This is a genomic window from Serratia rhizosphaerae (genome assembly GCF_009817885.1).
Classification (GTDB): Bacteria; Pseudomonadota; Gammaproteobacteria; order Enterobacterales; family Enterobacteriaceae; genus Serratia_B; species Serratia_B rhizosphaerae.
Window position 1 is genome coordinate 4,969,278 of the sequence record NZ_CP041764.1, and the last position, 57,671, is coordinate 5,026,948.

The following is a 57,671-nucleotide window of genomic DNA, read 5'->3' on the forward strand; positions in this document are numbered from 1 at the left end:
AAACGCTGAATCAGGCCCGTCGCAGGCCTGCCCTAAATTTTTGTTATCGCTATAGATGACATATTGAAATGGATACCGGGGAAAAACAAGCAGAGCTGACCACCTTTAAGCAAACGGCTGCCGTGCCAAGTCCATGCTTCCTGTAGGTTCAACGTCTTCTCCTTGGCAAAAATAACGCGGGCAGGACAAACCGTATCCACCGGCGCGCTCGCCCCCATCCATCAGTATTAATTACCTGTCACACTGTGAAATTTAGCCAAAATGCATCATGATTAACGGGAACAACGGAATTTATCCCCCGCCAATCGCTGGCGGGCGGGTACTGCAAACCATAGGATGAGAGCCCTTCATGACACTCCCACAACCTCGTTACGATTTACCAAGGCTAATTTTTGGCGTGCTGTTTATTGCCATTATGATCATCGCCTGCTTTTGGGTGGTGCAGCCCTTCATACTCGGCTTTGCCTGGGCCGGCATGGTGGTGATCGCCACCTGGCCGGTGCTGCTTAAACTGCAGAAGCTGCTCTGGGGACGGCGTTCGCTGGCGGTGCTGGCGATGACGCTGCTGCTGGTGCTGCTGTTCGTGATGCCGATTGCACTGCTGGTGAACAGCGTGGTGGACAACAGCGCGCCGCTGGTCGCCTGGGCCAGCACGCCGGGTAAAGTGCATATTCCCGATCTGGCCTGGCTGCACGCGGTGCCGATGATCGGCGACAAACTGTATGACAGCTACCATACGCTGATTCAAAGCGGCGGCGGCGCGCTGATCGCCAAGGTTCAGCCCTACTTCGGCCGTACCGCGACCTGGTTCGCCTCGCAGGCGGCGCATATCGGCCGCTTCCTGATGCACTGTTCGCTGATGGTGCTGTTCAGCGCGCTGCTGTACGCCCGCGGCGAACAGGTGGCGCTGGGCATCCGCCACTTTGCCGTACGCCTCGGCGCCGAACGCGGCGACGCCGCCGTGCTGCTGGGCGGCCAGGCGATCCGCGCCGTGGCTCTGGGCGTGGTGGTCACCGCGCTGGTGCAGTCGGTGCTGGGCGGCATCGGGCTGGCGGTCGCCGGCATTCCGGCGGCGGTGCTGCTGGCGGTGCTGATGTTCATCTTCTGCGTCGCGCAGCTCGGGCCGTTACCGGTGCTGGTGCCCGCCATTATCTGGCTTTACTGGAGCGGCGACACCACCTGGGGCACCGTGCTGCTGGTATGGAGCTGCGTGGTCGGCACGCTGGACAACTTCCTGCGGCCGGTGCTGATCCGCATGGGCGCCGATTTGCCGATGGTGCTGATCCTGTCCGGCGTCATCGGCGGCCTGCTGGCCTTCGGCATGATCGGGCTGTTTATCGGTCCGGTTGTGCTGGCCGTCTCCTACCGCCTGCTCACCGCCTGGATGAATGAAACGCCGGAACCGACCGCCGATCTGGAAGACGTCGCCAAGGATTTGGAAGAGATGTAATTTAATCCCGCCTGCCCGCAATGGGCAGGCGCGTTCACATAATACAATTAACAGCATTCCCCGCCGCACGACAATTCGTATTAATATAAAATCTATTTCGTCATGCCAAATGGCGCGTTAATAAACATGCTGCAAGGATACATGTTCTATTTCTGTAAATACGAAGAAAAATAAGTGTTTAATGATTTAAATTGCAATTATTAGGATAATTCTTAATGACTAAATCGCGCTAAGTGCCTAGTATCATTGCCATATCTTGCTTTAACTCGCTGAAGCCAAGCAAGTTTCCGTACAATGTAATGCCATACATATGAATTGCTGTGTGTAGTCTTTGCCCATCTTTAAGATGGGCTTTTTTTATTCTATTTTTCTCCCCGCTTATTTTCCCTCATCACCAAGTTACATTCAGAAATAAAATAGCCGCAACAATGTTGCGGCTATGGCATTAATCTTAATTTAATTAAAACGGCTTATTTTTGTTGCGCCAGATTAATCCAGGTCTGCACCACGGTATCCGGGTTCAGCGACAGGCTGTCAATGCCCTGCTCCATTAACCACTCGGCAAAATCCTCATGGTCGGAAGGCCCCTGTCCGCAGATGCCGACATACTTGCCGTGGCGCTTGGCCGCCTGAATCGCCATCGCCAGCAGCGCTTTCACCGCTTCGTTGCGCTCATCAAACAGTTCCGATACCACGCCGGAATCGCGGTCCAGGCCCAGGGCCAGCTGCGTCATATCGTTGGAACCGATGGAGAAACCGTCGAAGTGCTCCAGGAACTGATCCGCCAACAGGGCGTTGGACGGGATTTCGCACATCATGATCACTTTCAGACCATTTTCACCGCGCTTCAGCCCCTGCTGCGCCAGTTCGGCCACCACCGCTTCCGCCTGCGCCACGGTACGCACGAACGGCACCATGATTTCAACGTTGGTCAGCCCCATCACGTTGCGCACGCGTTTCACCGCTTCGCACTCCAGCGCAAAGCAGTCGCGGAAGCTGTCGGAGACATAGCGGCCCGCGCCGCGGAAGCCCAGCATCGGGTTCTCCTCGTGCGGTTCGTATTTATCGCCGCCGACCAGGTTGGCGTACTCGTTGGATTTAAAGTCGGACAGACGCACGATCACCCGCTTCGGCCAGAACGCAGCCCCCAGCGTCGCGATGCCTTCCACCAGCCGGCCCACGTAAAACTCGACCGGATCGTCGTAGCCCTGCATCATGCCGCGGATTTCCGCCTGCAGCTCCGGCGTCTGCTGGTCAAATTCCAGCAGCGCGCGCGGGTGCACGCCAATCATGCGGTTGATGATAAACTCCAGACGCGCCAGGCCGACGCCTTCGTTCGGCAGGCAGGCGAAGTCGAACGCCCGATCCGGGTTGCCGACGTTCATCATGATTTTCAGCGGCAGCGACGGCAGTTCGTTGACTTCAGAGCTCTGCACGCTGAAGTCCAGCTCGTCCTGATAGACATAGCCGGTGTCGCCTTCGGCGCAGGAAACGGTGACCTTCTGGCCGTCTTTCAGCAGGTCGGTGGCGTGGCCGCAGCCTACCACCGCCGGGATGCCCAGCTCACGCGCGATGATCGCCGCGTGGCAGGTGCGGCCGCCGCGGTTGGTGACGATCGCCGCCGCCTTTTTCATGATCGGCTCCCAGTCCGGGTCGGTCATGTCGGTGACCAGCACGTCACCCGGCAGAATGCGATCCATTTCGCTGATGTCGTGGATCACTTTCACCGGGCCGGCGCCGATGCGGTGGCCGATCGCGCGCCCTTCCACCAGCACGTTGCCGCTGCCGTTCAGCTGATAGCGTTCCATCACCTGGCCGTTGGAGCGCACGGTTTCCGGACGCGCCTGCACAATCAGCAGCTTGCCGGTATGGCCGTCTTTGGCCCACTCGATATCCATCGGGCGGCCGTAATGTTTTTCAATCAGCATCGCCTGATGCGCCAGCGCCTGCACCTCGTCGTCGCTCAGCGAGAAACGATTGCGCTGCGCCTCCGGCACGTCTTCAATCTGCACCTGCTTGCCGTGATCCTGCGACGGCGCGTACACCATGCGGATTTTCTTCGAACCGAGGTTGCGGCGCACAATCGCCGGCTTGTTGTTCTGCAGCGTCGGTTTGTGCACGTAGAACTCATCCGGGTTGACCGCCCCCTGCACCACCATTTCGCCCAGACCGAAAGCGGAAGTGATAAACACCACCTGATCAAAACCGGATTCGGTATCGATGGTGAACATCACGCCGGAAGAGGCCAGATCCGAACGCACCATGCGCTGTACGCCGGCGGACAGCGCCACGCCGCGGTGATCGTAGCCCTGATGCACGCGGTAGGAGATGGCGCGGTCATTAAACAGCGAGGCGAACACGTGTTTAATCGCCACCATCACGGCGTCGATGCCCTGCACGTTAAGGAAGGTTTCCTGCTGGCCGGCAAACGAGGCGTCCGGCATATCTTCAGCGGTGGCGGACGAACGGACGGCAAACGAGGCCTCCGGTTCGCCGTCGGCCAGCTGCTGGTAAGCCAGGGTGATTTCGCGCTCAAATTCCGGGTGGAACGGCGTATCAATAATCCATTGGCGGATCTGCGCGCCGGCCTGCGCCAGCTGCGTGACGTCATCAACGTCGGTGTGATCCAGCAGCTGGTAAATGCGTTGGTTAACGCCGCTTTGTTCCAGGAAATCGTTAAACGCCTGTGCGGTGGTGGCAAAACCGTTTGGCACGGCCACGCCCAGATCGGAAAGATTGGTGATCATTTCACCAAGCGAGGCATTCTTGCCGCCAACGCGGTCAACGTCGTTCATGCCAAGCTGGTTATACCAAAGCACATTACGCAAGTCTGGGCCATTGTTGGGCATCGAGACAATCCTTATTGCTATCAGTAGGGTATAGACGGACTTTAGGCTGCGCATCGGCTGAGCACCCTGCCGGCGTATGCCGGGCCGGTTATTCGCGTTGCTCATCGCTTATTGGTGCCTGAGCGCAGCCTACTTCAATTGCGTTAACTGCTCGTTGGTTTGAGCGCAATCAGACTAGCACAATCATCCATGAGAAATGGAAAGGTGAATCGTTCAACCCAATGAAGAAAATGGATTTTAAGAGTATTACCTAAATGAAACTTTTATGATGGTATCGTTCCCTTTTTAGCTAACCGCTTTTTATTTCAATAAATTACATAATATTTAAACTTTAAATTGAAATAAACCGCCCGCCGGCGCGCCAAAGCGCCATTTTCCGCGTCAGCCCCCCCTCAGCGCCGGAATTGATATTTCATAAAAAAAGAAAAAGTGTTTCAGGCAACGATGGCAGCCGATTATTCCTATTTTTCCCCGTCTCTGCCCATTCCCTGAGCAAGCGTCTCTTGCCGTCACACTTTTTTTGTTAGCCTCTTTACCGCCGAATCATCTGGAGCCCATTATGCTTAACCTTCAGGCAGACCCATTGCCGCAGCAGCAGGATTACTGTTTCTCAATTAAGGAGTCACGGGTGGAAAGAAGCGTTTTCTATATTTCGGACGGCACCGCCATTACCGCAGAGGTATTAGGCCATGCGGTGCTGTCGCAGTTCCCGGTCACGGCGACCACCTATTCGCTCCCCTTTGTCGAAACCGAGGCGCGCGCGCGCGCCGTCTGCCAGCAAATCAACGATATTTACCAGCAGACCGGCGAACGCCCGCTGGTGTTTTATTCGATTATTTCGCCGGAAGTGCGTCAGGTGATCGTGCAGAGCGAGGGCTTTTGTCAGGATATCGTACAGGCGCTGGTCGGCCCGCTGCAGCAGGAGCTGAACGTCGACCCGACGCCGGTGCCGAACCGCACCCACGGGCTGACCGCCAGCAACCTGGGCAAATACGACGCGCGCATCGCCGCCATCGACTACACCCTGGCGCACGACGACGGCATCTCGCTGCGCAATCTCGATCAGGCGCAGGTGATCCTGTTGGGCGTCTCCCGCTGTGGCAAAACCCCCACCAGCCTCTACCTGGCGATGCAGTTCGGCATCCGCGCCGCCAACTACCCGTTTATCGCCGATGATATGGATAACCTGCAGCTGCCGGCAGCGCTGAAGCCGTTCCAGCACAAGCTGTTCGGCCTGACCATCGACCCGGAGCGCCTGGCCGCCATTCGCGAAGAGCGGCGGGAAAACAGCCGCTACGCCTCGCTGCGCCAGTGCCGCATGGAGATTGCCGAAGTGGAGGCGCTGTTCCGCAAAAATCAGATCCGCTATCTGAACAGCACCAACTATTCGGTAGAGGAAATCTCCACCAAAATCCTCGATATTCTCGGCATGAGCCGCCGCATGTTCTGATCGCCCCGCATTTGTCACGCCGCACGGGCGGCGTGACAAATGCAACGCCATTTTTTACCGCCTCAGGTCAATAAATCTCGTTTTGTACGGTTGAAATCAGCCGCTTTTGCGTTATTGTGATCGTCATCACTTCCCGGTACTCCTGCCGTAGAGAAGAAACAGATTCAGAGAACGTCATGCACAAAACAGATGAACTGCGGACCGCGCGCATCGACAGCCTGGTTACGCCGCAAGCGCTGGCGGACAAGCTGCCGATTTCTGCGGCGGTTGCCTATAACGTGACAGCGTCACGTAAACGTATTGAACGGATCCTGTCAGGCGAGGATAAACGCCTGCTGGTGGTGATCGGCCCCTGCTCGATTCACGACCTCGACGCCGCGCTGGACTACGCCGGCCGCCTGAACGCCCTGCGCGAACGCTATCAGGACCGGCTGGAAATCGTGATGCGCACCTACTTCGAGAAACCGCGCACCGTGGTGGGCTGGAAAGGCCTGATCTCCGACCCGGCGCTGGACGGCAGCTACCAGGTCAACCGCGGCATTGAAATGGCGCGCAAGCTGCTGCTGGACGTCAACCAGCTCGGCCTGCCGACCGCCACCGAATTTCTCGATATGGTGATCGGCCAGTATATTGCCGATCTGATCAGCTGGGGCGCCATCGGCGCGCGCACCACCGAAAGCCAGATCCACCGTGAGATGGCCTCAGCGCTCTCCTGCCCGGTCGGCTTCAAAAACGGCACCGACGGCAATACCCGTATCGCCATCGACGCCATCCGCGCCTCGCGCGCCGGCCATATGTTCCTCTCGCCGGATAAAAACGGCCAGATGACCATTTACCAGACCAGCGGCAACCCGTACGGCCATATCATTATGCGCGGCGGCAAAACGCCGAACTACCACGCTACGGATATCGTCGCCGCCTGCGACAGCCTGCGCGAGTTCGACCTGCCGGAGCACCTGGTGATCGATTTCAGCCACGGCAACTGCCAGAAGCTGCACCGCCGCCAGTTGGACGTGGCGGAGAACGTCTGCCAGCAGATCCGCGCCGGCTCCTCCGCCGTCGCCGGCGTCATGGCGGAAAGTTTCCTGGTGGAAGGCACGCAGAAAATCGTCGCCGGGCAACCGCTGACCTACGGCCAGTCCATCACCGACCCGTGCCTCAGCTGGTCAGACAGCGAACAGCTGCTGGCGATGCTGGCGGACGCGGTGGACACCCGCTTCTGACAGATTCCCGGCCGGGGTTGCCGCCCCGGCCTGCCCGCAACGCATCATGCTCCGTCTGTACGCCAATGTTTTTACCCCAACCCCATTTTTACGATAAATCCCCGACGCAGGTTTAAGGCATACTGCAGGCTGTTTCAATCAGCCTTGACAGCCGACATGACCGAACAACTTCATATAACACTTGTCGTGGAGCTCAGCCGTTGGATAGAAAACCACCTTGGCCGGGCCATTCAGTTACCCGAACTCGCCGCCTACTCCGGCTATTCGTTATGGTATATGCAGAAGGTTTTTAAGGAGATTTCCGGCTATTCGCTGGGACGTTACATCCGCGAACGCCGGCTGATGGGTGCGCTGCGCAAGCTGCGCTTTTCCGAGCAGAGCCTGTTTGATATCGCCATCGATTTTGGCTTCGGCTCGCAGTCGCACTTTTGCTATATGTTTAAAAAGCGCTTCGGCTTCACCCCGTCCGAGCTGCGCAGCTCGCCGGCGCTGCCGGTCACGGTCACGCTGACGCCGCCGCTGCATGAGCAGCTGCCGCAGGCCGCCTAAACCGGTTATCACCCGAACCCGATTTCTGTCAGTCGCGGGTAACCTGAATGGCCGTAAACGCCCGGCACTTCTCTGTCGCCTCAATGACCGGCAATTGCAGGGGCCGTTCACGCGCCCCTGCAATTGCGCTTATAAAGCGTGGGAGAGCGGTTTTATCCCACGGTCACGATTATTTTACCGACCTGACCGTTTGCTTCCATATAGCGATGCGCATCTGCGATATCTTCAAGCCTGAAGGTTTTATCGATGACCGGTTTCAGTTTGCCAGAACGTAAACCTTCTGAAACGAAGGATTTCGCTCGCTCCATTTTTTCCGCGTCGGTGGTGATTTCGAACAGCTCATAGCCGCGTAGCGTGAGATGTTTACCGAGAATATCGAATACAGGCACCAGCATGTCACGGCTGTCGAGCGCACCGTACTGGAAGTACATACCTTGTGGTGCCATGATTTGAGTCAACTTTGCCACGTCCGGGCCGCCCACAGGATCAAAAACAATGTGCACACCTTCGCCATGTGTCGCCCGGTTGATTTCAGCGACCATATCCTGCTCCGCAGTCGCGATCACAGCGGCCGCCCCTGCTTGCAGAAGCATGTCGCGTTTTTCGCTGGTTCGGGTCAGGGCAACAGGTTTGGCACCCAACATGTTCGCGATCTGAATAGCTGCCAGGCCAACGCTGCTTGATGCTGCGCGGATAATAACATTCTGCCCGGCCTGCAGGTTACCGTATTCAACCAGTGCGCCATAAGCCGTGACGAACATCATCCAGCTTGCGGCCGCTTCTTCGAAAGACAAATTGCCAGGATGTTTCACCACCGCGTGTAGCGGCGCGTTAACACGCTCACCGTACATGCCATATTCGTTAAACATGAATGAAGGGATCACGCTGACCACATCCCCTTTGGCGAACCCTTCGACATTCTCACCGACAACCTCAACCACGCCAGCCGCTTCATAACCCAGGCGTGCCGGGAATTCGGGGGCAATCACATACTGACCATTTCGGTACATAATTTCAGCACGATTGAGGCCAATTGCATGTACGCGGATTTGGACTTCCCCTGCGGCAGGCGCCGGCACCTCTACATCAACAACCTCAAGAACTTCCGGACCGCCGGTGCGGTTAAACGTGACAACTTTAGACATATATAGACCTCGTCAGTTAGCGGTATACCTTATCGATAGCATGAAAGGTGTACTCGATTAATCTGCGAACAATCTACGTGGTTGTCACCCGGGTAAAAATAGCCGCTGAGGAACTTCAGTGTTATTCATTCAGTAACAATCTGTCGGTTTCTGCCGATCTGCCGGCAAAAACCTCGCTGAACCAGTCGATAAAGACGCGCACCTGAGGGGAAAGATAGCGCCGGTCCGGATACATCACCGACACGGGTTTGGCAACGGAGGGATACTGCGTCAGGATTTCTTCAAGCTTACCGGAAGCAATATGCGGGGCAAGGGCATCACTGGAAGCCTGGATAATCCCCAGACCGGCCAGGGCGCAGGACAACAGAATATCGGAGTTATCGACCAGCATGCTGCTGGCAGGACGCAGTGAGACCACCTCTCCATTCTCGATAAACTTCCACTCCATCACGTCACGACTGTGTTCGCTGAAGAAGTTAACTGCCCGGTGCTGTTCCAGTTCTGCCAGTGTTTCCGGCCTCCCATACCGTTGCAAATAGGAAGGGGCAGCGCAGGTGGCCATCCTGATATCCCCGAGACGTCTGGAGATAAAGCTTGAATCCTGCAATTCCCCCAGGCGTACCACACAGTCCACGCCTTCGGCGATCAGATCGTTTTTTTTATCCGAAGAAACCAGCACCACGTCAATATCGGGATATAACGACTTGAACTGCGTCAGGTGGGGAATAAGGATGGTATGGGCCAGCGCCAGCGGAACATCAAGCTTGAGCCGCCCACGCGGTGGTAAGGTTGATGAAAAGTTGGCCATCATACCATCGACTTCAGCCAGAACGTGTTTGGCATGCTGATAAAACTCGTCCCCTTTCGCCGTAATACTCAGCTTGCGGGTGGTACGATGTATGAGTTTTACGCCAAGTTCGTCCTCGAGCTGCTGTATCGCTTTACTCACTGCGGGGCGGTGCAGCTGCAGAATATCAGCAGCTTTGGTGAAGCTGCCCTGCTCAACGACCTGTATAAAAATACTAATATATTCAATTATGTTAGAACGCATATCACTACCGGATCACCCTCATCTACCGACCGAACCGAGCCGTTTTATCATTCAGATTGACCTACCGCGGCATCCGAACGCTTATGTCGGCAAGAAATTAATCGTTGATCTCACTACGTGAATTCTAACCTATATCCTTCAGAACCGATCCACGATACAGACAAGATCAAAATGACCCAAGTATACCCCTGGTTCCGACCTGTTGTGCTTCGCGCTTCGGCACCAGGCAGCCGTAAGCGGGCAAGCTAACGGAGCTGAAGGTCCGCTGTGAGCGAGGTGCAGCCCATGCAACGGAGCCAACGTCATCCCGGATTCCATCAATGTTTGAATGGTATCAGCACTCGACGTCCTAGCAGCCAATTCTGCTCACTATGAGTCTGTTATGTAACCCAAAGCGTGACATCATAGCAACCATGGTGGGTTAGATAGTTTACTGTATCGGCTGAAAGTCTATGGTAAATTTGGAGTAAAACCTGCCATACAGATTTGGTAGAACAAAAATAGATACTCAGGAGCCTATAGAATGCTAAACAGGCAAGTCAGGCAAATCTATCCTCTACAGGATAAAGATACCCAAACGGCGGTATTTAGTGATTATTCTCACTTTCCGAATATTGTTCTGCTTGGTGATCCTGGTGCTGGAAAAACGCACCTCTTTAAACAGTTTGCGGCATTGCAAGAGGCAAAATATCTGACAGTACGTCACTTCTTAAGTGGCGTACCTATTAATAATCAGAAAACGTTATTCATCGATGCATTAGATGAGAAGAGGAGTGCCAGTAACAGTAGTGACGTTGTAGATGACATCGTCCGTAGGCTTTTTTCCCAAACGCCACAAAATGTCAGAATTTCTTGTCGCTCTCAGGATTGGTTAGGCGAATCAGACTTGTCAGCATTTTTACCCTATTTTGAGCAGACGGGAGGCTATGTTGTTTTACATTTGCAGTCGCTCTCAAAAGAAGAGCAAACTGCAATTCTACAAGCTAATGGTGTAGAACACCCCGAAGCGTTTCTGGCTGAAGCAGAAAAACATGACGCCAGCGAATTTCTTTACAACCCACAAAATCTAATAATGCTGGCTGAAGCCGTTAAAGAAGGAAACTGGCCCCATACAAGGTCTGAACTTTTCCACTCTGCGACACAGTTCCTTTTAACTGAACATAGCCAAGAACATACGCGGCTAACTTCAGGAATTTATACCTGCGACGAGTTAGAGTATCCTGCAGGATCAATTTGCGCGTTGCACATATTGAGTGATGTTTCCGGGGTTTCTCTGCTTCTGAACGATATCCGACCAGAATACCCCAGTTATAGAACCATCTCGTTCTTCTCACATGAAATAATTAGAGCGGCGTTATCGCGGCGGGTTTTTTCTGCCGGAGATGAGCTTGAGACTGTTGAGTACAGCCACAGGACAATTGCTGAGTATTTAGCGGCAAAATGGTTAGCCGGGATCGTTGACAAAGGGCTACCCATAGGACGTTTGAGAAGTATGCTGGGATTTGAGGGGTATCCGTCTTCAGAATTGAGAGGTTTACACGCATGGCTAGCGGTCTTTTTACCGCAATATGCCCAAGTATTCATTGAAGCCGATCCTTACGGCGTTCTGACCTATGGCGATGCAGCTTCATTACCGACAGCGGAAAAAAAAAATCTACTGGTGGCGCTGTCAAAACTTTCAGAACGTGATCCTTGGTTTAGAAATCACGGTCTCAATTCATATCTGAATGGCTTCGCGACAGTAGAAATGGAAACTCTGTTGCGACAGATAGTCCGCGATCCTCATTCGTCATTTTCTCTGCGCATGATCGTTTTGGAATCCTTATCGGTAACAACGCCAATAGTCGCACTGAGTGATGACTTAATTAATATTGCAAAATCGGAGGATTCCTCGTATGCGGAAAAAGAGGAAGCAATAACGGCATTAATCCATTTTGGATTGTCTGGTCAGAAATTTTCGGTACGTTTTTTTGCAGAATTAAAAGACAAAAATCACGATGGCATCCGGTTGCGTAACCATATTATTCAGTTGCTCTATCAAGATTACTTTGTACCTCAGGATATAGCACAATTGCTGGTTGATACATTAAATATAACCAGCGAACGATTACCGATAGGCGCATTATGGCGACTGAATGATATTGTACCGACAGCTGATCTGCTCGCTATCTTTGAACATCTCGATCGGTACCACACCGCTCACAGTAAAGACTGGTATTCTTCAGCTAAAAATCATTCTGAGATTGTGCATTTTCTGGAAGCTGGATTATTTCAGATACTGAGCGAGAAGAATGGTTACAGCGCATCTCAGATATGGTTGTGCCTAAAAACGTTCTATAACTACTCCCATAATCACCACTATCGCGGTTATGACAATGTGCAGAAATCTATCGTTCAGGAGATGAAAAATCGTAGCTGGCAATATGAAGATATTATAGACGCTGCCATTCTTTCATTTACACGCTATGATACTCATTACTTGTTCTTATATGAATTTGGTGGAAGCACCTTCCATCATATTCCTGATGAGATTTTGCTAGCACGTTTTATCCACTATTTATTCCATGCTGAACCTGGTTCAGATAAAACTGAATGTATTTATCGACTGACATTTTCGATCCTTTACCGATGTGCCAAGCCATCCCAAGAGACGTTTGAATTTCTTTCCGCATACTGCCATTTAAATGTAAAGTTGACTAGTGTGTTTGAGACTTCCATCGTCTGCGAGATTGACGATTGGCGAGTAAAACATAATCTTAGCCAAATAGCGTATGAGAAAGAACGAAACGCGGCGCGTTATGAAGATAGGTACAGTTTCGAGTTATGTCGTCAGGAAATTGTGTCGGGCCAACATTTGGATTGGCTCAAACATATTTCCTATATTTACTATTCTAAATACAGCGATGTTGATGACAAATTGACGCCAGTGCAGCGCTGTGCAGACATATTAGGTGCCGAAAACGTCACTGATTCGATATCCGGTCTTTTAGCGATTTTAAATCGTTCAGATCTGCCCACAATTGACGAGGTGAATTGTGCTTTGTTGAAGAGGGAGTATTACGAATGGTGGTATGCGGTACTGGCAGGAAGCGATGAGTTATTTAAAAAAAATCCTGATGTTACACAATGGAACGAAGATTTGTTAACAACGCTATTGGCGCTGGATGTGATATTAGCACTTTTCACTAAAGACAATAATGTTATAAGTAATTATTCATTACCGTGGAAAAAGGATGTAATACTTTACAAAACAGCATTTTTCATCAAAACCTATTACCACATTATCAATTTCTGCATGAATAATCAGTTGCAAGATATCCGTGCACTTAACTATCTGTTAAATGATACCTGCATTCCAATCGAATATGCCGTCCCTTTAGTTATGAGACTAGCTAAAGAGCACCCTGATGATGTTCTCCATTTACAAAACCTGGTTGAGTGGTTGTTAGCGCATCCTGAAAGTCATGCAGAGTTGTTGCAGCTATCTAAGTTGATGATAGCGCAACCCTCAAAACTTAATAAGACAAGTTATCAAATCTGGCTGGTATATACTTATTTATTCGCTCCAGACCAGTGTCAGGATCTATTTTCATCTGAATCAAAATCTGCGCCGGAAATGATAGCGATTATTCGTCAACTATCTGGTAAGGCGAAAAGAGGCCGTGGGAGTAGTGAGCAGCGTTTATCACTAACACAATTGGAAGCGATCATCTCTGTCTCTGCTACTCATTTTCCTAATGCAGATCGAGTTGCAAGTAACGACTCTAACTCAGCAAACAATTGGGAGTATGCTGATTTTATCAAAAGATTGATTGATGACGTATCTTCATTTTCCTCATACGATGCTGGTGAAGTATTTAAACGTTTATTATTACTGCCAGAATGTACAAGTTATCGGGATTATCTCTTGCACGCTCAAAGCAACCAGAAGGTGCGGTATCGGGAATCACAGTTTCAACACACTAACTGGAAGCAAGCTTTGAATACGCTGAAAAATCAGACCCCAGCTAATGTAATGGATCTCTATGCGCTATTGTTAGATCATTTGCGGGATATCGCTAACCGAATTACTTATGAAAATACCGATATTTATAAACAGTTCTGGAATGAGAATGGCAATGGTCAAATTTTAGTGCCTAAGCCTGAAGAGAGCTGTCGGAATTTTTTTCTGGAGCTGCTTAGAGCACGACTCCATCCGTTACAAATAACCTGTGAGCCTGAAGGCCACATGGTTTCGGGTAAAAGGGCTGATATCATCATTTCACTTCCAGGAATAAAGATCCCCATTGAGATAAAGCGTGATTATCACCGCGACGTCTGGAGCGCGCTTAACAAGCAGTTGGACCAACTTTATACTACCAATCCCGATGCCGCAGGCTACGGCATCTATCTGGTCTTCTGGTTTGGTGCTTCTCGACCAAACGCTATCCCTCGCCCGGCGAAAGACACGCCACCCCCAGTAAACGGCACGACAATGGAGGACATTCTTAATGAAGCTGTGCCAATGGTTAAGCGAGACCGCCTGTCTGCGATAGTAATTGACGTATCAGGTGAGGCTAATTCGACTGTTGTAACGCAAAAATCATCTAAGTAAGGAAAGTGAATCATGATTACAAAAGAACTTGTAGATGAAAGTCTCAATATTCACCGACTGGTTGATTGTGGTGATTTTGACCTGGCATACCAGCAATCCGTTGTATTCCTGGAAAAACTGAGAAAAATAACGGTCAAGGGTGAAAATTATTTTATAGTGCTGGGGAATGTGGCTGGCGGTCTTGTTGATATTGGGCAAATGAGCAACCATAAAAATGCAGCAGAGCTTGGTTTTAAGCTGATGGATGATAACAAGGAAGCATTAGCACATGTACAAGGAGAGAGCCATTTTTATTATAATTATGCTAATTCTTTGTCTAATTTGATAACTGTCAATAACCCTCATGATCATACCTTTCAATCAATAGAAGAACTCGTTTCGTTAAAAAACATCTATTGGCGAGCCTTCAACCTCTCTTCACAGGAGAGCGAAGAGTTCCAAGCAGAACTGTCAGTTAATCTGGCCAATTCACTAAGAAGTCAATTTAGGATGAGTGAAGCACTGAGATATTATGATCTCACTAATCGCAAGGGATTAGATATACCACAGTCTTGGGTTAATCGTTCTGCTGCGCTCATTGAGCTAAACCTTGTTTCATCTTCATACTCCATTAAGCAATTAAAGGAGATACGAAAAGGGTATAATAATGCATCTATTTCAAAAAAAATCCCTCCACAATGGGAATCATTTTATCTTGGGCGTATAGCACAAACGAACGATAAAATAGAAAAATGTGTATCAGCAGACGGCGAAACGGACGAGCATGATGACATGCTCACGCAACAGGAGTTTGACGCATTGAGTGCATACAGGCAATTCTGCCTAATAAATCATCTGACGCTGTCCGAGCACGGTCTTTATTGCTCCTGTGTGGGGAGTGCCACCGATAATCTTGTCATCTCTTCTTCTGGTGTAACCGGTGATTTTATTATTCCAATGGAGATGGCATTAAACCGCTTTAAATCGGAGTTTTCACTTGCCCGCCATCTCTATTTTGAATACCTTTATCCTCAGGATACGGATGAAATTAAAGAAGAATGTCATTTTTTAGAGTTACATAATGACGAGATCTTAGGCATTGATATTGAGAAGATCAGAACGGCATTTCGTCTCTGCTTTGGTATTCTCGATAAGATTGCGGTATGTATCTGTGAACTTCACAAAGTTTATCCACCTGCAAAGAAGGGCGTGTTACAGAAAAATATCTATTTTCAAAGCTTCTGGCAGTTAGACGTTGATAACAGAAGACAACGGTTTGAAGATATAAAGTCACCTGGACTTTTAGCATTGTATAGCATTGCTACTGACCTGAATAAAAATAAAGGTGGCGAATTGTATTTTTATAAAGAGTGGCGTAATGGTCTAGAACATAAATTTTTGGTGGTACACAAAAGTGATAAAGCAGAAGATCTTTACCAGTCTTATAAATTGATTAAAGATATTCTTTTCATCAAAGAGGATGAGCTTATTCACCATTTCGGCCAGCTAATTCAGATAACCCGTTCAGCAATATTTTCATTTGCTTTTATGGTTAGACATGAAGGTAAGAAACAAAAAAAAGAGAATATTCCTTATATTACCAATAAACTCCATATGAAAAGGTATTCTTCAGAACCTAAGTAAAAGACAGTAAGCGAAACGCTATGTAAACACCCCCTGCAAAACTACCCATCCACTATTAAAGAGTCTTTGGCGCTCCAGCGTCCGCTCCTGGCACACAGCGGAAATTTAGCTCGAGTAGCATACAACCTTAAGCACAAGCTCTTCCTGCGGCTGTGCCGCCTGTCCGCCCTGCGCCAACGCGCCGATCGTCAGGGCCAGCAAGGTTTTGCCTACCCATTGCGTATATGTGGTGTTGTGCATGATATTTTCAGCAAAATAAGCAAAAAAATGGCCCGAGTGACCGGGCCTGATAAGCGTTATTGATTCAGCGGCACCCGCACAATGCTGTCCGGCCCCTGGGTCGAGCCGTCCTTGTTGAACGCCTGCTTCACCGTCACGTACAGGGTTTGTCCGTCAGCGGACAGCAGCAGGCTGTTCGGGTGCGGCGGCAGGCTGACGCTGCGCTTGGTCGCATAGCTGTGCGCATCCAGGATCAGCAATTTGCCCGATTCGCGCTGGGTCAGGTACAGCTCCTGGCGCTGCGGATTATACTTGACCGCCAGCGAGTCGCCGTTGTCCAACTGCTTGATCAGCTTGCCGCTGCGGATATCCAGCACCAGCGTGGTTTTGGCTTTGGAATTATCGGTGACGAACAGGCGGCCGCCTTGCTTATCTTCCGCCAGGTTCAGCAGCAGCGCCGGCTTCTCACCCAGCGGCTGCCAGCGTTGCTCGATCGCGTAGCTGCGCGGGTTGATCACCAGAATTTCACCGCCGCCGTTGGCGGCATACAGACGTTGGGTCTGCGCGGAATAGTGCAGACCGGTGACCCATTTCCCGGCGTTATTAATGCGTTTTTTCAGCTTCAGCGTTTTGGCATCCACCACCCAGATCACGCCGGGATCCGCCACGCCGCCGATAAACAGCTGGCCGTCATGCCAGAGAATTTCCCGCGCGCCGTAGGGGAAGCCTTTCTCATTGCGCTCGCTGAACAGCAGACGGCCGGTAATCTTGCCGCTGGCGATATCCAGCGCGCTGACGCCGCCGTCAAGCGAGTTGGTGACGTACAGCGTCTTGCCCTGCGGATCCATCGCCACGCCGAAGTTTTTCAGATCGGTATGGGTGATCCCCAGCACCTTCAGCGTGGCGGGATCCAGCTTATAGATCGCTCCGCCCTGCACGTCCTTAAAGCCCTGCGCGCTGGCGACATACAGCGCCCGGCCGTCCGGCGTGAGGGCCATTTCATACAGCCCGTCCCCCAGCGCGTTCTTTTGCAGCTGCGCGCTCTGCGTGGCCGCCGCGGCCGGTGTGCCTGTCGCCGTCGCGGATGCGCCGCCGCCCTGCTGGGCGCTGCAACCGGCCAACGCCAACCCCACCAACAACATCAGCGCAGATCTTTTCTTATTCATCGCAAACCTCTTTTTTCAGCATAAAAATTAAAAACGGTAGTTGGCGGTCACGGACACGTTACGCGGCGCGCCGTAGACCACGTACTGACTCACACTGGTGTCGTAGCGTTTATCAAACAGGTTGTTCAGGTTGGCCTGCAGCGACAGCTGTTTGGTCAGCTGATAGCGGCCAAACAGGTTGACCAGCGCATAGCTGCCCTGCTCGGCGTGCAGGGTGCCGTTGCCCTCCGGGCCGGCAACGTCCTGCCAGGTGTGCGTCTGCCAGTTCACCCCGCCGCCGACGGTCAGCTCGCGCAGCGCCGGCGGGTTATAGGCGGCAAACAGCTTCACGCTGGTGCGCGGCAACATCGGATTGACCGCCTCACCCTTGCTGTCCTCCGCCACATAGCGGGTCGCGCCGAAGGTCATCTGCAGGTTGTCGGTCACCGCCCCGTTCACTTCAAACTCGATGCCTTTACTGACGGTGCCTTGCGCCGGGGAGTAAGCGGTTTCGGCGGTGCCGGGGATCACGTGGCCGGTGCTCTGCGCCACGTTGTCCTGCTCGATGCGGAAGATCGCCAGTGAGGTGGTAAGACGGCTGCTCAGCCAGTCGCTTTTCACACCGGCCTCGTAGTTTTTACCGGTGACCGGCGACAGATAGCTGCCGCTGCTGTCGCGGTAGGTTTGCGGCTTGAACACGGAGGTGTAGCTGGCATAGGCGGACCAGCTGTCGTTAATGTCGTACACCAGCCCGGCGTACGGGGTAACGTTGTTCTTCTCCATGTTCTGCGTCAGCGTGCTGGTGCTCCACTGGGTATAGCGCGCGCCGGCAATCAGGTGCAGCGAGTCGGCCAGCGAGAAACGCGTCGCGGCGTAGGCCGATTTTTGATGGATGGTGTCCTGCTGCGCCACGCTCATCTCGCCCCAGTCGGTTTCCGGGAACTGGCTGTTCCAGTGATTAAAGTTGCCGACATCGTCGGGCGACAGGTTGGCGAAAGCGTTCAGGTAGCGGTTGGTCTGCCGGCTGTAGCTGACCCCGGCCATCAGCTGGTGCTGGCGGCCGAACAGCTGATACGGCCCGCTGGCGAAGGCGTCGATGGCATGCACCTTGCGCGTGCCGGTGTTGTAGCCGGTGCCGCCGACCACCGGGTAGTTCGGATAGGAACTGACGCCGATACCGCTGTCGCGGTCAAAAAAGCCGTCGATATACAGCATCTTGCTGTCGAGCTTGGTTTCGGTGTGGGTGCCGTTCAGGGTGAACTGCCAGCCGTTGTCGAAGCGCTGCTTCAGCGTGGCGAACAGTTTGCGCGACTGCTTGTCGTTGTAGGCCCAGTCCGGCGCGGTATTGAACGAGCGTGAATAGTCGGTTTTGCCGCCGTCGCGATACCAGCGCGGCACGCCGCCCCAGGGCGGGTTGTCGGCGTTGGTTTCCTGATACTCGTAGCCCGCCGACAGCGTGGTGCTGTCGGTCAGATCGGCATCCACCACGCCGTAAATAAACTTCTTGTTGGCGCTGTAGCGGTCGATATAGCTGTCGTTATCCTGATAGCCGGCCACCATGCGCCCGCGCACATTGCCCGATGCGGTCAGCGGCGCGGAAAGATCGAGCACATAGCGCTGCTTGTTCCAGCTGCCGTAGCTGGCGGACACATTGCCGGTAAACTCCCGGCTGTCCGCGTGCTTGCGCACCATATTCACCGCGGCGGACGGGTTGCCCGCGCCGGTCATCAGGCCGGTTGCGCCGCGCACCACCTCGATCCGCTCATACAGCGCGGTATCCGACGCGGAATCCCCCAGATTCCAGCGCTCCTCAAACACCGTGGGAATATCATCCACCATGTAGTTATCGATCAGGAAGCCGCGCGAATAGAAGGTGCTGCGATCAAAGTCGGCCACTTTCTCCGTCACTCCGGTGGTGTTTTTCAGCACGTCCCCCAGCGTCTGCATCTGCTGGTCCTGCATGCGCGGCTGGCCGATAACGCTGACCGACTGCGGGATATCGCGCGCGGTCAGGTTCATCTTGGTGCCCGCCCGGGTGATCGGCACGCTGTAATCCTGCTGCGCCGCCTCATCGTCGCCTGCTGCGGCCTCCACCAGGATGTTGTCCTCCTGCTCCGTCTCCTGCGCGGCGGCATCCGGCAGGTGCAGCGCGGCAGCGACCAGAACGGCAATGCCTGACAGCGCCGGCATCATCCGGCCGCCAGAGGTCAGGAGACGGCCACGGCGTTTAGCCATAATCATTATTTTATCCTTCGGGGTTTTATTATTGTCAGTGAGCGGAATACGCCGGCGTGATTGCCGCCGCGCCGTTCCGCCGATATTCCCTGTGTCCGTGCTGAATCATCCGCAAAAAACGGCGATTCCGGTGTTGATGTCTTTCCCTGAGGCATATTAATTGACGCGATAGCACAAACGCCCTCGCGAAGTAATACGAATGAGAACTATAATTATTTGTATTGTTGATGTAAAAACATATTGCAAAAAACCATTAGTCAGCTAGCCATTGCCCAGCAACCAGCCACCCTGACGTGATTTATTTTTCCGCCTCGATATCAAGGAGTGACCGGCCGTGCAGCCCTCGCGTTTATTTCCGCTGTTTTCCACCCTACTGACTTTTCTACTGCTGCTCGCCAGCCCGCCAGGCCGCGCTGCGGACGCCGGCTGGCCGCGCACCCTGCATACGCCACGGGGCGACGTGGTGCTGCAGCAGCCGCCGCAGCGCATCGTCTCCACCAGCGTAACGCTGACCGGTTCGCTGCTGGCGATTAACGCTCCGCTGGTCGGCTCCGGCGCCACCGCACGCAACTCGACGGTGGCCGACGCTCAGGGCTTTTTCACCCAGTGGAGCCAGGCCGCGCAGGCGCGCCGGCTGAAGCCGCTGTATATCAGCGAACCCAATGCCGAAGCGATCGCCGCCGAGGCGCCGGATTTAATCGTGATGTCCGCCACCGGCGGCGACTCCGCGCTGAAGCTGTACGAACAGCTGTCGAGCATCGCCCCGACGGTGGTGATTGATTACGGCAATATCAGCTGGCAAGGTCTGACTCAGCAACTGGGGGAAATAACCGGCCATGAGGCGGATGCGCAGGCCGCCGTCACGCGCTTCGAGCAGCGGGTGGCGGCGCTGAAGCAGCGTATCGCCCTGCCGCCGCAGCCCACCTCGGCGCTGGTGTATTACGAGGACGGTCGCGGGATGAATATCTGGACGCCGGCGTCGGCGCAGGGTCAGCTGCTGCAGGAACTGGGCTTTACCCTCGCGCCGCTGCCGCCGGACATCAGCGGCAACCACACGCAGGGTAAACGCAACGATATTATTCAGCTCAGCGGGGAAAAAATGGCGCGCGCGGTCAGCGGCGCCACCATACTGCTGTTTTCCGCCGACGGGCGGACGGTGAAGAAGTTTACCGGCAACCCGTTCTTGTCGCAGCTGCCGGCGGTGCGCCAGCAGCGGGTTTACGCCATGGGGCTGGATACGTTTCGGCTGGATTATTACAGCGCCAACAACCTGCTGGACTATCTGGAACGGCAGTTCGCCAACGCGGCGTCGTAACCGCCGTTCCGCACGTCAAGAGCGGGAGTCGGCCGTCACCGGCTCCCCGTCCGCCGGCTCCTCTTCCTGCGGCGACGCAGGCAGCACACAGTGGCGTAGCGTACGCACGCTGCACGCCAGCAGCAGGCCGATCAGCGCCGCCGCGCCGCCAAAGGTGAGCACGCTGAGCAACGGCGTCAGCACCCGGCCGACCACCCCCAGCCCCAGCGCCCCCAGCGAATCACCGGTCACGTCCTGCGCGGTGCCGAGGCTGTTCACCCGCCCCAGCAGGTGGTCCGGCGTATTGCTCTGAATCAGCATAAACTGCAGCAGCGAGGCGATGGCGTTGGCATAGCCGTAACACACCAGCGCGATCAGCGCCGGCAGCAGGCTGCTGAACACCCCCAGCGAGGCGATGGCGGCAAAAGCGCAGATCGCAGCGCTCAGCATCAGCGCGCCCGGCCGCCGGAAGCGCGGCACCCAGCCGCTGGTAAAGGCGCCCAGCATCGCGCCCAGCGGCACCGCCGAATACATCAGGCCGATGGCCGAGGTGCCCACCCGATAGGTATCCTGCGCCAGCGCCGGAAACAGAATACGCACCGCGCCGACGATGCTCATCAGCATTCCCAGCAGCACCACCGAGCCCACCACTTTGTGCCGCCAGACAAACTGCACGCCGCTGGCCAGCGCCCGCAGCGGATGTTCCGGCTCCTGCGCCTGCGGCCGCAGCGTCGGCAGGCGCGTCAGCGGGATCAGCGTGCCCAGGGTGCCGGCCGCCGCCACGGCGAACGCCGCCCCCACGCCGCCGGCGACGATAATCACGCCCCCCAGCGCCGGCGCCAGAATCGCCCCCAAACGCACGGTAACCATGCTGAGCGCCCCGGCGGCGGCCAGATTCTCCCGCCCCACCAACAGCGGGATCACCGCCATCAGCGCGGTCATGCCCAGCGCGCCGAAAAAGCCGTCCCAGGCGGCCAGCAGATACAGCGCCCACAGCGACGGCGCCGGGGCGAAGGCGTTCAGACTCAGCGCCACAAAGCCCAAGCCGCAGGTGCCGCGCGCAAACAGAATCAGCTTACGCCGGTCGAAGCGATCGGCCAGCACGCCGCCCAGCATCAGGCCGATAAACATGCCGACGCCGTCCAGCGCCACCGCCACCCCGACCTGCAGCGTCGAGCCGGTCATCGCCTGGATCTGAATCGGCACGCCGACCGCCAACATCCCCAGCGAAAAGACCGACAGCATGCGGGCGCAGAAAATCGCCCGGAAGTGCGCATTGGTTCTCAGTAAACTGAAATCAAGCAAAAAAGAGGGTTTAGCCATAATGTCTCACAATAAACTTTATCGTTATTACAGACCGGCAGCCGCGCTGGCCGCCGGCCTGTCGGTCAGGCCAGACGGTACTGGCGCGTTAACAGCGAATGCAGCAGCGGCCCGAGCGTTTCCAGCGACGCTGGCGACAGAATATCCGCATGCTCACAGGCCTGCGGATAGCAGGTCAGCCGCTGCAGATACGGCGCCCAGGTGGCGTTGACGTCCATCTCCGCCGGCAGGGTTTTGCTGGCGACAAACAGCGTCGCCGTGCCGTTGAAGCGCGCGCTGCGGGCGGTAGACAGCAGACGTACCGCGTCCTTATAGTTGGCGACAATGTCGTTGAACATCGCCGCCTTCTCCGCGCGCAGCGCCGGATCGCCGTCGTCCTCCGCCATAAACTCCGCCTGCTCCTGCGCCACCTCCTGCTGCGCCTGCTCCTCGCTCGGCCCGCTCCAGTCCTGTCCTTCCGGCGGGTAGGTGTCGAGCATACCGAGGAACGCCACCTCTTCCCCCTGCTGCTGCAGACGCGCCGCCATCGCATGGGCCAGCGTGCCGCCCAGCGAATAGCCCAGCAGGTAGTACGGGCCGTGCGGCTGCAGGTCTCGCAGGTTCGCCAGATGGCGATCGACCATCTGATCCAGCGTGTCGCAGCGGGCAATAACGCCATCCGGCCGCGGCGACTGCAGGCCGACGATCGGGAAGTCGCCCGGCAGATAGCGCATCAGGCCGGCGTACTGCCAGGCGAAGCCGGAAGCCGGATGCAGGCAGAACAGCGCCGGTCCGTCGCCGCCGCGCAGCCGCAGGATTTCGCCGGCGCCACGGCTTTCGGCGTTGCCGCCCGGCTGCGCCTCATCCAGCAGCGCCGCCATATTTTCCACGCTGCGGGCAAACATAATCTGCCCGACCGACAGCGAACGCCCCGACTGCTGACGCAGTTCCGCCGCCAGCCGCATGGCGAGCAGCGAATGCCCGCCCAGCGCGAAGAAATCGTCCCCGGCGCAGATGCCGTCGCGCTGCAGGATCCGGCTGAACAGCCCGGCCACCAGCAGTTCGCTGTCGCTGCGCGGCGCACGCCCCGCCGTCTGCTGATACTGCGGTTTCGGCAGGGCTTTGCGGTCCAGCTTGCCGTTGGCGCTGAGCGGGAAACTGTCGGTCAGCACGTAACTGACCGGCAGCATATGCGCCGGCAGACGCTGCGCCAGCGCCTGCGCCAGCACCTCGCTATCCAGCGCCATGCCCGGCTGCGGCACCAGCCAGGCCACCAGCTGACGCATATCGGCTCCGCCGGCGGCAGCGGCCTGCGGCGACAGCACGATGGCATGCGCAGCCGCCTGCGCCACGCCGGGCTGCGCCAGCAGCGCCTGCTCGATTTCCCCCAGTTCGATGCGCTGACCGCGGATCTTCAGCTGATCGTCACTGCGCCCCAGATATTCGACGCTGCCGTCCTCCAGCCAGCGGGCGATATCACCGGTGCGGTACATGCGCTGTCCGTCCCCCGCCGGCGACGCCACAAAACGCTGGGCGGTCAGGTCGGCGCGCCGCAGATAGCCCGCCGCCAGCTGTACGCCGCTGAGATAAAGATCGCCGGCACAGCCGACCGGCACCGGACGCAGCAGCGCATCCAGAATGTGCAGCTGGGTATTCCACACCGGACGGCCAATCGGCACCCCGGCGCCGCTGACCGCCGCCAGCGCCGCGCCGGAGGCCGGCTGATAGGTGACGTCCACCGCCGCCTCGGTCGGGCCGTACAGGTTATGCAGCGGCGCGCCAACCTGCGTCTGATAGCGGGCCGCCAGCTCGCACGACAGCGCCTCGCCGCTGCAGAACACCTGCTTCAGGCTGCGGGCGCGCTGCGGCGACGCCTGCTCCGCCAGCGCCTCCACCCAGATGGCCAGCATCGACGGCACGAAGTGCAGCGTGGTGACGCGGTACTCATCAATCAGCGCCGTCAGCGCCTGCGGGTCGCGGTGCGCCTCCGGCGGTGCCATCACCAGACGCGCCCCCACCATCAGCGGCCAGAAGAATTCCCATACCGAGACGTCGAAACTGCACGGCGTTTTCTGCAGCACCACATCCTGCCCGTCGAGCGGGTAGGCGTGCTGCATCCAGTACAGCCGGTTGATAATCGCCCGGTGGCTGACCACCACCCCTTTCGGCCGTCCGGTTGAACCGGAGGTATACAGCACATAGGCCGGGGCATCGGGGTCGATCGCCGGCCACGCTTCCGCCGTTGGCGACGGCTCATGTGACAATGTCACCTCGTCAAACGTCAGCACCGGCGCCAGCGCGGCGAAACGCGCCTGCAGGGCGCTGTCGCTGATAATCAGCCGCGGCTGCGCGTCCGCCACCATATAGGCCAGACGTTCGTCCGGGTAGCCGGTATCCAACGGCAGCCAGGCGGCGCCGAGCTGCACCACCGCGCTCAGGGCCAGGCTCAGTCGCACCGAACGCGGCAAGGCGACGGCGACGATATCCCCCGGCCGGATGCCGGCCTGACGCAGCCGCTGCGCCAACAGCTGCGTCTGCTGCTGCATCTCCCGGTAGCTGAGACAGTGCTGCGCATCCTGCAGCGCGACAGCGTCCGGCGTTCGCGCCGCCTGCTGCGCCACCGCCTGCGGCAGCGTGTTCGCCGTCAGCAGATGCGCGGTCTGGTTCACCGCCGCGATCAGCGCCTGCTCCTGCGGCGTTTGCAGCTGCCACTGCGCCAGCGGCCGATCGGGCTGTTCGATCCACTGCGTCAGCAGCAGCATCAGCCGTTCGGCGAAGCGCTGCGGCTGCGGCACCGACGCGCGGTACTCCATCAGCAGGCGCAGGCGCTCACCCGGCAGCACCAGCAGCGTCAGCGGATAGTGGGTATAGCCTTTGTTGGCGATGGCGTCGCAGCGCAGCGGCCGGTCACCGCCCAGCAGCGCGCCGTTGTCGGGGTAGTTTTCCACCACCAGCAGCGTGTCGAACAGCGTACCGGCCCCCGCCAGACGCTGGATCTCCCCCAGCCCCAGATCGTCATGCTCCAGCAGTGCGATCTGCTGCTGCTGCAGCTCCGCCATCTGTTCACACAGCGAGCGCTGACCGTCCAGCCGCACCCGCACCGGCAAGGTATTGCTGAACAGGCCGACATGTTCTTCCACCCCGTCAACCTGGCCGAAACGGCCGGACACCGGCGAACCGAACACCACGTCCTGCTGACCGCTGTGGCTGGCAAGCTGCAGCGCCCATATGCCCTGCATCACGCTGTTCAGCGTCAGGCCGCGCTCGCGGCACAGGTTCAGCAGCCGCTGTTCCAGCGCCGGCGGCAGCGTCATCTCCCGTTCATAGACCTGTTCATCATGCGAGCGCTCGCCGAACAGCAGCGTCGGCCGCGCGTTCTGCAGCGTCTGCCGCCAGATCTGCCGCGACGCCTCGGCATCGCGCGCCGTCAGCTGTCGCACGATATCGCCGTAGCGTGAGCGCAGCGGCGGCAGCGCCGACGGCCCCTGATACAGCGCGGTCAGCAGATCGCCGAGCACCACCGGCGTCGACCAGCCGTCGACAATCAGGTGGTGAGCGTTCAGGAACAGCGTATAGCGCGCTTCGTCGCCGTGCCTGACCAGCAGCGCATGCAGCATCGCTCCGCCCTGATTGAACAAATCGCGCGCCAGTTCCTCCTGCTCCAGCGTGCGCAGCGCCTGCGCCTCCTGCTGCGCCGACTGCGCCGGCAACGGCTGCACGTCCAGCGGCCACGGGCTGTCGCTCTCCGCCAACAGCGGCAGCAGCTGCAGCGGCTCGCCTTCACGGGTAAAGCGCGCCGCCAGCTGCGGATGACGGCGCACCACCGCATCCAGCGCCTGCTGCAGACGCTGCTCATCCAGCTCGCCGCTGAGGCTCAGACGGGTCAGCGAGTTATAGCTGCCGCCGACGGCGGCGGTTTGCGCATGGAACAATAGACCGTGCTGCAGCGGCAGCAGCGGCAGCGCATCAGCCAACGGCCCGTGGCGCTGTTGCCACTGTTGCAGTTGCTCATCGCGGACCGTCAGCGGCGCCAGCTCGGCAGCCACCAGCGTCGCCGCCGCCTGCGCCGGCTGACGTGCGGCAAACGCCGACAGCTCGGCCAGCGCCTGTTCGATACCGTCGTGCAGCGCCGCAATATCCTGCTCGCTGAAGATCGCCGGCAGCCAGCTCCAGTTCACCGCCAAACGCGGCTGCTCCCCTTCTTCGACAAAAATATTCACTTCCAACGGATGGCTCAGCGTCTGTTGCGCATCCTGCGCCACCGCAAAGACGTCGCGGAAGCGCTGCTGCGTGCGCTGCGGCGTCCACAGCGTCTGTTCCTGACCGAAACGTCCGAGATAGTTGAACAGGATCTCCGGCGCATTGCGCGCCGCCAGGGCGCTCAGCGCATCGCGATGCTGCGGGTGCAGATAGCGCAGCTGGCCGTAGCCGATGCCGCGGTCACGCACCGCGCGCACCACCTGTTTCACCGCGCGTACCGCCTGATGTGCCGGTTCTGCATCCAGCGCAATCAGCAGCGGATATTCCGCCGTCAGCCAGCCCAGGGTGCGGGCCAGGTCATTGGCGCCAACCTCGGCGCGGCCGTGCGACTCAACGCCGATGCGCAGCTGCGAGGCGCCGAAGCGCTGACGGCAGGCCAGCGCCAGCGCGCTGAGGATGATCTCCTCGACGTTGGCGCGGTACCTGTGCGGCAATGCGCCCAGCAGCGCGGCGGTCAGTTCACCGTTCAGCAGGGTGCGTCGCTCACGCAGCGCCGCCGGACGATCCTGCGCCGGATCCAATGCCCGAGCGCCCAGCCGCGGTGCGCCGTCCGCCAGCATCGCCCGCCAGAACGGCAGCTCCGCCGCGCGTGCCGCGCTGTCTTCCCGCAGCCAGCACGACCATTCATACAGCGAGGTCTCTTCCGCCGGCAGCGCCGGCGTCTCGCCGCGCATCGCCGCTTCCGCCAGTTGACGCAGCTCCTCCAGCAGGATGCGCCAGGAGACGCCGTCGGTCGCCAGGTGGTGGATCACCAGCACCAGTCCCTGCGATTCACCGCCGCATGGCAATAATACCGCCTGCATCATGACGCCGGCGGCGGGATCGAGCCGGCTCAACGCCTGGTCGAACGCCTGTTCGGCGGCCGCTTCCAGCCCGCCTTCCGTCGTCTGCACGCGCAGACAGCCGGCCCCGCCGCTTTCTCCGACCCACAGTTGCCCCTCACGGGTGCGTGCGTCCAATACCGGGTGCGCCGCGCGCAGCTGCGTCAGTACGCTGCGCAGCTGCCCGGCCTCCAGCGCCGCCGGCACGCGCAGGAACACCCCGTGGGCGAACAGGCGGTTGATATCGCCCTGTTCGCCGAACGCATGCAGGATCGGCAGGCCGTCGATCGGCCCGTGTTGTACTTCGCGCAGCGGCTGTCGCTGCGCCGTCAGCGGCTGCATCGCCTTCGCCATCCGCGCCGGCGTATGCTGCGCGAAGATATCGCGCGGCCGCAGCAGATAGCCGGCGCGCCGCAGCGCGGTGCCCAGCCCCATCGCCGAGATACTGTCGCCCCCCAGCGCAAAGAAATCATCGTCGGCGCCGACGCGCTCCATGCCCAGCAGCTGCGCCATCGCATGACAGATCAGCCGCTCGGCGTCGTTGGCCGCGTCACGGCTGACGTTGCTCACCGCCTGCTGCGGCTGCGGCAGCGCCTGACGATCGATTTTGCCGTTGACGTTCAGCGGCAGCTCGTCCATCACCACCAGCAGCGCCGGCACCATATAGTCCGGCAGACGGCCCGCCAGCGCTGCCAACAGATCGCTTTGCAGCGTCGGCGACGCCCGCAGCGCCGCATCCTGCACCGAACAGTAGCCGATCAGCCGGTGGGTGGCACCGATCTCTTCGGCGATCACCACCGCGCGCCCCACCTGCGGCAGCGCCGCCAGCGCGCTTTCCACCTCGCCCAGCTCCACGCGGAAACCGCGCACTTTAATCTGGTGATCGGTGCGGCCGATAAATACCAGCTGCCCCTCGCTGCTCCAGCGCATCAGGTCGCCGCTGCGGTACATCACCTCGCCGCGGCTGAACGGGTTGGCGACAAAGCGCGCCGCGGTCAGATCCGGGCGGCGCAGGTAGCCGCGCGCAATGCCTTTGCCGGCGATATACAGCTCGCCGGCGACGCCGATCGGCACCGGCTGCAGCTGTTTATCCAGCAGCCACACTTCGGTGTTGGCCACCGCGCGCCCCACCACCGGCTGTTCGGCGGCGTCAACCGGCGCGCCCAGCGTATCCACGGTGTATTCCGACGGCCCGTAATAGTTGTGGATTTCCACTTCCGGGTGCTGCTGCATCAGGTTCCACAGCGTCGGCGTTGCCGCCTCCCCGCCGATCATCACAAACGACGGCCGCGGGAAGTCGCCCTGCAGCAGCCCGCAGTCCACCATCTGCGAGAAGAAGGACGGCGTGATATCCAGCAGATCCACCGGCGTCTGGCGGGTCTGTTCCAGCAGCGCCCAGGCGTCGCGCCGCAGCTCTTCGTCGAAGATATACAGCTCGCAGCCCATGATCATGCAGAACAGCGGCTCCCAGGAGGAGTCGAACGAGAACGATGCGGTGTGTCCGGCGCGCATGCGCCGCCCGTGGCGGGCCTGATATTTCTCAATCGCCGGGCCGAACAGATACGCCTGATGGGACAGGAACAGGTTCAGCAGGCCGCGATGGGTCGACATCACCCCTTTCGGCCGTCCGGTCGAGCCGGAGGTGTAGATCATATAGGCCAGATGGGCCTCATGCAGCGGCTCGCGCCGTTCGGCATCCTCAATCGGATGCGACGCCGCCGCCGCGCACAGCGCCCGGCAGTGCGCATCATCCAGACACAATACCTGCGGCAGTTCCGGCATCTGCGGCAGCGTACCGCGCTGCGTCAGCAGCAGCGCCGGTTTGGCGTCGTCGCACATCAGCGCCAGACGCTCGCGTGGGTAGTCCAGATCGAGCGGCATATAGGCCGCGCCGCTGGCCAGCACCGCAAACAGCGCCACCAGCGTGTCCACCGAGCGCGGAATGCCGATCGCCACCACATCTTCAGCGCCGATGCCGTGATCAATCAGCACCCGCGCCAGCTGCATCACCCGTTCCGACAGCTGGCGGTAGCTGAGGCTCTGCCCGCCGCACGCCACCGCCGTTGCCTCCGGCTGCTGCGCCACCCGCTGCAGCAGCGCGTCGATGATCGAGGTCATGCCGGCAGGCGTCGTCAGTTCACGTCCGCGCCCCCAGGCGGCCAGCCGTTGCCGTTCCGCTTCGCCGATCAGCGGCAGTTCGCCGTTCGGCCGCTGCGGCTGATGCGCCAGCTGCTGCAGCAGATGGCCGATGCGTTCGGCATGCTGCCGCAGCGTGGCGGCGGAATATTTCTGCGGGTTGGCCACCAGCGAGACGTACAGCGCCTCGTTCTGGAAGCCCAGTTCAAACTCCAGATCGTCCACCGGCCCCATCGCCAGCGTATGCGTCACCGCCGGCTGGCCGTCAAAGGATAAGGCGCTGTGATACACCTTCACGTTAATCACCGGGCCGTACAGCTCCTGCTGCTGCCCCACCAGCCCTAAATCACGCCGGATTTGCTCCGCCTCATAACGCTGATGGCGGCGCACCTGTTTGATTTCCGCCACCACCGCCCGGCAGGTTTCCGCCAGCGACATCTGCGGCGTCACCGTCAGCTGCAGCGGCAGCACATTCACCACCGGCCCGATCGCCGCCAGCGCCTGCGATCCCATGCGGCGCATAAACGGAAACCCTACCGACAGACGGCTTTCACCGCTGATGCGCGCCAGATACACCACCAACGCCGCAGTGACGATGTCAGCCGGCTGTGCCTGCTGCAACGCCTCCTCGCCCTGCAGCGCGTCGAACAGCGTCGCCGGCAACACCAGCGACTGTTTGAGCGGCCGCGCCTCCCCGGCAACGACGCAATTTTCGTGCGACAGCGACAGCGTCGGCGGCAGGTCGCGCAGCCGCTGCTGCCAGAACATCGCCGCCCGCTCCGCCGCCGGCGAACTCGCCCACTCACGGTACTCCGTCACCACCTCGCCGAACGGGGTGAACGGCGACGGCGACAGCGTCTCGCCCTGACGCAATGCGCGGTAAATATCGGCGATCCGGCGGGTAACGGCGTCAAAACTGAAGCCGTCCAGCATGATATGGTGGAAGCGCTGGTACCAGAACCAGCGCCCTTCGCCGACCTGCATCACCACCTGACGGTACAGCGGCCGTTCGCCGTCGGCGGGCAGCGACTGCGCCAGATCGTCTTCCATCAGCGCCAGCGCGGCCTGCTCCCCGTCCGGTTGCCGGCTGAAGTCCAGCCACTCGGCGGGCGCGACCTGCGCCGCATCGGCCCGCAGCGGCAGACGCTGCAGCGGTACACCGTCCGCCGACTCATAGAAACGCGCCTGCACGGTGTCGGCCTCCGCCAGCCCCTGGCGAATGGCGCGCTCCAGGCACGGGCGGTCAATCTCGCCGCGCAGTTCGGTATAGTGCGCCACGGCGAAGCTGTTGCGCCGCAGCGCGATTTGATCGGCGATCCAGATGCCCGGTTGCGCCGCAACCAGCGGATATTCCTGGTAGTCGAGCCGGGTTTCAGGCAGTGAAAGGGTTTCTGACATGCTTTCTATCCTTTTCCTTAAACGGAACGTGTCGGAACTTGAGCGCGCGGATTACGGCGCCGGCGTTACGCTGTTTTTCAGCGCCGCGGGGCGCATGTCCTGCCAATGGGCTTCGATAAACGCGATGCACTCGGCGCGCGTCGCCGGCCCCATCACCTCATGCCAGCCTGCCGGCACGGCGGCAAACTGCGGCCACAGCGAATACTGCTGTTGCTGGTTGATCAGCACCAAAAACGGCAGGCTTTCATCATCAAAAGGGTTTTGTTGTTCCTGAGTCATTTCCATCACCTGTTAGTCGAAATGTATGTCGTCCATATCGGAAAGCAGCCAGTGCAGTCCGTCCAGCAGCCCGCCGCGCCAGCACAGCGCGTCATGGCCGCCGGAAAATACCCGGTAGTTGACCCGATGCCCGGCGGCCTTCAGCGCCTGCTGCATCTGTTGATTCACAAATTCGATATCCGCTTCCCGGTCGCCGGCTTCCTGAAATACCGTCAGCGTGCCCGCGGCCACCCGGCCCTGACGCACCTGCTGCGTCAGCCAGCCTTCGTCAAACTCCGCGCGCCGGGCAAAATCGGTGACGTACTGCACCGTCGGCCACCAGAACGAACCGGACTGGCTCAGCACCCGGCCAAAGCGCTGCGGCCAGTGCAGCCCGGCGTACATCGCCGCCAGCCCGCCGTAGCTCTGCCCCGCCACCACGGTGCGCGCGCCGCTGTCGCTGAACGCCATGCGTTGGCGCACCAACGGCAGCAACTCCGCCTGCAGCGCCAGCCAAAAGTCGGCATTGCAGGGCAGTTCCCGCTCGCGGTGCTGGCCGTCGATCACATCAATCAGCAGATAGCAGGCCGGCGGCAGCCGACCGGCAGCCGTTTCGCGCGCCAGCACCGGCAGCAGAGGCTGGCCGTCCACCCAGTTCTGACCGTCCAGCAGGATCACCAGCGGCCGCTCAGCCGCAGAGGCGCCCTCGCCGCTGGCGTACGCCCAGATGCGGCGCTGATTGCCCAGCGTTTCGCTGCGCCACAGGAAGTGGTGTAACCGCGACGCATCAAGCGGCGGCGGCGTGGTCAGCCAGGCGCGCTGATCGGCGGCGTCCGGCCCTTGCGCCAGCGACAACGGCTGGCCGATGCGGGTCGACGCGGCGGGATAGGGATTGAGCGGATCGGCAATTGCCAGCGGGAACAGAGAGATCCACCAGGCGCGCTGCTGCTGGCGGCACTGCGCCCGATCGGCGCTGAAAACGGGGGGAAGCTGCGCATCCTGCACCGGGATCAGACTGTAACTGCCGCGCCAGTCGCGCGGCAGCAGGGTTGACCAGTGCCAGATATCCGTGCCCGGCAGACGCTGCAGCGTGCTTGGATCGGTGCTGTGGTGGTCGGTCACGCCGTTGATATCGACATACACCCGCCGGATCGGCGAACGCGGCTCATCCCCGTGCGGATCGCGCCACAGCCAGGTGAAGCGCGCCTGCTGCCGATCATGCTCTTCGACGATCGGCGTTCCCCGCTGCGCGACCTGCTGCCACCACGCCGCCTGCCCGGCCTGTTCAGCCTGCAACCACCGGCTGACCGTCCCTGCCGCTACCGTGCTCTGTGCGCTTACTGCCGCTCCCTGTCGGGCGACTGGCAAAATATGCATGTAATTCCTTACGGTAAAGTGAGGTAGTTTTACGAAGATTTACAATCGTATTGATAATCATTCTTATTTTCAATATCATTTGCGAGCTTTTTTGCTACGGCGCGTTTCGGCAAATCAGCAACGGCCGACAGGTGGGATAAACAAGGCCGTCAGCAGGCAGCGTGAGGAGTAACGCACGCCTTCATACAGCACACGTTTTTATTCAGGGGTTACAATGAGATTGAAAAACAAAGGGATAATTAGAAAACAACCGGCAACGCCGGGGCAGCTGTTCTATTTGTTATTTTCACCTTCCCTCATCCTGTTGCCGGCGCTGCCGGGCTATGCGGCGGACGAAGAGAGCATGATCGTCACGGCGCAAAGCGTGACCGCGCCGCTGAAAGGCCCGGTGGCCAAAGACAGCGCCGCCGGCACCAAAACCGCCACCCCGCTGCGCAAAACGCCGCAGGCGATTTCCGTGATTACCCGCCAGCAGATGGACGACCAGGCCGCCCTCTCCGTGTCTGATGCGCTGAACTACACCAGCGGCCTGCTGACCAACTACCGCGGCGGCTCGAACCGCAACGATGAGGTGATCGCCCGCGGCTTCCGCTATATGCCCAAGTTTCTTGACGGCCTGAGCTACGGCCTGTCCGGCCAGGCCGGCGCGGCGGGCCAGATCGATCCCTGGCTGCTGGAGCGCGTCGAGGTGGTGCACGGCCCGGCTTCCGTGCTGTATGGGCAGGTCAACCCCGGGGGCATTATCAGCATGACCAGCAAGCGCCCCACCGCCGAGAGCATCCACAAAATCCGCCTCAGCAGCGGTAACCGCCACTACGGCGAGGCGGCGTTTGATTTCGGCGGCCGGCTCAACGACGACAACACGCTGTTCTACCGGCTGAACGGCGTCGCCAGCACCCAGCATCAGTCGATGAAAGACAACAAGCAGCAGCGTCTGGCCATCGCCCCGGCGCTCACCTGGCTGCCCAATGCCGACACCAGCTTTACGCTGCTGACCAGCTACCAGAACGAACCGAAGGCCGGCTTCCGCAACTTCCTGCCCGCCAACGGCACGGTGTTCAGCACCAGCGCGGGACGTATTCCCTACGACTTCAACGTCAGCGACCCGAGCTACAACCAGGCAAAGCGCGAGCAAACCTCGGTGGGCTATATTTTCGACCACAGCCTCAACGACGTGCTCACCTTCCAGCAGAACCTGCGCTACACCAATATGGACGAGTCCTACAAATATCTGGTGTACACCTTTGACGCCGACGACCGTAACGATCATTCCATCAACCGCCGGCCGCAGCACGATAAAATCGAGTCGCAGGAGCTCGGCATCGACAACCAGCTGAAGGCCGAATTCGCCACCGCCGACGTCAAGCACACGCTGCTGGGCGGGCTGGATTACAAATGGAGCGACGTGGACAGCAAGCTGTGGCGCGACAGCGGCGATCAATACATTCTCGACTGGGCGCACCCGACCCCGGTGCATATCGATGAAAGCACCTTCAGCCTGGCCACCAGCACCCGCAAAAAGCTGGACCAGCTGGGGATCTACCTGCAGGATCAGCTGGAGTGGAACCGCTGGAACCTGCTGCTGTCCGGCCGTCAGGACTGGTCGGAAGTCCGCACGCAGGACCGCGTGGCGGACAGCAACGTGCAGCAGAACGACAGCAAGTTCAGCGGCCGCGCCGGCCTGCTGTATGCGTTCGATAACGGCCTGTCGCCGTATATCAGCTACAGCACCTCCTTCGAGCCTAACCTGAGCAGCGGTGCGCCGGGCAGCGATCCGTTCAAGCCCACCACCGGCGAGCAGACCGAAATCGGCCTGAAATATCAGCCGCCGGGCAGCAACACGCTGCTGACCCTGTCGGCCTTTGATATCACCCAGAAAAACATCACCGCCTATAACAGCGTAACCGGCTATAACGAGCAGGTCGGCAAGGTGCGTTCCAAAGGGATCGAGGCCGAAGCGCACGCGCAGCTGACGCCGGCGATCAACGTCATGGCCGCCTACAGCTATACCGATGCGGTCACTAAGGAGAGCGCCATCGGTGAGCAGGTCGGCCATACGCCCGCCAGCATTCCGCGCCACGCCGCCTCCGCCTGGGGCAGCTACCGCTTCCGGCACGGCGCGCTGCAGGGGCTGACGCTGGGCAGCGGCGTACGCTATACCGGCACCAGCTGGGGGGATTCCGAAGGCGGGTTTAAAATTCCGCACTACACCTTGTACGACCTGATGGCGAAGTATGAACTGGGCCAGGCCAGCCCGTCGCTGCGCGGCGCCACGCTGCAGTTGAACGTCAACAACGTGGCGGACAAGCACTATGTCGCCTCCTGCGGCAATACCTCGGCCTGCTTCTACGGCAGCGGCCGCAGCGTTATCGCCTCGGTGGCTTACAGCTGGTAAATATCCCGCCGGCGGCCGTGAGATCGCGGCCGCCGGCGTTTTTCGTCACCGCATCTAGCTTATCCCGACGGCGCCGCCGCCCACCGACAGTCCCAGGCACACTGCCATGGCGGGTCACTAAATTGCAAAGAAAGCGACTATCGAATCCTTAGGCACGTAAAATCAAACAAACCAATTTAATTTCAATTAATTACGCAGATATCAATGCAAAATTACGCATGCAACACCTTGCATTCCCGTTCAATAAAATCATACGGTTATCACATATCCCGTTTCTATTCGGGAAAATTTCGGCAACGAACCCACGTCCAATAAATATGATCTCGGTCATCATAAGCATGCGACCGTATCCGCTTTAACCTTGGTGGCCACCCTCGCACATTGAAACCCTGAACATAGTTAGCTATGTTACAGCCATGCCAATTAACAAGGAATGTTGAGTATCGTGAAGAGATTGCCTGGCTGCTTATACCAACCGTTCCATGGCGAACTTGCACCTGAACTGTATGACAGGATCATCATACCATCTCGTGCATGGAGCATGGTTTGCCGTGACTATACATTCGATGATAAAAGTGCCATAGGTTTTAGTAATTTTGGCTCGGATATCAAAGAACGTGCTGCCTGGAACAACGCCCCCGTTGATGAGCAAGGTTATTATGCCAAGTCGATGAAACACAACATCGAGCATGGTGACGTTGTTTATATCGACACCAAGTCGCTATGGAATCCTTTAGACTTCGCGTTTTACATCAATCACCAAGGGTTTCTAGTATCAAATTCTGGCTACAGCGCCTTTAAGCTTGATGGTGCCAATCGAATTATTCGCTATTACGAACAAGCCATTACATCACGTCGTGGGCAGGAGCGACCGGCAGCCACCGTTCGTCCTCTTCCACAGCAGCCTCAAAAGGCCAAGCAACAGCTCCATACGTTAAACAGCAAAGCGGTTGGACGGTTGTTAGCCGCAGGCGGGATATATAACCAAAATGTGGAGGGGTTTGCTGAAACAGCAAAACAGCTCGGCGGGGAGGCGGCTGATGGTTTTAGTCAGGTTGCCAACCCTCAGTCTATTGGTTCGCTGATCGCACTCTCATCTATCGTAGCCGTAGCAAAACTGCCAAACGGTAACATTGCGAATATCAAATCATTAGAAGAGTTACAACATTATTTAGGAACATACAAAAAACAACCAACACTTCTAAATAACATAGATGTATTAAAAATGAGCTATATAAAACGCCCAATGGAAGAGAGAAATATTCTGCGTAAAGAGTTTGATAATAAAGTAAGGAGAAATTTCCTTAAATCGATTTCTAATGACAAAGGGATGAGCGAACGCTTCAACCCTATTGAACGATCAGACATAGCTTCCGGAAGGCCACCTAAAGGATGGTCTGTTCACCATAAATTACCGTTAGATGATAGTGGAACTAATGATTTCAGCAACCTAACACTAATATCTAACTCTGAGCATGCCATTTTCACAACAACTCAAAGAAAAATCGTTCGCGGTATGTCACTTGACGAATCCAAAGATATTCTATGGCCAGTCCCCAAGGGAAAGGTTTACCCATGAGGTTTCTATGAAAAAAATTGAAGAGTCAGTTAATGATATCAAACGCCTGGTGCATTCGCTTGGAGTAAACACCAGCTATGTTGTTGAACCAGGATATACTGGTGACATTCCATCCATCAGTTTTACAGGAAAACAAATAACTTTAATAGCTAATTTCTGGAATGAATACCATCCATTTTTAAAATTAATGGATGGGTTTGACATAGATGGATATGAACTGTATGGAATCAGCAACAAATCGGCGGATGGAAATAAAAAAATAAATATAGAATCCGCGAACAGCTTATCAAATGAATTATCAAGTGATTATGATGAACAACTTGAAAACCTCGTAATCATTGGCGGAAATGGCACAGATATTTTTGTATGTGACCTTCAGTCCAAAAAATGGGATATGCGGGACAGCATTGCCATTGATGAGGCTTACGAGTCCCACGACTCATTTGAAAGTTTTCTGTCCTCAGTAGTAAACACGATTATAGAAAACAATTCCTAAGCAGGAAAATAGTTATAGATAGAGCCTCAAGCACTACCTATACTCTTCAGCAAGGGCAGACATAGCCCGAAAATGCCTACCTGATAGACCCGGCACCGTGGCCGGGCTTTTTGCCTGCGACACGCCCATCTATACTGTAAGCATCCCTGCAAAACGAACCATTCACTTTTAGAGATCTTCCGACATACTGATTATGTCCCTGAGGAGATCACCATGCGTAAAGCCCGATTTACCGAGCACCAGATCATCACTGTTCTGAAGTCTGTTGAAGCCGGACGTACCGTCAAAGATGTCTGCCGCGAAGCGGGAATATCTGAGGCTTCGTACTATAACTGGAAAGCGAAGTATGGCGGCATGGAAGCCTCTGATATCAAAAAGATGAAGGATCTTGAGGACGAAAACCGCCGTCTCAAACAGATGTTTGCCGACCTGAGTCTGGAAAATCGCGCGTTAAAAGACGTCATTGAAAAAAAGCTTTAAAACCAGCGATAAAGCGTGAGCTCGTCAGCTATGTGAAAGAGATGTTTTCGATGAGCGTACGCCAGGCATGCAGGACGTTATCGCTGAGCAGGACGGTGTATTTTTACCAGCCCGATACCCGGCGCGATGAGCCGGTGATCCAGGCGCTGACTGAACTGGCGGAGCGCTATCCGCGATACGGCTTTAAGAAGCTGTTCCAGTTGCTGCGCAGGCAGGGCAACAGGTGGAACCATAAACGCGTTCACCGGATTTACTGCCTGCTGAAACTGAATTTTCGCCGTAAGGGAAAGCAACGTCTGCCGGTGCGCAATCCGGCTCCTCTGGCGACGCCGGAAGCACTTAACCAGAGCTGGTCGATAGATTTTATGCATGATGCGCTGGTGTGTGGCAGACGCTTCCGGACCTTCAATGTGGTGGATGATTTTAACCGTGAAGCGCTGGCGATAGAAATTGACCTGAATATCCCGGCGCAACGCGTCGTGAGAGTGCTGGACAGGATAGTGGCAAACCGCGGCTATCCGGCCAGAACTGGTCTCACTGGCACTGGCGCAATGGGCCGAAGAACATGGTGTGTTGCTGGAATTCATCAAGCCGGGAAAGCCGACGCAGAATGCGTTTATCGAGCGTTTTAACCGGACATACCGGACAGAGATACTGGATTTTTATCTGTTCAGAACCCTGAATGAAGCGCGGGAAATTACGGAGTGCTGGCTGGCTGAATATAACAGCGAGCGGCCTCATGAATCCCTGAACAACCTGACTCCAGAAGAGTACCGGCTGATGGCTGAAAAACCGGAAATCTCAAAAAGTGCCTGGAACTAAAACCGGTGTGCTTACACCAGGGCATGGGCTCCGATATCTCCCCAGGTGCTGCCGGAAAGCTGCGGCTGTTCACAAGGTTTGAATACGGACTCAAGAGGCAGTAGAACGAGCGGCGCCGCTGTTTCCGATACCCGTTCCGCGCAGGATGTCAAGAACAGCACCAGGAGCAGCGCGGCGGGCGCAGTCGTCATTTTTAATGGCATCCTGATATTTCCTCTGGTAGTTTTCGCCCTGCTGGCGCAGCTGCTGCTCTCTCCGTTGTTGTTCTGCTATCATTGCGCGATTACGGGCGTCATCCGCGCGCAGTGTGGTGATCAGTCCTGTCTGCTGCGCCAGCGTCTTTTTCTGCTCTGCAACCTGCTGGCGTGCCAGCTCCAACCGGTGCGACAACAGCGAGCTGTAACCGCCAAGGCAGGTAGCCACCAGCAACAGAAGCGCCAGGCTGCCGCCGGTGATCTTGTTCAAGTAAGCATCCATAACCTCTTCCAATTCAAATTTATTACCTAGTCCCCAATAAATGGGAATACTCACTCCCTGTGATACAATCATCATCATTAACCTATTGCTTCAAAAGTTATTTTTCACATAAAAATAATTAGGATGATAATAATGAACACATTTAAAACCATCGTATGGCCGTGTATTACAATAATTGTTGTCTGTATTTCATGGGTGCTAATCAATGGTGACAAGGTCATTGATAACATTGAGAAGTTTAAAGTTTGGTACGGTTCCTCGGCAGCAATGGAAGGGATCTGGGACAACTCAACAGAAGGTGATATTGATCCCCCACTCTGGCTAACCAATCAAAATGAATTTGTTCAAGTTAGACTCACAGTAAAGGATTCAATTCTGGATGGTACAATTAGTTCAGAGAACCAGAGAAAGCATATTCCTTTTGACTATATCCTGTTAACCGGTAAGAAACGCCCCTTTAGAGATGTAATCGATGCTGAAGCTTTCGACTACATAGGCGGAAAACGGGTGTCTTTTGGAAAGTTTACTATAAGCATCGAAGGGGATGCGTTGGCGGTAGAGTCGTTATCTGATTCGCAAACATTTTTCCCGAAAAAATCTATGCTTATTAAGCAATCAACGATTGCTTTCCCTGAGTTGAGCGAAAATGACTCAAGTAAGCAAGATGGCAACAAGGACAAAAATCCACCAAAGTGAGTTTTGCGTACAGACCATATAAATAGCTGTTAACAGCAAAATTAAAGTCATATCCCACCTGGCTGCCCGATACTCTCGCATTGAGAGTCGGGTTCATAAAAGTGTTGCATCCTAGAAAAGGTCGCACGTAGAGCTGTTCATTATGCGAGCGTGAATTACCCAAAACCAAATACTGTATATGCATACAGTATATACAGTATTCACTCAATATCAATAGCTTTCTGATCCCCAGGTGCAGACGGTGTTTTCGACCTCACGCCGCGTGATCAGCCCTTTCCACTCTTTGCCGCCGGCATACTTCCAACGCTTCAGTTCACCGCACGCACCGGCCGGGTCGCCGGCATTCAATTTTTTCAGCATCGTGGAGCCGATAAACGCATACGGGCCAACGTTATAAGAGAACGAGTAAATCGCGGCGCGCTGGGTTTCAGTGGTTTTCACCTTGATAGCGGGTTCGACAAGGCGGGCGACTTTCTGCAGATCGGCTTTCAGTAGCGCATCACATTCTGCATCGCTGTAGCGCTTTCCATAGATGATATCGGCACCCGTGTGGCCGTCGCAGACAGTCAGCACGCCGACAACGTCGCGATATGCCACATGCCGCCGTCCCTCTAATCCATCATGGCCGCCGAGCATCGCAGTAGCGATAACGACAGCACCACCACCGCCAGTGACGGCCGCGATAATTCTGTTCCTGAGTTGTGGTGTCATGGCGGTTACTCGCTCATTGCTCTGTACGCTGCTTTTGCCCGCTCTTTGTCATAACCGACAGCAGTCAGTTTGTTCACCAGCTGGCGCTTGTAGTACCAGTTCACCCCTGCCGTGAATATTGCAACGACAATACCCACCAGCACCGCCCAATCCTGTAAGGTCATGGCCCCGGCCGCTGTCAATATCGATGCGATCCAATATGAAAGCTGGGAGCTGTACTTATCCATTCTCATACCTCCCCCTTAGCGGGGCCTGCCCCGTTGTCCGGGTGATAGAAATTGAAAAGGCCCACAGAAGTGAGCCTTTGAGTTTAATTTAACCGCTTAAGTTTGGATCCTGACAGAAAGACTGCTGGCATTGGTAATGTATGTCATCATTACAGTAGCTTCTCAAATAAGAGGCGCAGTAATATTTTTTAACTCTGGAGATAGATAATGTCCCAAGACTCACAAACTTTAACCCATTGCCCAGCTTGTAAAGCAGAAATCATCGAAGATCCGATTCAGGGGAGCTATAAATCCTACACCTGCCCTAATCACCGTAAATTTTCCATTTCGCTTACAGCGATTACAATGATGCACGCGTATCCTAATTACAGCGACACTATTGGAAACCGAATTGCTAATGCTAGAGACAATGAGAATCCAGTGCGGATCACATCGGCTGATTTGCAGTAGCAAGGACTGGAAAGCAAGAAACCCGCACTATTGGCGGGTTTCTTTTGAATTTATCGCTGCGGGTAAAACTTCGCGAAGCTTATATCAATTTACCTATTTTCCGCGCAAAGTCAACGATAAAATCGCTCACTGCTGGCACCGAACGCTTCGCTCATTGGCTGATACAACATGAACTCTGCCGCTTTTACCCACACTGCAACGCGCGTCTCACATGTGCGCAGACACCACTCCGGGCGCTTATTATGCAGGTCGGCAGCCATGGATTTCAGACTGCCCCCCTTTCCAATGTAGCGCTGCCGCAAAATATTCATCAGGCCCGGCTGTTCATGCAGAACCGAGGCCATGACTTTGTCCATTACCGCGGCTTCTTTGTCGGTACAGAACGCAAAGCTGCTTTTTTGTTTCCCCTCTAAAATATCGAGCAGGTACTGATGCAGCTCTTCTTTCTCACATCCTGATTTTTTCAGTTGCTTCAATGCCTGGGCGATCGCTGACTTCGTGACCTTTTGGCTCGATAAAAGCTGATTGAACATACTGCCGGCGCTGCCGAACTGCTCCATGCCCGACCAACGCCCCCACATTTTCAACTTACCCTGCAGCCAGATCCGTTCCAGCGCACGCAGCTGCAGGCCGTCGTTTTTGCCAATATTGTCCGGATAGATCATAGTTTCCCCTCACTTCTTAAAATTGCTTGCGTGCGGAATACCCCCTCGGCGTGCATTAGCCGCAGGTCATCGCGCGTGTATTCTGTTTTCGTTCTGCCGTCGATCGCATCGTGGCATGCGCTGCAGCCCCAGGCGCCCTGCGCATCATCAGGCTTGATTGCGGTGCCGCTGGTACCGGCCATGCGGTAGTGCGCCAGCACGGTTGTTTCTGGGTTGAAGTTGCAAACGCCGGGAACACGGATCTGGCAATCCCGACCGCGGGCTTCTTTGCGTAAATTAGCCATGATCACCCCCACATCCGGTTGCGCCAGCGCCGGGCTGGACGTGGTGGTTTTTTGCTTTCTGGCAGATATGCGCTGACCGTCCAGGTGCTGAGGTCGTGATTTAGGCTGCGCTCAACATTCACACCGCGCTGGCGATACCGAGCGACCAGCTCGTCAGCCTGTGCATTCGAGCATTCGAGCATTCGAGATGATGGAACCAAGTTTTTTTCATAGCCATCAATGCCCCTGCCCCGTATAGCTGAGCAACTGTGCGGCGGCGTTCTCTGCAGTCTGCTGATTAGGAAAAGAGCGGAACAGGATGTAGTTCCACAGTACATCGATGGTGGCTTTGTAGAGCTGGGCGAATTCGATATCGTCCATCTTTGCGAACGATACGCTGCGGGGTTCCTTGCGCACGCTGCCGTCGGGCATCTGGTATTCGGTGTAATGGCCAGATTGGATCGTTACCCAGGAGCGGAACGCCTCGAACGATTTTGTGATGGTGATATTGCCGGCGCGCTTTTCTGCAACGTCATGCAGATATTCGTCTGCGGCGGCCTGCAGTGTTTCCTCGTTGCCTGCGTAATACGCCAGAAACTTCACATACCCGGTGAGCAGCTCTTTATCGGCTGGGGATATGGCGCCGCCGGTTGGTTCCCAGTACTGGTACCCGAGATTTAGCAGCGAGAAATATTTACGGTGAAATGCCGGGTTACGCGCCTGGCTAAAATCAGCGTACAGGACAGCGCCAAACTTAACCTTGGTTTTGAGAAATTCCAGTGCGTCCGGCGTTGCCGGAACCAGCATATTTCCTGCGGATTTTACAAACGAATACTGCGCCATTGGGTGATCTCCAGTAGCGCAGCAGCTGTTCAAAAATTGAACAGGCCGGGTGCTCAGTCCGACCTATTAATTATAGCTCAATCCCGTCTGGTGACACAATCGAATAACCTGCGGATTTTGCCAAATCAATCAACGCGTTAAGTGAGGCTATATACTCGTGTTCCTTGACGATACGAGTTCCGATTATAGTACCGTATCACAGGTGATAACTATCCTACCGGTGCTTGGCAATAGATAATGAAAATCTTTAATATCAATCAATTAACTATCTCTTAATGTGTATTGCAGTGATATTGCACCAAATAACTGTGCAAATAAACAGTATTTGTTTTTGTGCCAAGCATTAAACAAAAAACCGCCTTACGGCGGTTACGTTATAGGTGAGAGGCAGACCAAGCTTGATGCGGATTACCCTTCTTCAGCACCCGTGTGCCAATTCAGATGTTACCTGAGCCTCTTGGCTTTTCACGCATTGACCATACCCCACAACAGGCATGGCGAGAGTCTCTCAGGTCACAAACCAAAGATAACAGCCCCGATACGGCCCAACCGTACCAGGCAACCCTCTTCTCGCTATCCACTCTTTTTCAGTTTACCCCTGGCTCAGGCACCTAGATGTTGTGCTCCTCGGAAGCATAAGGGGGAGTTCAAAAACTGGGTCAAAAAAACCTCCAGAACTCCGATGGGTTAACTAAGCGATAATAACATCAAATATTAAAAGAAAACAATGGGGACATGTGACAGCAAAGGTATATCATTCGACAAAAAATAATTATAAATTGAATTTTTTTACTGTATTTTTAAACATATAACACTCCCAGTAATTTACTGGTATTATAGAAAAAAACTCAAGGTTATAAACATGCCTATTACTAACCAAAAACTCCACTCAGCAACCTTTAAAAAATTAAAGAATCTTACTAACACCGAAGAAATTAATTTTGACAATACACTAATGACTGCAATTATGGGGCCAAATGGCTGCGGGAAGTCAACTATAATTCATGCGTTAGCTTGCTCTTTCAAACCATTGGAACAACCTGAATTAATCAGGGATAACTATAAATTTAGCACTCATTTCTTTTTATCTACTTCAGACTACAACTGGAGTGGGAGTGCCTTTACGCTAAAAATTTCATATAGAAATGAAAGAGCCGTTCACAACAGGGTTGAAGTTGAATATGCAAAGGTAGACCGATGGACACCAATATATGACCGACGTCCCGAAAGACATGTTGAGTACATAGGAATATCTTCCTGCGCCCCTAGGATAGAAAACGAATCAAGCATTAGCATTGTGCTATTTGAGAGAGAAGAAATAGATGTCGATTTAAAAAACTGGATAGTCGCAAAGGCTGGTTTTGTTTTCAACAAAACGTACACTGATTACTCCAAGAGACTCAAAACAAGAAAGCAATATATAGGTGTTAGATCTGGAGAGATTGAATATTCTTCTTTGGCAATGGGTGCGGGAGAGCAAAGAGTATTCTTCATGCTAGAAAAATTATATTTATCTCCTAAAGGCACACTCTTTTTGGTTGATGAAATTGATCTTTTGTTACATACTGATGCTCTTAATCGATTATTAGACGTGATCTATGAACGTGCATCAAACAAAGATATACAGGTAATTTTCACAAGCCACCGCGAGTCCATATTAGATTATCGCAAAGATCGTTTATCTATAATTCATTTATATCAGTCGCAAAATAGAACCCTCTATTTTGATAGGACAACGCCGGCTGCAATCCAGAGATTAACAGGGCAAGTTCCTAGAGATATATCTGTTTATGTCGAAGATGATCTTTCAAAATTCATCATAGAGAAAATTGCAAGTGAGTTTGGGATAAGAAGATATTTGAAGGTTAGTTTGTATGGCTGCGCATCTAATTCTTTCACTATCGCAGCAGCCTTAATCATGCAAAATAAAAACGTTGAAAACACATTAATAGTGCTGGATGGGGATGAATACCCAAATATTGAAGAAAAACAAAGGCAGATTAAATCAAAACTAAGTGGAACTGAGGTTGATAATCCACAAAAAAGAGAAAGCGCGTTGGATATAATCCGTCAATACAATCTGCAAGAAAATGAAAAGCCCGAGCAAAGAATAAGCAGATTGATATTATCTCTAAATGAAAATGACCATGAGACCTCTGAAGTTCAAAATACAGTAAGGGGTATAGTTAATCCTAGAGATACACATGATTTTGTTGATCAGGCAATAGAGCAACTAGGATACGGCAGGGAGTCTGGTTTAACAAAAATTATTGACAAAGCTGCTATTGCCGATGATTGGCCTGAGTTTACAGCACAAATAAGAGAATGGATGGAAGATATAGCGCCACGATTTAGAGAGTAAACTTAACCAAAAGCTCGCAATAAAACAACGTAAACTAAACGCAATTAAACACGTTTGGTTTACGTAATTATCCCACACCCTATTCTTCTTTTTCGCCAGTAATTCAGGCGTGTTCTGAAATGTTCGCGGTATTGCTCCGGCGCTTCTTCAATCGCCACCAGCACTTTTGTGCGGGTGATTTTCCGTGCGTACAGGTCAAGGATCAGGCCGCAGGCGCGCAGGTCGTACTGCTCCAAGTCGCGTTGTTCCTGCGTCTAAGCTCCTCGATTGAATGGCAGGCCGGGCGGTAAGTAATCCGATTGCCCGGCCATCGGTCAGACGCTCCCTAATGACTTCTCAGAATTGGCGTAATAGCACCCGTCCACTTTTTTCAGCGTGTACTCAGGGGTCGGTTTTTCGTGCCGAACGATATCGACGTGCGGGGAGTTGAGCATCTGCGTCAGGCGCGTCTGCAGGTTCCGTTTCGTCAGTCCATGCCCCGGGTAATGTTTATCACCAAGAAAGAGATATCACTGGGGCCGATATCCCGTCGTGACGCAATCGCACAGGCGATCGAGGCCAACCATTACATTGAGCAGAACTACTCGCCGGTGCTGCTCCTGGAGAAGATTAAAGGCACCCACGAATACACGCTAAATAACTGGTTGGAGCGGTACTACACTCTATTCGAGCGCAGGAAGCTATCAGCTAAAACGTGTAGGTTTCGCCGTCAGCAATTTGCCGTCATAAGCGAAAAAATGGGTGGGATGATCCTGTCAAAAATCACCACTCGGCATATCGCAGAGTTTCTTGAAATATGGGTTAAGCAGGAGAAAAGGACAATGGCGGCAGCGATGAGAATTGTGCTTTCTGACATTTTCCGAGAAGCTATCGTTGAAGGCCACATCGAAAGCAACCCGGTCGCGCCAACGAGATCGGCCAAGCCTGTTATAAAAAGGGAGCGGCTGGAGCTAAAGCAATATATTCCAATACGTGCAGCGGCAGACACGCTGCCCCCCTGGCTCTCATTGGCAATGGATCTTGCTCTTGTCACCGGCCAGCGACGCGCGGACATTGCAAAGATGAAGTTTGACCACGTCGTGAACGGACGCCTGCTGATAGAACAGGACAAGACCGGGGCCATGATCGCCCTGCCCCTTGATCTTGAATTGAAAATCGTTGGCTTGCAATTGGGAGCAGTGATTGACCGCTGCAGCCAGGTCAGCAAGACAGATTACATGATCAGCGCTGGCATCCGTAAAAACAGCCCTGACGGGGCAATCAGCCTAAATAGTTTGACGGGCAAATTTGCTATAGCACGAAAATTGACGGAAATAGCATTTGAAGCAAGCCGCCACCGTTCCATGAGAGCCGAAGCCTGCCGGGCAGGTTGTACGTGAGGGAAAAAGGGAAGGAGTTTGCGCAGAAATTGCCGGGCCAAAAACCGGAAATTATGTCAGGGAAATACCTTGATGCACGTCGCAAAAAATACGTTATGCTTTAGAAGGTTAACGTTAAAAATTCGAGTAAATCTCGAATGATTTCTGAGTGTTAAAAATAAATAAATGAAATCAAACGGTTGAAAAGTTAGGCCTATCAAATCCGTAGGCCAATTCAAATATCTCTTACTAAAACCAAAGGATATCTTAACGGTATTCATCGAGTGCAAAGGGAGTAAGAAATGAGCAATCCAACCGACAAATCAACGTCTTCAACGACCGCGAAATGCCCTTTCCATGCCGACGTACCTGAGCAATACGCCGGCGGAGGCACCACCAATCAGGACTGGTGGCCCGACCAACTGCGTGTGGATCTGCTAAATCAGCACTCCAACCGCTCTAACCCGTTGGGCGAGGATTTCAACTACCGCGAAGAATTCAAAAAACTGGATTACGCCGCGTTAAAAGCGGATATCCGTCACCTGCTGACCGACTCGCAGTCGTGGTGGCCGGCGGACTGGGGCAGCTATATCGGCCTGTTTATCCGCATGGCCTGGCACGGCGCCGGCACCTACCGCGCCGTTGACGGCCGCGGCGGCTCCGGGCGCGGGCAGCAGCGCTTCTCGCCGGTCAACTCCTGGCCGGACAACGTCAGCCTCGATAAGGCGCGCCGTCTGCTGTGGCCGATCAAGCAAAAATATGGCCAAAAAGTCTCCTGGGCGGACCTGTATATTCTAGCCGGCAACGTGGCGCTGGAAAACTCCGGCTTCCGCACCTTCGGTTTCGGCGGCGGTCGCGAAGACGTCTGGGAACCGGATCTCGACGTCGACTGGGGCAATGAGAAAACCTGGCTGGCGCACCGCCACCCGGAAAGCCTGGCCCATCAGGCGCTGGGCGCCACCGAAATGGGGCTGATCTACGTCAACCCGGAAGGGCCGGAAGCCAGCGGCGAACCGCTGTCCGCCGCTGCCGCCATCCGCGCCACCTTCGGCAACATGAGCATGGACGATGAAGAAACCGTCGCGCTGATCGCCGGCGGCCATACGCTGGGTAAAACCCACGGCGCAGCGTCCGGCGACCACCTCGGCCCGGAACCGGCTGCGGCGCCGCTGGAGCGGCAGGGTCTCGGCTGGGCCAGCAACTACGGCAGCGGCTCCGGCCCCGACGCCATCACCTCCGGTCTGGAGGTTGTCTGGTCGCAAACGCCGACCCAGTGGAGCAACAACTTCTTCGAAAACCTGTTCAAATACGAGTGGGTACAGACGCGCAGCCCGGGCGGCGCTATCCAGTTCGAAGCCAAAGACGGGCCGGAAATTATTCCCGATCCGTTTAACCCGGGAGTGAAACGTAAGCCGACCATGCTGGTGACCGACGTGACGCTGCGCCTCGACCCCGAGTTTGAGAAAATCTCGCGCCGTTTCCTGAATGACCCGCAGGCGTTTAACGAAGCCTTCGCCCGCGCCTGGTACAAACTGACCCACCGCGATATGGGGCCGAAAGCGCGCTACCTGGGGCCGGAAGTGCCGGGCGAAGATCTGATCTGGCAGGATCCGCTGCCGCAGGCGGTGCACCAGCCAAGCGCGGCCGATATCGACAGCCTGAAGACGGCGATCAAAGCCTCCGATCTCAGCGTCAGCGAGCTGGTCTCGGTCGCCTGGGCCTCGGCCGCCACCTTCCGCGGCGGCGATAAGCGTGGCGGCGCCAACGGCGCACGGCTGGCGCTGGCGCCGCAGCGGGACTGGGAAGTCAACGCCATCCCGGTCAGCGTGCTGCCGACCCTGAAGGCGATTCAGCAGGCCTCCGGCAAAGCGTCGCTGGCGGATGTGATCGTGCTGGCCGGCGTGGTGGGCATTGAGCAGGCCGCCGCCGCCGCGGGCGTACAGGTCAGAGTGCCGTTCACGCCAGGGCGCGTCGATGCGCGTCAGGATCAGACCGACGTTGAAGCGTTTAACCTGCTTGAACCGCTGGCCGACGGCTTCCGCAACTATCGCCGCTCGCCGAACGGCCCGACCACCGAAGAGCTGCTGATTGACCGGGCGCAGCTGCTGACGCTGACCGCGCCGGAAATGACCGTTCTGGTCGGCGGCCTGCGCGTGCTGGGCGCCAACTTCGACGGCAGCCAGCACGGCGTCTTTACCGACCGCGTCGGCGTACTCAGCAATGACTTCTTCGTCAATCTGCTGGATATGCGCACCGAATGGCAGGCCACCGACGGCAGCGCGGAGCTGTACGAAGGCCGCGACCGCCAGAGCGGTGAGGTGAAATACACCGGCACCCGCGCCGACCTGGTGTTCGGCTCCCACTCGGTGCTGCGCGCGCTGGCGGAAGTGTACGCCAGCAGCGACGGTCAGGAGAAGTTTGTCCGCGACTTCGTCGCCGCCTGGACCAAGGTGATGAACCTGGATCGCTTCGATCTGGCGTAACAGACCGGCTACGGTAACACTCAAGCCTCCGCATGCGGAGGCTTTTTTATGCGCTGTCATTACGCCGCAACGCCGGCTATATTGCAGACAGACAATACGGAGAGCGGCTTATGGCATGGTTGGGATTTATCAGCGCACGGGCGTGCCGGCACTGGCAGGACGCATCGCCGTTTCTGCCGGCGTTCAGCTTTTACGAAAGGCACCAGTCAGCGCCGATCGACGCCGCGCCACAGGCCATTATCCACGCGGTGCAGGCGCTGGATATGCGGGATGATCCGCTGATCCGTCGCCTGCTGGCGCTGCGACAACTGCCGGACAGGCTGCGTCGCCGCACGACGCCCGCCCGCCCCTTCGGCTTTGACAGCTTCACCCCGCTGCATCAGGACAGCCACGAACTCTCCCTCGGTCTGGCCGGCCGTTTCTGGCGGCCAACGCTGGTTCTGCCCAGGCCGGAGGACGCCCGGCGGTTTCTTCAGTTTGCCGACCCCGACGCCGCCAAGCTGGTGCTGCGCTTTAAGGTCGTCGCAGATCAAATCGGCCAAACGCGGCTGCGCACCGAAACCTTTGTCTACTGCCCCACGCCGCAGGTGAAAGCGCGCTTTGCCTGCTACTGGCTGCTGATCCGCCCGGCCAGCGGCTGGATCAGACGCCGCACCCTGAGCGCAGTACGACGTAAGCTGGCTGCTACCGCCTCATCGTTCCAGCCATAGAACGCTCTGGCTTAATTTTCCTGGCTACCTGGCGTTACTCGCCTACGCTAAGGTTGTCGACAGCGTGCGGCAGGCTGCGCACGCCCGATGCCGACGGCATTGCCGCCGGCGCCTTGTACGATCATCGTCTTAGTTAAGGAGTAAGTCATGGGCAAACCCTATGTCAGATTGGATAAAGACCAGGCGGCGGTATTGTTGGTCGACCATCAAACCGGACTGCTATCTCTGGTGCGCGATATCGATCCGGATAAATTCAAGAACAACGTGCTGGCGCTGGCTGACCTGGCCAGCTACTTCAAGTTACCCACCATCCTGACCACCAGCTTTGAAACCGGCCCCAACGGCCCGCTGGTGCCTGAACTGAAGGCGCAGTTTGCCGACGCACCCTATATCGCCCGCCCCGGCAATATCAACGCCTGGGATAATGAGGACTTTGTGAAGGCGGTGGAAGCCACCGGCAGAAAACAGCTGATCATCGCCGGCGTGGTGACCGAGGTGTGCGTAGCGTTCCCGGCGCTGTCGGCGATTGAAGCGGGCTATGAGGTGTTTGTGGTGACCGACGCCTCCGGCACCTTTAACCCCATCACCCGCGATGCCGCCTGGCAGCGCATGACCCAGGCCGGTGCGCAGCTGATGAACTGGTTCGGCGTCGCCTGCGAGCTGCACCGTGACTGGCGCAACGATGTCGAGGGACTGGGCAAACTGTTCAGCGAACATATTCCCGACTACCGCAACCTGATGAGCAACTTTGACTATTTAATGCAGAAATAAGCCCAAACGGCAGGCGCCCGGCGTCTGCCGTTGCGCGGCAAATCCGTGACCTGATAACAGCGATTGCTCTACACTAGGGGTGTTATTTACCGAGACAGGATCCGCCGCATGCTCCCATCGCTATTATCCATTCCCTGCACCACGCTGCAGGGCGAAGCCAAAACGCTGGCCGACTTTCCGGCGCGCGCCTATCTGGTGGTGAATACCGCCAGCAAATGCGGTTTTACCCCGCAGTATCGCGGGCTGGAGAATCTGTGGCGCTATTATCGCGATCGCGGCCTGGTGGTGATGGGCTTTCCCTGCAATCAGTTCGGCGCACAGGAGCCGGGCAACGCACAGGACATCGCCAGCTTCTGCAGCCTGAACTACGGCGTCAGTTTTCCGCTGTTCGCCAAGATCATGGTCAACGGGCCGGATGCCCATCCGCTGTTTAACGAACTGAAGCGCCGTGCGCCGGGGCTGCTGGGCAGTCAGCGCATTAAATGGAACTTCACCAAATTCCTGCTCACCGCCGACGGCCAGCGCGTGACGCGCTTTGCGCCGCTGACCAAACCGGAGCGCCTGTTCGAGCGTATCGAGACGCTGCTGAAATAACTCTCGCGCCGGGCGGAATCCCTTACCCACCGCCCGCGCCGCTCAACGCTCCCGCTCCGGTTTCCCACGTTAAGAACCCGATCCCGCCGGTAAGCAAATTTTCCTTGCTGTAACCCAATGTTCACATGATAATGATTATCACTATGATAAACGTTATCAATTAACCCTTTTATTTTTCAGACAGCAATTATGGATAATAAACAGCATGCGGCGCCCGTCGCGCCTGCCGCTCCCGCGCAGGAAACGGCCCCCCCACCCAGCTATGACAGCCGGCAATTGCTCGGCCGTGACGGCGTCGCGATTATCACGCATCAGGGCCAACGCTATCAGCTGCGCCAGACCAAAGCGGGCAAGCTGATCCTGACCAAGTAATACCTTACCGCCCCAACGCCAGCCACCCCGATCGCCACGATCCAGGCAGCCAGCAAATCATTTGATATGTTGTAAAACATACGGAGAGTTGCACTATGCCTGCTATTTTTGCCACCCCGCGGCGTCTGTCCGCCCTGAGCCTGGCCATTGCCTGCGCCCTGCCTACGGTGGCTTTTGCCAACACCAGCCCCGTTTCTGACACCGGTTCGGAAAAAGCGACCGACGATACCCTGACGGTAGTCGCCACCGGCAACCAGCGCAGCAGTTTCAGCGCGCCGATGATGGTCACGGTGATCGACGGCACGTCGCCGCAGGCGCAGACCGCCGGCACCGCCGGCGACCTGTTGCGTCAGGTGCCGGGCATCACCGTCACCGGCACCGGCCGCAGCAACGGCCAGGATATTATGATGCGCGGCTATGACCGCCGCGGCGTGCTGACCCTGGTGGACGGCGTGCGTCAGGGCACCGATACCGGCCATCTTAACGGCACCTTCCTCGATCCGGCGCTGATCAAGCGGGTGGAAGTGGTGCGCGGCCCGTCGGCCCTGCTGTACGGCAGCGGCGCGCTGGGCGGCGTCATCTCCTATGAAACCGTCGACGCCGCCGACCTGCTGCTGCCGGGGCACAATACCGGCTTTCGGGTTTACGGCAGCGCCGCCAGCGGCGATCACAGCCTCGGCATGGGCGCCAGCGCCTACGGCAGAAGCGATAACCTGGACGGTCTGCTGTCGTTCGGCACCCGCGACGTCGGCAATCTGCGCCAGGGAAACGGCTTTGACGCGCCGAACGATGAAAACATCAATAACCTGCTGGCCAAAGGCACCTGGACCATCGATGAAAACCAGGCGCTGAGCGGTAGTTTCCGCTATTACAACAACCGCGCGCAGGAGCCGAAAAACCCGCAGACGCCGGCCGCTTCCGCCAGCAACCTGCAGACCGATCGCTCCACCATTCAGCGCGACGGACAGCTGACCTATAAGCTCAAACCGGTAGGACAAGGCTGGCTGGATGCGCAGGCGCAGCTGTACTACTCCGAGGTGCAGATCAACGCCCACCGCGACGGCAGTGAAGATGAGGCGCGCAAGCAAACCACCCGCGGCGCCAAGCTGGAAAACCGCACCCGCCTGTTCAGCGACAGCGCGGCGTACGCCACAGCATCCAGTTTTTCGATCATCAGGGCGATGCATTGCATAAGGTGTACAGCAGCGATGAAACCGATCTGACCGCCTGGCTGGCGCTGGTCGAACGCCATGCCGCGTCGGACAACCCGCCGCTGGCGCTGCAGCCGACGCCGGCCCGGACGGAAAACCGCGACGTCGACGCCGCGCGCATCGACAGTGAATGGCGCGCCATGACCGACGTGCACCAGTTCTTCCAGCTGCTGAGCCGCCATCAGATCGGTCGTCAGCAGGCGTTTCGCGCCGTCGGCGACGATCTGGCCTACCGCGTCGATAACGGCGCGCTGGCGCAGTTGCTGAACGCCGCGCAACAGGCGCAGTTGCTGAACGCCGCGCAACAGGCGCAGAACGAAATCATGATTTTCGTCAGCAACCGCGGCTGCGTGCAGATCTTTACCGGCCAGATTGAGCGCCTGCTGCCGCAAAACGGCTGGCTGAACGTGTTTAACCGGCGCTTTACCCTGCATCTGATCGAAGAGGCCATCACCGAAAGCTGGATCACCCGTAAGCCGACCAAAGACGGCATCGTCACTAGTCTGGAGCTGTTCGCCGCCGACGGCACGCAGATCGCCCAGCTGTACGGCCAGCGCAGCGAGGGCCAGCCGGAACAAACCCTGTGGCGTGAGCAGATCGCCGCACTGCAGCCGCGGGGCATAGCCGCATGACGCGCTTATTCTCCCGCGCGCTGGCGCTGTGCGCGGCGCTGATGACGCCGCTGGCCGGGGCGGCGGAACGCATCGTCTCTATCGGCGGCGACGTCAGTGAAATCGTCTATGCACTCGGCGCCGGCGATCGGCTGGTGGCGCGCGACAGCACCAGCCTCTCCCCCGCCGCGCTGCAGGCGCTGCCGGACGTCGGTTACATGCGCCAGCTGAACGCCGAAGGCATTCTGGCGCTGAAGCCGACGCTGGTGCTGACCAGCGATCTGGCGCAGCCGGCGCTGGTATTTCGCCAACTGGCCGACAGCGGCGTGCGCGTGGTACATATCCCGGCCGACAACGCGCCGGAAGCGGTCAGCGAAAAAATCGCCGCCGTGGCCGCCGCACTGGATCGTCGGCAGCAGGGACAACAGCTGATCGCGCGCTATCGCCAGCAGTTGGCGGCGGTCAACACCCGGCCGCTGCCGGTAAAAGTGCTGTTTATCATGAGCCACGGCGGCATGACGCCAATGGCCGCCGGGCAGGACACCGCCGCCGACGCCGCCATTCGCGCCGCCGGCCTGCGCAATGCGATGCAGGGATTCAGCCACTACCGGCCGCTGTCGCAGGAAGGCGTAATCGCCAGCGCGCCGGACCTGTTGCTGGTGGGACCCGACGGCGTGAAAACCCTCGGCGGCGTGGAACAGCTGTGGAAACTGCCCGGCATCGCCCTGACGCCGGCGGGGAAAAAACGCCGCGTGCTGGTGGTCGACGATATGGCGCTGCTGGGGTTCGGCCTGCAAACGCCGGACGCCCTGATTAAGCTGCGCCGCGCCGCGGAGCAGCCGTAATGCCGTGCCGCCGTTCGCCACGGCTGGCGCTGGTGACGCTGCTGGCTCTGCTGACCATGCTGTCGCTGATTGCCGCCAACTACGGCGCGCTGACATTGTCATTCCGCACCCTGTGGCAACAGCCGTTCAGCGATGCCGCCTGGCATATCTGGCTGAATATCCGCCTGCCGCGGGTGCTGCTGGCGGTGCTGATCGGCTGCGCGCTGGCGGTGGCCGGCACGGTGATGCAGGGGCTGTTCCGCAACCCGCTGGCGGACCCCAGCCTGCTGGGGATCAGCAGCGGCGGCGCTCTGCTGGTGGCGCTGTCGATTGTGCTGCCGCTCGCCCTGCCGGCGATGTTGGCGCTGTACGGCCAGATGCTGGCGGCATTTCTCGGCAGCCTGCTGGTCTCGGCGCTGATTTATGCCATCAGCCGCGGCGGCCACGGCAGCCTGTCGCGGCTGCTGCTGGCCGGCATCGCCATTAACGCGCTGTGTATGGCGGCAATCGGCGTCTTGTCTTATCTCAGCAACGACCAGCAGCTGCGCCAGTTCTCCCTATGGATGATGGGCAGTCTGAACCAGTCGCAGTGGCCGACGCTGGCGGTGGCGGCCTCGCTGATTCTGCCCGCCTGCCTGCTGACACTGCTGCAGGCGCGCCGTCTCAACCTGCTGCAGTTGGGGGATGAAGAGGCGCACTATCTGGGCGTTAACGTGGCGCGGGTTAAATTACAACTGCTGCTGCTCAGCGCCCTGCTGACCGGCGCGGCGGTCGCCGTCAGCGGCGCGATCGGCTTTATCGGCCTGGTGGTGCCGCATCTGATGCGGCTGCGGCTCGGCGGCGATCACCGCTGGCTGCTGCCCGCCTCGGCGCTGGGGGGCGCTTGCCTGCTGCTGGTCAGCGATACCCTGGCGCGCACGCTGGTGGCGCCGGCGGAGATGCCGGTCGGCCTGATGACCAGCCTGCTGGGCGGCCCCTATTTTTTATGGCTGGTGATGCGCCAGCAGGAGCGTAACCGTGGCTAAATCCGCCAGCCTGACGGCGCAGCAGTTGCGCTATCGCCTGGGCGAGCGCCGGCTGATTCATGATGTGTCGCTGAGCATCGCCAGCGGAGAAATGGTGGCGATTATCGGCCCCAATGGGGCCGGCAAATCCACCCTGCTGCGCCTGCTGACCGGCTATCTGCAGCCGGACTGCGGCGAGTGCCGGCTGCTGGGGCGACCGCTGGAACAGTGGACGCCCGACCGGCTGGCCAAAGTGCGCGCGGTGATGCGGCAGCACAGCGAACTGGCCTTCCCGTTCAGCGTCGAAGACGTGGTGGCGATGGGGCGTGCGCCGCACGGTATGCGCGACGCGGCACAGGCGGTGCATGAGGTGATGGTGCAGACCGACTGCCTCAGTCTGGCGTCACGGGATTACCGCCGGCTCTCCGGCGGCGAGCAGCAACGGGTGCAGCTGGCGCGGGTGCTGGCGCAGCTGTGGCAACCGCAGCCGTCGCCGCGTTGGCTGTTTCTTGACGAACCCACCTCGGCGCTTGATTTGTACCACCAGCAACATACGTTGCGGCTGCTGCATAACCTGACGCGGCGGCAGCCGCTGGCGGTGTGCTGCGTACTGCACGATCTCAATCTGGCGGCGCTGTATGCCGATCGCATCCTGCTGCTGCATCAGGGGCGGCTGGTGGCCGACGGTACACCGGACGAGGTGCTGCAGGCCGAAACCCTCACCCGCTGGTATCAGGCAGACCTCGGCGTGATGACTCATCCGGAATTCACGACGCCGCAGGTGTATCTGCGCCGCTGAGGCGGCGTCAGCTGGAACAGGAAATTTCCAGGTGCTTGCCCCACTCCGGCGGCAGCGCCGCCAGCGCGTCATAGCGCGCATCGTCGTCATACGGCTTCAGCAATGCCTGGTGCAGATGCGCCAGCTTGCTGACGTCGTCCTGTTCTGCCGCCGCGATCGCCTCCTGCGCCAGGTAGTTACGCAGGATCAGTTTCGGGTTCACCGCCTGCATGGCCTGCCGGCGCTGCGCATCGCTCACCTGTTCCTGCTGCAGCCGTTCGCGGTAGCGACGATACCAGCCGTCAAACGCCTCGCGGTCGATAAACTCATCGCGCAGCGGCGAATGCGCCTGCTTCTGCTCCACCTCGCTCAGCAGACGGAAGGTGCGGGTATAGTCGCGTCCCTCCTGCGCCATCAGGCTCAGCAACTCGGTGAGCAGATCGTTATCCTGCCGCTGCTGGCTGAAGAAGCCCAGCTTGGCGCGCATGCGTTCGCCATAGGCGCGCATCAGCGCCGGCTCATACGCCGCCAGCGCCTGCTGCAGCTGTTCTGGACTCATCAGCCCCGACAGCGCCTGCGCCAGACGGTGCAGGTTCCACAGCGCCACCGCCGGTTGATTGTCAAAGGCGTAACGCCCCTGATGATCCGAGTGGTTGCAGATATAACCCGGCTGATAATCGTCGAGGAAACCGTAAGGGCCATAGTCGATGGTCAGACCGAGAATCGACATATTGTCGGTATTCATCACGCCGTGAGCAAAACCGACCGTCTGCCAGTCCGCCATCAGCCGCGCGGTGCGCTCCGCCACGTCGGTGAACCAGAGTAGGTATTTATCCTGCCGAGCGGCCAGCTGCGGCCAGTGGCGTTCAATGACAAAATCAGCCAGTTGCCGCACCTGTTCCGGCTGCTGGCGGTAGTAGAAATGCTCGAAATGGCCGAAACGCACGTGGCTTTCCGCCACGCGCAGCAGCATCGCGCCGCGCTCGGCCTGCTCGCGGTAGACCGGATGGTCGCTGGTTACCACCGTCAGCGCACGCGTGGTGGCGATACCCAGATGGTGCATCGCCTCCGACGCCAGAAACTCGCGGATTGCCGAGCGCAGCACCGCACGCCCGTCACCCATGCGGGAATACGGCGTCAGGCCGGCCCCCTTCAGGTGCCAGTCGAAATGCGTACCGTCCGGCAGGCGCTGCTCCCCCAGCAAAATGCCGCGCCCGTCGCCCAGTTGCCCGGCCCAGACGCCAAACTGATGGCCGCTGTAGACCTGCGCCAGCGGCTGCATGCCCGGCAGCAGTCTCTCTCCGCTCCAGACCGGCGTATTTTCCGCCGTAAACCAGCTGTCATCCAGCCCCAGCTGCTGCGCCAGCGGTGCGCTGTGGTACAGCAAACGCGCGCCTTCCAGCGGGGTGGGCGTCAAGGCGGTATAGAAACCGGGCAGTTGCCGGTAATAAGCGTTATCAAACTGCGGCATAGCATCTCCGTGAAAACTGAGCGCGCCGCCTCTGACGGCGGTGCGCGGGAACTCCGCCTACTCTACTGCCTGCCGCGGCGGATTAACACAGAGTAATAGCAAGGAGAAAGGGATGCCCGGCACATGACGAGTGCCGAGGGGATATGACCAATACCGTGAAACCCACGCTATTACACCCGTCAGTGATAAGGATATATCGACACGATTAAATACGTTCAGGGTTTCTTATTATCCGGCGACCCTGCGACAATAAATTCTGACGGTATTTCACGCAGCGTATCCAGCTGTTCTGCGCCGACGGCCGGCCATAAAAAACCTTGCAGTCCTAAAACACCGGCGCGATCGAGATGATTAAAGTAGGCTTTATTTTCTATCCCCCCCACGATAATACCCTTACATAGCAAATTGATATTTCTTAACAGCGAATCCATCACCGTATCGGATCCCGGGTGGGAAAACAGCTGCCAGTAAAAACGTTTATCTACCTTTACGTAGCTAAACAGACCGTCGTACAACGGCGCCAGCGTAGCCTGTCCGGAGCCGAAATCATCCAGCCAGAGCGTGAAAAACTCACTGAGCCGGCGGATGGTCTCATTGTTTTTTCCAGCCGACAGCTGGGGAAAACTTTCGCTGATTTCA

The 57,671-nt window shown here is 57.0% G+C and carries 40 protein-coding genes and 4 pseudogenes (1 of these 44 only partly in view); 24 read left to right on the forward strand and 20 right to left on the reverse strand.

Annotation, left to right across the window (positions count from 1 at the left end):
- The first annotated feature begins 349 nt into the window (after positions 1 to 349).
- Positions 350 to 1,450: an AI-2E family transporter YdiK gene (gene ydiK, locus FO014_RS23185; protein WP_160031235.1), complete on the forward strand. Its 1,101-nt coding sequence runs from the start codon at positions 350 to 352 to the stop codon at positions 1,448 to 1,450.
- Between the two features lie 470 nt (positions 1,451 to 1,920).
- Here the strand turns inward: ydiK and ppsA are convergent, their stop codons facing one another.
- Positions 1,921 to 4,299, reverse strand: coding sequence for a phosphoenolpyruvate synthase (gene ppsA / locus FO014_RS23190; protein WP_105230968.1), 2,379 nt, complete (start codon positions 4,297 to 4,299; stop codon positions 1,921 to 1,923).
- Positions 4,300 to 4,927: 628 nt separating this feature from the next.
- Between ppsA and ppsR the strand changes: the two genes are divergently transcribed.
- The 3 genes from ppsR (at position 4,928) to FO014_RS23205 (ending at position 7,521) form a co-directional block, all read left to right on the forward strand.
- Positions 4,928 to 5,749, forward strand: a complete 822-nt coding sequence (gene ppsR, locus FO014_RS23195; protein ID WP_105233309.1) for a posphoenolpyruvate synthetase regulatory kinase/phosphorylase PpsR — start codon at positions 4,928 to 4,930, stop codon at positions 5,747 to 5,749.
- Positions 5,750 to 5,925: 176 nt separating this feature from the next.
- A complete protein-coding gene (locus FO014_RS23200; RefSeq protein ID WP_160031236.1) occupies positions 5,926 to 6,972 on the forward strand; it encodes a 3-deoxy-7-phosphoheptulonate synthase in 1,047 nt (348 codons plus the stop codon).
- Between the two features lie 156 nt (positions 6,973 to 7,128).
- Complete coding sequence (locus FO014_RS23205; RefSeq protein ID WP_105230966.1) at positions 7,129 to 7,521, forward strand: helix-turn-helix domain-containing protein; 393 nt, start codon at positions 7,129 to 7,131, stop codon at positions 7,519 to 7,521.
- A gap of 152 nt (positions 7,522 to 7,673) precedes the next feature.
- On the opposite strand, the gene FO014_RS23210 is transcribed toward FO014_RS23205, so the two are convergent.
- Positions 7,674 to 8,666 (reverse strand): zinc-dependent alcohol dehydrogenase family protein, encoded by a 993-nt coding sequence (locus FO014_RS23210; protein WP_160031237.1) that lies wholly within the window; start codon positions 8,664 to 8,666, stop codon positions 7,674 to 7,676.
- A 121-nt stretch (positions 8,667 to 8,787) separates the two neighbouring features.
- On the reverse strand, positions 8,788 to 9,717 hold the full coding sequence (locus FO014_RS23215; RefSeq protein WP_160031238.1) for a LysR family transcriptional regulator: 930 nt from the start codon (positions 9,715 to 9,717) through the stop codon (positions 8,788 to 8,790).
- Positions 9,718 to 10,240: 523 nt separating this feature from the next.
- Here FO014_RS23215 and FO014_RS23220 point away from each other — a divergent pair.
- Together FO014_RS23220 and FO014_RS23225 are read left to right on the forward strand one after the other, a co-directional pair.
- Complete coding sequence (locus tag FO014_RS23220; protein WP_160031239.1) at positions 10,241 to 14,311, forward strand: NACHT domain-containing protein; 4,071 nt, start codon at positions 10,241 to 10,243, stop codon at positions 14,309 to 14,311.
- A gap of 12 nt (positions 14,312 to 14,323) precedes the next feature.
- Positions 14,324 to 15,934 (forward strand): LA2681 family HEPN domain-containing protein, encoded by a 1,611-nt coding sequence (locus FO014_RS23225; RefSeq protein ID WP_160031240.1) that lies wholly within the window; start codon positions 14,324 to 14,326, stop codon positions 15,932 to 15,934.
- Between the two features lie 105 nt (positions 15,935 to 16,039).
- Here the strand turns inward: FO014_RS23225 and FO014_RS24185 are convergent, their stop codons facing one another.
- From FO014_RS24185 to fhuE, 3 genes are read right to left on the reverse strand one after another with little or no spacing between them, the layout of a single operon-like run.
- The gene (locus FO014_RS24185; protein WP_281354960.1) at positions 16,040 to 16,174 is read right to left on the reverse strand and encodes a hypothetical protein; all 135 of its coding nucleotides are present in this window, start codon (positions 16,172 to 16,174) and stop codon (positions 16,040 to 16,042) included.
- Positions 16,175 to 16,230: 56 nt separating this feature from the next.
- Entirely contained in the window at positions 16,231 to 17,319 is a 1,089-nt protein-coding gene (locus tag FO014_RS23230; RefSeq protein ID WP_160031241.1) for a YncE family protein, read from the reverse strand.
- Between the two features lie 27 nt (positions 17,320 to 17,346).
- Positions 17,347 to 19,539, reverse strand: a complete 2,193-nt coding sequence (gene fhuE / locus FO014_RS23235) for a ferric-rhodotorulic acid/ferric-coprogen receptor FhuE (protein WP_105230932.1) — start codon at positions 19,537 to 19,539, stop codon at positions 17,347 to 17,349.
- Positions 19,540 to 19,867: 328 nt separating this feature from the next.
- On the opposite strand from fhuE, the gene fepB reads away from it, so the two are divergent.
- Entirely contained in the window at positions 19,868 to 20,848 is a 981-nt protein-coding gene (gene fepB / locus FO014_RS23240; protein WP_160031242.1) for a Fe2+-enterobactin ABC transporter substrate-binding protein, read from the forward strand.
- Between the two features lie 15 nt (positions 20,849 to 20,863).
- Here the strand turns inward: fepB and entS are convergent, their stop codons facing one another.
- The 4 genes from entS to fes all read right to left on the reverse strand — a co-directional run bounded on the left by entS (position 20,864) and on the right by fes (position 32,379).
- Complete coding sequence (entS, locus tag FO014_RS23245; RefSeq protein ID WP_160031243.1) at positions 20,864 to 22,150, reverse strand: enterobactin transporter EntS; 1,287 nt, start codon at positions 22,148 to 22,150, stop codon at positions 20,864 to 20,866.
- Positions 22,151 to 22,215: 65 nt separating this feature from the next.
- A complete protein-coding gene (locus FO014_RS23250) occupies positions 22,216 to 30,744 on the reverse strand; it encodes an amino acid adenylation domain-containing protein (RefSeq protein ID WP_160031244.1) in 8,529 nt (2,842 codons plus the stop codon).
- A gap of 51 nt (positions 30,745 to 30,795) precedes the next feature.
- A complete protein-coding gene (locus tag FO014_RS23255; RefSeq protein WP_105230928.1) occupies positions 30,796 to 31,023 on the reverse strand; it encodes an MbtH family protein in 228 nt (75 codons plus the stop codon).
- A 12-nt stretch (positions 31,024 to 31,035) separates the two neighbouring features.
- Positions 31,036 to 32,379, reverse strand: coding sequence for an enterochelin esterase (gene fes / locus FO014_RS23260; protein WP_160031245.1), 1,344 nt, complete (start codon positions 32,377 to 32,379; stop codon positions 31,036 to 31,038).
- Between the two features lie 214 nt (positions 32,380 to 32,593).
- Here fes and FO014_RS23265 point away from each other — a divergent pair, with 214 nt between their 5' ends.
- The 4 genes and pseudogenes from FO014_RS23265 (at position 32,594) to FO014_RS23280 (ending at position 38,151) form a co-directional block, all read left to right on the forward strand.
- The gene (locus FO014_RS23265; RefSeq protein ID WP_160031246.1) at positions 32,594 to 34,774 is read left to right on the forward strand and encodes a TonB-dependent siderophore receptor; all 2,181 of its coding nucleotides are present in this window, start codon (positions 32,594 to 32,596) and stop codon (positions 34,772 to 34,774) included.
- Between the two features lie 445 nt (positions 34,775 to 35,219).
- On the forward strand, positions 35,220 to 36,353 hold the full coding sequence (locus tag FO014_RS24125) for an HNH endonuclease signature motif containing protein (protein ID WP_241967366.1): 1,134 nt from the start codon (positions 35,220 to 35,222) through the stop codon (positions 36,351 to 36,353).
- Positions 36,354 to 36,360: 7 nt separating this feature from the next.
- Entirely contained in the window at positions 36,361 to 36,849 is a 489-nt protein-coding gene (locus FO014_RS23275) for a YrhA family protein (RefSeq protein ID WP_111737183.1), read from the forward strand.
- 213 nt (positions 36,850 to 37,062) lie between these two features.
- Positions 37,063 to 38,151 (forward strand): annotated as a pseudogene (locus tag FO014_RS23280) (IS3 family transposase).
- Between the two features lie 11 nt (positions 38,152 to 38,162).
- On the opposite strand, the gene lysC reads toward FO014_RS23280, so the two are convergent.
- Together lysC and FO014_RS23285 are read right to left on the reverse strand one after the other, a co-directional pair.
- A complete protein-coding gene (gene lysC, locus FO014_RS24305) occupies positions 38,163 to 38,312 on the reverse strand; it encodes an Rz1-like lysis system protein LysC (protein WP_425500752.1) in 150 nt (49 codons plus the stop codon).
- Positions 38,242 to 38,628: a DUF2570 family protein gene (locus tag FO014_RS23285; protein WP_160031472.1), complete on the reverse strand. Its 387-nt coding sequence runs from the start codon at positions 38,626 to 38,628 to the stop codon at positions 38,242 to 38,244. Before FO014_RS23285 ends, lysC begins: the two co-directional genes overlap by 71 nt.
- Positions 38,629 to 38,760: 132 nt before the next feature.
- On the opposite strand from FO014_RS23285, the gene FO014_RS23290 reads away from it, so the two are divergent.
- Entirely contained in the window at positions 38,761 to 39,324 is a 564-nt protein-coding gene (locus FO014_RS23290) for a hypothetical protein (protein WP_160031247.1), read from the forward strand.
- A 210-nt stretch (positions 39,325 to 39,534) separates the two neighbouring features.
- Here the strand turns inward: FO014_RS23290 and FO014_RS23295 are convergent, their stop codons facing one another.
- The 5 genes from FO014_RS23295 to FO014_RS23315 all read right to left on the reverse strand — a co-directional run bounded on the left by FO014_RS23295 (position 39,535) and on the right by FO014_RS23315 (position 42,483).
- Positions 39,535 to 40,035 carry a lysozyme gene (locus tag FO014_RS23295; protein ID WP_160031248.1) on the reverse strand — a complete coding sequence of 167 codons (501 nt, stop codon included), beginning with the start codon at positions 40,033 to 40,035 and terminating at the stop codon, positions 39,535 to 39,537.
- A gap of 5 nt (positions 40,036 to 40,040) precedes the next feature.
- The gene (locus tag FO014_RS23300) at positions 40,041 to 40,262 is read right to left on the reverse strand and encodes an HP1 family phage holin (RefSeq protein WP_246168041.1); all 222 of its coding nucleotides are present in this window, start codon (positions 40,260 to 40,262) and stop codon (positions 40,041 to 40,043) included.
- Positions 40,263 to 40,822: 560 nt separating this feature from the next.
- Positions 40,823 to 41,377, reverse strand: coding sequence for a DUF1133 family protein (locus FO014_RS23305; RefSeq protein ID WP_160031250.1), 555 nt, complete (start codon positions 41,375 to 41,377; stop codon positions 40,823 to 40,825).
- Complete coding sequence (locus tag FO014_RS23310; RefSeq protein WP_160031251.1) at positions 41,374 to 41,661, reverse strand: DUF1364 domain-containing protein; 288 nt, start codon at positions 41,659 to 41,661, stop codon at positions 41,374 to 41,376. Before FO014_RS23310 ends, FO014_RS23305 begins: the two co-directional genes overlap by 4 nt.
- Positions 41,662 to 41,877: 216 nt before the next feature.
- On the reverse strand, positions 41,878 to 42,483 hold the full coding sequence (locus FO014_RS23315; protein WP_160031252.1) for a DUF1367 family protein: 606 nt from the start codon (positions 42,481 to 42,483) through the stop codon (positions 41,878 to 41,880).
- 862 nt (positions 42,484 to 43,345) lie between these two features.
- On the opposite strand from FO014_RS23315, the gene FO014_RS23320 reads away from it, so the two are divergent.
- Positions 43,346 to 44,845, forward strand: coding sequence for an AAA family ATPase (locus tag FO014_RS23320; protein ID WP_111737185.1), 1,500 nt, complete (start codon positions 43,346 to 43,348; stop codon positions 44,843 to 44,845).
- A 59-nt stretch (positions 44,846 to 44,904) separates the two neighbouring features.
- On the opposite strand, the pseudogene FO014_RS23325 reads toward FO014_RS23320, so the two are convergent.
- Positions 44,905 to 45,156 (reverse strand): annotated as a pseudogene (locus FO014_RS23325) (hypothetical protein).
- 87 nt (positions 45,157 to 45,243) lie between these two features.
- On the opposite strand from FO014_RS23325, the gene FO014_RS23330 reads away from it, so the two are divergent.
- From FO014_RS23330 to FO014_RS23380, 11 genes and pseudogenes are all read left to right on the forward strand, one after another.
- Positions 45,244 to 46,224 (forward strand): phage integrase central domain-containing protein, encoded by a 981-nt coding sequence (locus tag FO014_RS23330; RefSeq protein WP_201282894.1) that lies wholly within the window; start codon positions 45,244 to 45,246, stop codon positions 46,222 to 46,224.
- Positions 46,225 to 46,505: 281 nt separating this feature from the next.
- Positions 46,506 to 48,686 carry a catalase/peroxidase HPI gene (gene katG, locus FO014_RS23335; protein ID WP_160031253.1) on the forward strand — a complete coding sequence of 727 codons (2,181 nt, stop codon included), beginning with the start codon at positions 46,506 to 46,508 and terminating at the stop codon, positions 48,684 to 48,686.
- 110 nt (positions 48,687 to 48,796) lie between these two features.
- On the forward strand, positions 48,797 to 49,396 hold the full coding sequence (locus FO014_RS23340) for a hypothetical protein (protein ID WP_160031254.1): 600 nt from the start codon (positions 48,797 to 48,799) through the stop codon (positions 49,394 to 49,396).
- Positions 49,397 to 49,543: 147 nt separating this feature from the next.
- Positions 49,544 to 50,167 (forward strand): isochorismate family cysteine hydrolase YcaC, encoded by a 624-nt coding sequence (ycaC, locus tag FO014_RS23345; RefSeq protein ID WP_105230886.1) that lies wholly within the window; start codon positions 49,544 to 49,546, stop codon positions 50,165 to 50,167.
- Positions 50,168 to 50,275: 108 nt separating this feature from the next.
- A complete protein-coding gene (locus FO014_RS23350; protein ID WP_111737189.1) occupies positions 50,276 to 50,761 on the forward strand; it encodes a glutathione peroxidase in 486 nt (161 codons plus the stop codon).
- A 189-nt stretch (positions 50,762 to 50,950) separates the two neighbouring features.
- Positions 50,951 to 51,133, forward strand: a complete 183-nt coding sequence (gene hemP / locus FO014_RS23355) for a hemin uptake protein HemP (protein ID WP_160031255.1) — start codon at positions 50,951 to 50,953, stop codon at positions 51,131 to 51,133.
- A 95-nt stretch (positions 51,134 to 51,228) separates the two neighbouring features.
- Positions 51,229 to 52,278: pseudogene (locus FO014_RS23360) on the forward strand (TonB-dependent receptor plug domain-containing protein); the annotation flags it as partial.
- Positions 52,263 to 52,976, forward strand: a pseudogene (locus FO014_RS23365) (ChuX/HutX family heme-like substrate-binding protein); the annotation flags it as partial. The pseudogenes FO014_RS23360 and FO014_RS23365, both read left to right, overlap by 16 nt.
- Entirely contained in the window at positions 52,973 to 53,800 is an 828-nt protein-coding gene (locus tag FO014_RS23370; protein WP_160031256.1) for a heme/hemin ABC transporter substrate-binding protein, read from the forward strand. The pseudogene FO014_RS23365 and the gene FO014_RS23370, both read left to right, overlap by 4 nt.
- Complete coding sequence (locus FO014_RS23375; protein WP_160031257.1) at positions 53,800 to 54,804, forward strand: FecCD family ABC transporter permease; 1,005 nt, start codon at positions 53,800 to 53,802, stop codon at positions 54,802 to 54,804. Before FO014_RS23370 ends, FO014_RS23375 begins: the two co-directional genes overlap by 1 nt.
- Complete coding sequence (locus FO014_RS23380; protein WP_160031258.1) at positions 54,797 to 55,582, forward strand: heme ABC transporter ATP-binding protein; 786 nt, start codon at positions 54,797 to 54,799, stop codon at positions 55,580 to 55,582. The genes FO014_RS23375 and FO014_RS23380 overlap by 8 nt, the downstream gene beginning before the upstream one ends.
- Before the next feature lie 7 nt (positions 55,583 to 55,589).
- On the opposite strand, the gene FO014_RS23385 is transcribed toward FO014_RS23380, so the two are convergent.
- Together FO014_RS23385 and FO014_RS23390 are read right to left on the reverse strand one after the other, a co-directional pair.
- The gene (locus FO014_RS23385) at positions 55,590 to 57,032 is read right to left on the reverse strand and encodes a protein adenylyltransferase SelO (protein WP_160031259.1); all 1,443 of its coding nucleotides are present in this window, start codon (positions 57,030 to 57,032) and stop codon (positions 55,590 to 55,592) included.
- Between the two features lie 215 nt (positions 57,033 to 57,247).
- Positions 57,248 to 57,671, reverse strand: partial view of an EAL domain-containing protein gene (locus tag FO014_RS23390; protein WP_160031260.1) — the 3' portion only. The gene runs 335 nt beyond the window's last position; the window shows 424 of its 759 coding nt (coding positions 336-759); its start codon lies off the right edge, out of view; its stop codon occupies positions 57,248 to 57,250.

Bases quoted from the DNA above. Each gene is read 5' to 3' on its own strand.
- ydiK (WP_160031235.1), top strand. From the start codon at position 350: ATGACACTCCCACAACCTCGTTACGATTTACCAAGGCTAATTTTTGGC.
- ppsA (WP_105230968.1), bottom strand. From the start codon at position 4,299: ATGCCCAACAATGGCCCAGACTTGCGTAATGTGCTTTGGTATAACCAG.
- FO014_RS23200 (WP_160031236.1), top strand. From the start codon at position 5,926: ATGCACAAAACAGATGAACTGCGGACCGCGCGCATCGACAGCCTGGTT.
- FO014_RS23205 (WP_105230966.1), top strand. From the start codon at position 7,129: ATGACCGAACAACTTCATATAACACTTGTCGTGGAGCTCAGCCGTTGG.
- FO014_RS23210 (WP_160031237.1), bottom strand. From the start codon at position 8,666: ATGTCTAAAGTTGTCACGTTTAACCGCACCGGCGGTCCGGAAGTTCTT.
- FO014_RS23215 (WP_160031238.1), bottom strand. From the start codon at position 9,717: ATGCGTTCTAACATAATTGAATATATTAGTATTTTTATACAGGTCGTT.
- FO014_RS23220 (WP_160031239.1), top strand. From the start codon at position 10,241: ATGCTAAACAGGCAAGTCAGGCAAATCTATCCTCTACAGGATAAAGAT.
- FO014_RS23225 (WP_160031240.1), top strand. From the start codon at position 14,324: ATGATTACAAAAGAACTTGTAGATGAAAGTCTCAATATTCACCGACTG.
- FO014_RS24185 (WP_281354960.1), bottom strand. From the start codon at position 16,174: ATGCACAACACCACATATACGCAATGGGTAGGCAAAACCTTGCTGGCC.
- FO014_RS23230 (WP_160031241.1), bottom strand. From the start codon at position 17,319: ATGAATAAGAAAAGATCTGCGCTGATGTTGTTGGTGGGGTTGGCGTTG.
- fhuE (WP_105230932.1), bottom strand. From the start codon at position 19,539: ATGATTATGGCTAAACGCCGTGGCCGTCTCCTGACCTCTGGCGGCCGG.
- entS (WP_160031243.1), bottom strand. From the start codon at position 22,150: ATGGCTAAACCCTCTTTTTTGCTTGATTTCAGTTTACTGAGAACCAAT.
- FO014_RS23250 (WP_160031244.1), bottom strand. From the start codon at position 30,744: ATGTCAGAAACCCTTTCACTGCCTGAAACCCGGCTCGACTACCAGGAA.
- FO014_RS23255 (WP_105230928.1), bottom strand. From the start codon at position 31,023: ATGACTCAGGAACAACAAAACCCTTTTGATGATGAAAGCCTGCCGTTT.
- fes (WP_160031245.1), bottom strand. From the start codon at position 32,379: ATGCATATTTTGCCAGTCGCCCGACAGGGAGCGGCAGTAAGCGCACAG.
- FO014_RS23265 (WP_160031246.1), top strand. From the start codon at position 32,594: ATGAGATTGAAAAACAAAGGGATAATTAGAAAACAACCGGCAACGCCG.
- FO014_RS23275 (WP_111737183.1), top strand. From the start codon at position 36,361: ATGAAAAAAATTGAAGAGTCAGTTAATGATATCAAACGCCTGGTGCAT.
- FO014_RS23285 (WP_160031472.1), bottom strand. From the start codon at position 38,628: ATGGATGCTTACTTGAACAAGATCACCGGCGGCAGCCTGGCGCTTCTG.
- FO014_RS23290 (WP_160031247.1), top strand. From the start codon at position 38,761: ATGAACACATTTAAAACCATCGTATGGCCGTGTATTACAATAATTGTT.
- FO014_RS23295 (WP_160031248.1), bottom strand. From the start codon at position 40,035: ATGACACCACAACTCAGGAACAGAATTATCGCGGCCGTCACTGGCGGT.
- FO014_RS23300 (WP_246168041.1), bottom strand. From the start codon at position 40,262: ATGGATAAGTACAGCTCCCAGCTTTCATATTGGATCGCATCGATATTG.
- FO014_RS23305 (WP_160031250.1), bottom strand. From the start codon at position 41,377: ATGATCTATCCGGACAATATTGGCAAAAACGACGGCCTGCAGCTGCGT.
- FO014_RS23310 (WP_160031251.1), bottom strand. From the start codon at position 41,661: ATGGCTAATTTACGCAAAGAAGCCCGCGGTCGGGATTGCCAGATCCGT.
- FO014_RS23315 (WP_160031252.1), bottom strand. From the start codon at position 42,483: ATGGCGCAGTATTCGTTTGTAAAATCCGCAGGAAATATGCTGGTTCCG.
- FO014_RS23320 (WP_111737185.1), top strand. From the start codon at position 43,346: ATGCCTATTACTAACCAAAAACTCCACTCAGCAACCTTTAAAAAATTA.
- katG (WP_160031253.1), top strand. From the start codon at position 46,506: ATGAGCAATCCAACCGACAAATCAACGTCTTCAACGACCGCGAAATGC.
- FO014_RS23340 (WP_160031254.1), top strand. From the start codon at position 48,797: ATGGCATGGTTGGGATTTATCAGCGCACGGGCGTGCCGGCACTGGCAG.
- ycaC (WP_105230886.1), top strand. From the start codon at position 49,544: ATGGGCAAACCCTATGTCAGATTGGATAAAGACCAGGCGGCGGTATTG.
- FO014_RS23350 (WP_111737189.1), top strand. From the start codon at position 50,276: ATGCTCCCATCGCTATTATCCATTCCCTGCACCACGCTGCAGGGCGAA.
- hemP (WP_160031255.1), top strand. From the start codon at position 50,951: ATGGATAATAAACAGCATGCGGCGCCCGTCGCGCCTGCCGCTCCCGCG.
- FO014_RS23370 (WP_160031256.1), top strand. From the start codon at position 52,973: ATGACGCGCTTATTCTCCCGCGCGCTGGCGCTGTGCGCGGCGCTGATG.
- FO014_RS23375 (WP_160031257.1), top strand. From the start codon at position 53,800: ATGCCGTGCCGCCGTTCGCCACGGCTGGCGCTGGTGACGCTGCTGGCT.
- FO014_RS23385 (WP_160031259.1), bottom strand. From the start codon at position 57,032: ATGCCGCAGTTTGATAACGCTTATTACCGGCAACTGCCCGGTTTCTAT.